The 57041-nt window shown below is 61.2% G+C and carries 54 protein-coding genes and 3 pseudogenes (2 of these 57 only partly in view); 27 read left to right on the top strand and 30 right to left on the bottom strand.

The features are described from left to right. Both KZX66_RS09205 and KZX66_RS09210 read left to right on the top strand, forming a co-directional pair. Positions 1 to 752 carry the final stretch of a C13 family peptidase gene (locus KZX66_RS09205; RefSeq protein WP_248078586.1) on the top strand. The gene continues 967 nt to the left of window position 1, outside the view, so 752 of the gene's 1719 nt are visible here — the last part of the coding sequence; the start codon falls outside the window, past its left edge; it ends in the stop codon at positions 750 to 752. A gap of 29 nt (positions 753 to 781) precedes the next feature. Beyond that, the gene (locus tag KZX66_RS09210; protein WP_248078588.1) at positions 782 to 1423 is read left to right on the top strand and encodes an oxidoreductase; all 642 of its coding nucleotides are present in this window, start codon (positions 782 to 784) and stop codon (positions 1421 to 1423) included. A 24-nt stretch (positions 1424 to 1447) separates the two neighbouring features. Here KZX66_RS09210 and KZX66_RS09215 read toward each other — a convergent pair whose 3' ends face one another. The 6 genes from KZX66_RS09215 to KZX66_RS09240 form a co-directional block, all read right to left on the bottom strand. After that, complete coding sequence (locus KZX66_RS09215; RefSeq protein WP_248078590.1) at positions 1448 to 1732, bottom strand: YceK/YidQ family lipoprotein; 285 nt, start codon at positions 1730 to 1732, stop codon at positions 1448 to 1450. Next, positions 1725 to 2354 carry a flavin prenyltransferase UbiX gene (gene ubiX, locus KZX66_RS09220; protein WP_065910043.1) on the bottom strand — a complete coding sequence of 210 codons (630 nt, stop codon included), beginning with the start codon at positions 2352 to 2354 and terminating at the stop codon, positions 1725 to 1727. Before ubiX ends, KZX66_RS09215 begins: the two co-directional genes overlap by 8 nt. Then, on the bottom strand, positions 2351 to 3700 hold the full coding sequence (gene mpl / locus KZX66_RS09225; RefSeq protein ID WP_248078592.1) for a UDP-N-acetylmuramate:L-alanyl-gamma-D-glutamyl-meso-diaminopimelate ligase: 1350 nt from the start codon (positions 3698 to 3700) through the stop codon (positions 2351 to 2353). Before mpl ends, ubiX begins: the two co-directional genes overlap by 4 nt. Before the next feature lie 56 nt (positions 3701 to 3756). Further along, on the bottom strand, positions 3757 to 6711 hold the full coding sequence (locus tag KZX66_RS09230; RefSeq protein ID WP_248078595.1) for a hypothetical protein: 2955 nt from the start codon (positions 6709 to 6711) through the stop codon (positions 3757 to 3759). 169 nt (positions 6712 to 6880) lie between these two features. Next, a complete protein-coding gene (locus KZX66_RS09235) occupies positions 6881 to 8083 on the bottom strand; it encodes a DUF3659 domain-containing protein (RefSeq protein WP_248078598.1) in 1203 nt (400 codons plus the stop codon). 132 nt (positions 8084 to 8215) lie between these two features. Continuing rightward, positions 8216 to 10111, bottom strand: a complete 1896-nt coding sequence (locus KZX66_RS09240; RefSeq protein ID WP_248078600.1) for a sigma-54-dependent Fis family transcriptional regulator — start codon at positions 10109 to 10111, stop codon at positions 8216 to 8218. A 271-nt stretch (positions 10112 to 10382) separates the two neighbouring features. Between KZX66_RS09240 and KZX66_RS09245 the strand changes: the two genes are divergently transcribed. From KZX66_RS09245 to KZX66_RS09285, 9 genes are all read left to right on the top strand, one after another. Continuing rightward, positions 10383 to 11903, top strand: a complete 1521-nt coding sequence (locus KZX66_RS09245) for an aldehyde dehydrogenase family protein (RefSeq protein ID WP_248078604.1) — start codon at positions 10383 to 10385, stop codon at positions 11901 to 11903. 142 nt (positions 11904 to 12045) lie between these two features. Beyond that, complete coding sequence (eat, locus tag KZX66_RS09250) at positions 12046 to 13479, top strand: ethanolamine permease (RefSeq protein WP_248078607.1); 1434 nt, start codon at positions 12046 to 12048, stop codon at positions 13477 to 13479. Positions 13480 to 13532: 53 nt separating this feature from the next. Then, on the top strand, positions 13533 to 14927 hold the full coding sequence (locus tag KZX66_RS09255) for an ethanolamine ammonia-lyase subunit EutB (RefSeq protein WP_248078610.1): 1395 nt from the start codon (positions 13533 to 13535) through the stop codon (positions 14925 to 14927). Beyond that, complete coding sequence (gene eutC, locus KZX66_RS09260; protein ID WP_248078613.1) at positions 14924 to 15757, top strand: ethanolamine ammonia-lyase subunit EutC; 834 nt, start codon at positions 14924 to 14926, stop codon at positions 15755 to 15757. The genes KZX66_RS09255 and eutC overlap by 4 nt, the downstream gene beginning before the upstream one ends. A 92-nt stretch (positions 15758 to 15849) precedes the next feature. Then, positions 15850 to 16308, top strand: a complete 459-nt coding sequence (locus KZX66_RS09265; protein WP_248078615.1) for a GNAT family N-acetyltransferase — start codon at positions 15850 to 15852, stop codon at positions 16306 to 16308. A 242-nt stretch (positions 16309 to 16550) separates the two neighbouring features. Continuing rightward, positions 16551 to 17207: a DedA family protein gene (locus tag KZX66_RS09270; RefSeq protein ID WP_248078618.1), complete on the top strand. Its 657-nt coding sequence runs from the start codon at positions 16551 to 16553 to the stop codon at positions 17205 to 17207. Positions 17208 to 17213: 6 nt separating this feature from the next. Next, positions 17214 to 18029, top strand: a complete 816-nt coding sequence (locus KZX66_RS09275) for a M90 family metallopeptidase (RefSeq protein WP_248078621.1) — start codon at positions 17214 to 17216, stop codon at positions 18027 to 18029. 108 nt (positions 18030 to 18137) lie between these two features. Beyond that, positions 18138 to 18665: an inorganic diphosphatase gene (gene ppa / locus KZX66_RS09280; protein ID WP_248078624.1), complete on the top strand. Its 528-nt coding sequence runs from the start codon at positions 18138 to 18140 to the stop codon at positions 18663 to 18665. A gap of 213 nt (positions 18666 to 18878) precedes the next feature. Next, positions 18879 to 19655 carry a S24 family peptidase gene (locus tag KZX66_RS09285; protein ID WP_248078626.1) on the top strand — a complete coding sequence of 259 codons (777 nt, stop codon included), beginning with the start codon at positions 18879 to 18881 and terminating at the stop codon, positions 19653 to 19655. Positions 19656 to 20052: 397 nt separating this feature from the next. On the opposite strand, the pseudogene brxL reads toward KZX66_RS09285, so the two are convergent. From brxL to KZX66_RS09335, 10 genes and pseudogenes are all read right to left on the bottom strand, one after another. Continuing rightward, a pseudogene (brxL, locus tag KZX66_RS09290) lies at positions 20053 to 21966 on the bottom strand (BREX system Lon protease-like protein BrxL); the annotation flags it as partial. A gap of 431 nt (positions 21967 to 22397) precedes the next feature. Further along, on the bottom strand, positions 22398 to 22634 hold the full coding sequence (locus KZX66_RS09295) for a hypothetical protein (RefSeq protein WP_248078627.1): 237 nt from the start codon (positions 22632 to 22634) through the stop codon (positions 22398 to 22400). A 332-nt stretch (positions 22635 to 22966) separates the two neighbouring features. Further along, positions 22967 to 24124, bottom strand: coding sequence for a glutathionylspermidine synthase family protein (locus KZX66_RS09300; RefSeq protein ID WP_248078628.1), 1158 nt, complete (start codon positions 24122 to 24124; stop codon positions 22967 to 22969). Between the two features lie 12 nt (positions 24125 to 24136). Beyond that, complete coding sequence (locus tag KZX66_RS09305; protein WP_248078629.1) at positions 24137 to 24850, bottom strand: DUF1190 domain-containing protein; 714 nt, start codon at positions 24848 to 24850, stop codon at positions 24137 to 24139. Between the two features lie 18 nt (positions 24851 to 24868). Further along, positions 24869 to 25297, bottom strand: a complete 429-nt coding sequence (locus KZX66_RS09310) for a DUF350 domain-containing protein (protein WP_248078630.1) — start codon at positions 25295 to 25297, stop codon at positions 24869 to 24871. 15 nt (positions 25298 to 25312) lie between these two features. Further along, positions 25313 to 25987, bottom strand: coding sequence for a DUF2491 family protein (locus tag KZX66_RS09315; RefSeq protein WP_248078632.1), 675 nt, complete (start codon positions 25985 to 25987; stop codon positions 25313 to 25315). Then, entirely contained in the window at positions 25974 to 27008 is a 1035-nt protein-coding gene (locus KZX66_RS09320) for an ion channel (RefSeq protein ID WP_248078634.1), read from the bottom strand. Before KZX66_RS09320 ends, KZX66_RS09315 begins: the two co-directional genes overlap by 14 nt. A gap of 72 nt (positions 27009 to 27080) precedes the next feature. Continuing rightward, positions 27081 to 27641: a rhomboid family intramembrane serine protease gene (locus KZX66_RS09325; protein WP_248078636.1), complete on the bottom strand. Its 561-nt coding sequence runs from the start codon at positions 27639 to 27641 to the stop codon at positions 27081 to 27083. Positions 27642 to 27699: 58 nt separating this feature from the next. Continuing rightward, positions 27700 to 28398 carry a PspA/IM30 family protein gene (locus KZX66_RS09330; protein ID WP_248078638.1) on the bottom strand — a complete coding sequence of 233 codons (699 nt, stop codon included), beginning with the start codon at positions 28396 to 28398 and terminating at the stop codon, positions 27700 to 27702. A 17-nt stretch (positions 28399 to 28415) separates the two neighbouring features. Next, positions 28416 to 28997 (bottom strand): YjfI family protein, encoded by a 582-nt coding sequence (locus tag KZX66_RS09335; protein WP_248078642.1) that lies wholly within the window; start codon positions 28995 to 28997, stop codon positions 28416 to 28418. Between the two features lie 369 nt (positions 28998 to 29366). Between KZX66_RS09335 and ycaC the strand changes: the two genes are divergently transcribed. The 7 genes and pseudogenes from ycaC to KZX66_RS09370 all read left to right on the top strand — a co-directional run bounded on the left by ycaC (position 29367) and on the right by KZX66_RS09370 (position 36127). Next, positions 29367 to 29999 (top strand): isochorismate family cysteine hydrolase YcaC, encoded by a 633-nt coding sequence (gene ycaC / locus KZX66_RS09340; RefSeq protein WP_099584642.1) that lies wholly within the window; start codon positions 29367 to 29369, stop codon positions 29997 to 29999. A 303-nt stretch (positions 30000 to 30302) separates the two neighbouring features. Beyond that, positions 30303 to 30587: pseudogene (locus tag KZX66_RS09345) on the top strand (RHS repeat-associated core domain-containing protein); the annotation flags it as partial. A 250-nt stretch (positions 30588 to 30837) separates the two neighbouring features. Then, positions 30838 to 30950 (top strand): annotated as a pseudogene (locus KZX66_RS09350) (Fic family protein); the annotation flags it as partial. Between the two features lie 74 nt (positions 30951 to 31024). Then, the gene (locus KZX66_RS09355; RefSeq protein ID WP_003176346.1) at positions 31025 to 31267 is read left to right on the top strand and encodes an exodeoxyribonuclease VII small subunit; all 243 of its coding nucleotides are present in this window, start codon (positions 31025 to 31027) and stop codon (positions 31265 to 31267) included. Next, complete coding sequence (gene ispA / locus KZX66_RS09360; RefSeq protein WP_017525996.1) at positions 31264 to 32151, top strand: (2E,6E)-farnesyl diphosphate synthase; 888 nt, start codon at positions 31264 to 31266, stop codon at positions 32149 to 32151. Before KZX66_RS09355 ends, ispA begins: the two co-directional genes overlap by 4 nt. 99 nt (positions 32152 to 32250) lie before the next feature. Further along, complete coding sequence (gene dxs, locus KZX66_RS09365; protein ID WP_248078645.1) at positions 32251 to 34149, top strand: 1-deoxy-D-xylulose-5-phosphate synthase; 1899 nt, start codon at positions 32251 to 32253, stop codon at positions 34147 to 34149. A 79-nt stretch (positions 34150 to 34228) separates the two neighbouring features. Then, entirely contained in the window at positions 34229 to 36127 is a 1899-nt protein-coding gene (locus KZX66_RS09370; RefSeq protein WP_248078648.1) for a TonB-dependent receptor, read from the top strand. A 153-nt stretch (positions 36128 to 36280) separates the two neighbouring features. On the opposite strand, the gene KZX66_RS09375 is transcribed toward KZX66_RS09370, so the two are convergent. The 11 genes from KZX66_RS09375 to nrdR form a co-directional block, all read right to left on the bottom strand. Further along, positions 36281 to 37081, bottom strand: coding sequence for a cobalamin-binding protein (locus KZX66_RS09375; RefSeq protein WP_248078651.1), 801 nt, complete (start codon positions 37079 to 37081; stop codon positions 36281 to 36283). Next, positions 37078 to 37497: a nuclear FMR1 interacting 1 family protein gene (locus KZX66_RS09380; protein WP_248078654.1), complete on the bottom strand. Its 420-nt coding sequence runs from the start codon at positions 37495 to 37497 to the stop codon at positions 37078 to 37080. The genes KZX66_RS09375 and KZX66_RS09380 overlap by 4 nt, the downstream gene beginning before the upstream one ends. Next, positions 37494 to 38111, bottom strand: coding sequence for a GTP cyclohydrolase II (gene ribA / locus KZX66_RS09385; RefSeq protein WP_248078657.1), 618 nt, complete (start codon positions 38109 to 38111; stop codon positions 37494 to 37496). The genes KZX66_RS09380 and ribA overlap by 4 nt, the downstream gene beginning before the upstream one ends. A 129-nt stretch (positions 38112 to 38240) precedes the next feature. Next, positions 38241 to 38969 (bottom strand): transporter substrate-binding domain-containing protein, encoded by a 729-nt coding sequence (locus tag KZX66_RS09390; protein ID WP_248078660.1) that lies wholly within the window; start codon positions 38967 to 38969, stop codon positions 38241 to 38243. A 65-nt stretch (positions 38970 to 39034) separates the two neighbouring features. Then, positions 39035 to 40000 carry a thiamine-phosphate kinase gene (thiL, locus tag KZX66_RS09395; protein ID WP_248078663.1) on the bottom strand — a complete coding sequence of 322 codons (966 nt, stop codon included), beginning with the start codon at positions 39998 to 40000 and terminating at the stop codon, positions 39035 to 39037. 17 nt (positions 40001 to 40017) lie between these two features. Continuing rightward, positions 40018 to 40518 (bottom strand): transcription antitermination factor NusB, encoded by a 501-nt coding sequence (gene nusB / locus KZX66_RS09400; RefSeq protein WP_064454328.1) that lies wholly within the window; start codon positions 40516 to 40518, stop codon positions 40018 to 40020. Beyond that, on the bottom strand, positions 40515 to 40991 hold the full coding sequence (gene ribE / locus KZX66_RS09405; RefSeq protein ID WP_003194576.1) for a 6,7-dimethyl-8-ribityllumazine synthase: 477 nt from the start codon (positions 40989 to 40991) through the stop codon (positions 40515 to 40517). The genes nusB and ribE overlap by 4 nt, the downstream gene beginning before the upstream one ends. Before the next feature lie 88 nt (positions 40992 to 41079). Further along, entirely contained in the window at positions 41080 to 42171 is a 1092-nt protein-coding gene (ribBA, locus tag KZX66_RS09410; RefSeq protein WP_248078666.1) for a bifunctional 3,4-dihydroxy-2-butanone-4-phosphate synthase/GTP cyclohydrolase II, read from the bottom strand. A 15-nt stretch (positions 42172 to 42186) separates the two neighbouring features. Beyond that, positions 42187 to 42849: a riboflavin synthase gene (locus tag KZX66_RS09415; RefSeq protein WP_248078669.1), complete on the bottom strand. Its 663-nt coding sequence runs from the start codon at positions 42847 to 42849 to the stop codon at positions 42187 to 42189. 47 nt (positions 42850 to 42896) lie between these two features. Further along, positions 42897 to 44033, bottom strand: a complete 1137-nt coding sequence (gene ribD, locus KZX66_RS09420; RefSeq protein WP_248078671.1) for a bifunctional diaminohydroxyphosphoribosylaminopyrimidine deaminase/5-amino-6-(5-phosphoribosylamino)uracil reductase RibD — start codon at positions 44031 to 44033, stop codon at positions 42897 to 42899. After that, positions 44030 to 44500, bottom strand: a complete 471-nt coding sequence (gene nrdR / locus KZX66_RS09425) for a transcriptional regulator NrdR (protein ID WP_053258286.1) — start codon at positions 44498 to 44500, stop codon at positions 44030 to 44032. Before nrdR ends, ribD begins: the two co-directional genes overlap by 4 nt. A gap of 139 nt (positions 44501 to 44639) precedes the next feature. On the opposite strand from nrdR, the gene KZX66_RS09430 reads away from it, so the two are divergent. The 3 genes from KZX66_RS09430 to trxA are packed head-to-tail and all read left to right on the top strand — an operon-like array spanning position 44640 to position 46659. Beyond that, positions 44640 to 45095, top strand: coding sequence for a YbaY family lipoprotein (locus KZX66_RS09430; RefSeq protein ID WP_248078673.1), 456 nt, complete (start codon positions 44640 to 44642; stop codon positions 45093 to 45095). After that, positions 45092 to 45754 (top strand): 50S ribosomal protein L11 methyltransferase, encoded by a 663-nt coding sequence (locus KZX66_RS09435; protein ID WP_248078676.1) that lies wholly within the window; start codon positions 45092 to 45094, stop codon positions 45752 to 45754. Before KZX66_RS09430 ends, KZX66_RS09435 begins: the two co-directional genes overlap by 4 nt. Positions 45755 to 45786: 32 nt before the next feature. Continuing rightward, the gene (trxA, locus tag KZX66_RS09440; RefSeq protein ID WP_248078679.1) at positions 45787 to 46659 is read left to right on the top strand and encodes a thioredoxin; all 873 of its coding nucleotides are present in this window, start codon (positions 45787 to 45789) and stop codon (positions 46657 to 46659) included. On the opposite strand, the gene KZX66_RS09445 is transcribed toward trxA, so the two are convergent. Beyond that, positions 46656 to 47003, bottom strand: a complete 348-nt coding sequence (locus KZX66_RS09445; protein ID WP_248078682.1) for a hypothetical protein — start codon at positions 47001 to 47003, stop codon at positions 46656 to 46658. The genes trxA and KZX66_RS09445 overlap by 4 nt on opposite strands. A gap of 132 nt (positions 47004 to 47135) precedes the next feature. On the opposite strand from KZX66_RS09445, the gene KZX66_RS09450 reads away from it, so the two are divergent. The 5 genes from KZX66_RS09450 (at position 47136) to KZX66_RS09470 (ending at position 51057) form a co-directional block, all read left to right on the top strand. Beyond that, positions 47136 to 47747 (top strand): DUF2796 domain-containing protein, encoded by a 612-nt coding sequence (locus KZX66_RS09450; protein WP_248078684.1) that lies wholly within the window; start codon positions 47136 to 47138, stop codon positions 47745 to 47747. A gap of 6 nt (positions 47748 to 47753) precedes the next feature. Beyond that, entirely contained in the window at positions 47754 to 48464 is a 711-nt protein-coding gene (locus tag KZX66_RS09455) for an ABC transporter ATP-binding protein (RefSeq protein WP_248078687.1), read from the top strand. Between the two features lies 1 nt (position 48465). Further along, positions 48466 to 49731, top strand: a complete 1266-nt coding sequence (locus KZX66_RS09460; RefSeq protein WP_248078690.1) for an ABC transporter permease — start codon at positions 48466 to 48468, stop codon at positions 49729 to 49731. A gap of 11 nt (positions 49732 to 49742) precedes the next feature. Then, positions 49743 to 50264, top strand: coding sequence for a DUF3299 domain-containing protein (locus KZX66_RS09465; protein WP_248078693.1), 522 nt, complete (start codon positions 49743 to 49745; stop codon positions 50262 to 50264). A 94-nt stretch (positions 50265 to 50358) separates the two neighbouring features. After that, entirely contained in the window at positions 50359 to 51057 is a 699-nt protein-coding gene (locus tag KZX66_RS09470; protein WP_017525975.1) for an OmpW family outer membrane protein, read from the top strand. 125 nt (positions 51058 to 51182) lie between these two features. On the opposite strand, the gene KZX66_RS09475 is transcribed toward KZX66_RS09470, so the two are convergent. Further along, positions 51183 to 52067 (bottom strand): sugar nucleotide-binding protein, encoded by an 885-nt coding sequence (locus KZX66_RS09475; RefSeq protein WP_248078695.1) that lies wholly within the window; start codon positions 52065 to 52067, stop codon positions 51183 to 51185. 167 nt (positions 52068 to 52234) lie between these two features. On the opposite strand from KZX66_RS09475, the gene KZX66_RS09480 reads away from it, so the two are divergent. Further along, a complete protein-coding gene (locus KZX66_RS09480; protein WP_248078698.1) occupies positions 52235 to 56482 on the top strand; it encodes a DEAD/DEAH box helicase in 4248 nt (1415 codons plus the stop codon). An 87-nt stretch (positions 56483 to 56569) separates the two neighbouring features. Here the strand turns inward: KZX66_RS09480 and KZX66_RS09485 are convergent, their stop codons facing one another. After that, a protein-coding gene (locus KZX66_RS09485; protein ID WP_248078700.1) for a mechanosensitive ion channel domain-containing protein crosses the window boundary here: on the bottom strand, positions 56570 to 57041 show its end. Its footprint extends 1625 nt past the window's final position; the window shows 472 of its 2097 coding nt (coding positions 1626–2097); the start codon falls outside the window, past its right edge; the stop codon is at positions 56570 to 56572.

The following is a 57041-nucleotide window of genomic DNA, read 5'->3' on the forward strand; positions in this document are numbered from 1 at the left end:
TCGCCGCCGTGCCCCCGTCCACCTCCGCCGTCGAGCTGTACACCCTGGTGCTGGCCGGCGACGGCAAACAAAGCGTGTTCCTGCGCGAGGCCGATTACGTCAGCAATATGCTCGCCTCGCGCTTCGGTGCTCGGGGGCAGATCCGCCTGGTCAACCACCGCGACCATATCGCCGACCGCCCCCTGGCTACCCGTGAAAGCCTGCGCCGCGCCGTGCAAACCCTGTCCGAGCGCACCGGGCCGGAAGACCTGGTGTTTATCTACCTGACCAGCCACGGCACCCACGAACACGAGCTGGTGCTGGACCAACCGCGCATGGAACTGGCCGACTTGCCCGCCGATGAACTGGCGGCGGTGCTCAGCCCATTAAAGAACCGTGACAAGATCGTGGTGATTTCCGCCTGCTACTCCGGCGGTTTCATCCCGGCGCTCAAAGATGAACACACCCTGATCATGACCGCATCGCGCGCCGACCGCGTGTCCTTCGGTTGCTCCGAGGAAGCCGACTTCACCTACTTCGGCGACGCCCTCTTCGCCCAAGCCCTCAACCAGACCGACGACTTGCAGCAAGCCTTCAAACTGGCGCAGTTGCATGTGAGCGAGCGCGAACAGGCAGACAACTTCGAAGCCTCCGAGCCGCAGATCTGGGCGCCAAAAGGCGTGATTACCCATTGGCAATTATTACGCAAGCAGCAGGCACGAAAGGCGCTCGAAAGCGTCTCAATGAATAGCAAGGAAGCCAAAGGCAACTAAGCTGTAACGTGTAATAAGGGGGAAACACTATGTATCTGACGCCTCAGCATATTTTGCTTGCCGGAGCCTCTGGCCTCACCGGCGAACACTTGCTCGATCGCCTGCTCAACGAACCCACCGTCACCCGCGTCCTCGCGCCCAGCCGTAAACCTTTGGCCGAACACCCGCACCTGGAAAACCCGGTGGGTGACCCGGCGGTGTTTTTGCCGCAGTTGAGCGGCCCTGTGGATATCGCCTTCTGCTGCCTGGGCACCACGATCAAGAAAGCCGGTTCCGAAGCCGCCTTCCGTGCCGTCGACTTGGACATGGTAGTGGCCTTCGCCAAGCGCGCGCGGGAACTGGGTGCGCGGCACCTGATCGTGATCAGCGCGATTGGCGCCGACCCGAAATCCTCGGTGTTCTACAACCGGGTCAAAGGGGAAATGGAACAGGCGGTGAAGGCGCAGGACTGGCCGCAACTGACCATCGTGCGCCCTTCGTTGTTGCTGGGGGAACGCCTGGAACCACGTCTGGCCGAGCAGTTGGCCGGGCCGTTGTCACGCTTGATTCCGGGCAAGTACCACGGCATTGAAGTGTGCGAACTGGCCAGGGCCATGTGGCGCCTGGCGCTGGAAGAACAGGATGGGGTGCGAGTCGTCGAGTCGGATGAGTTGCGCAAGCTCGGCAAGTGACGGGCGCCCACTGGCACCGCCGACTTACAGCCCGCCGGTGGCGTTAAACCCCACTCCCAGCACCGTCAACACTGACAACGGCAACAACAACGTGTCGAGCAACGCACTGGCCGGCAGGTCAACGCGAGGATAACTGGGCGCCTCGGCACCGAAACGGTCCCTGGCGCAGCAGCCGCCATTGATCGCATACAAGTCCAGCCGCGTGCCGGCATACACCACTGGCGCACCCGGCTGCGCAGCGTCCAACGTGCGGGCGGTGGCGCAGCCTGCCAGGTGCAACGCCAATACCATCAACAGGATCTTATTCATCGCTGCTCAAATGGTGTTCGCCCCAACGCGGCAGCATGTCCTGGGGAATGTTCAGCAGGTTGAGAATCCGCGCCACCACAAAGTCCACCAGGTCATCGATGGTTTGCGGCTGGTGATAGAAGCCTGGCGACGCGGGCAAGATGGTAACGCCCATGTTCGACAGCTTGAGCATGTGCTCCAGATGGATGCTCGAATACGGCGCCTCGCGCGGCACCAGGATCAACTGGCGGCGCTCCTTCAAGGTCACGTCCGCTGCGCGTTCGATCAGGTTATTGCAGGCGCCGGTGGCAATCGCCGACAAGGTGCCGGTCGAGCACGGCACCACCACCATCGCCGCCGGCGCACCGGAGCCCGAGGCCACCGGCGACATCCAGTCCTCTTTGCCATAGACCTTGATCTGCCCCGCCGCCGCACCGGTGTACTCGGTGAGGAACGCCTGCATCATCTGCACCTTGGCCGGCAACGCCACATCAGTCTCGGTGGCCAGCACCAATTGCGCGGCCTTGGAGATCAAAAAGTGCACTTCGCGGTCTTCACGCACCAGACAATCAAGCAGACGCAGGCCGTAGGGCGCGCCCGAGGCGCCGGTCATCGCCAGGGTGACGCGTTCCGGGCCGCTCATTTGAGCGCCTCGGCCAGTTTGCCGTGCAGGCCGCCGAAGCCGCCGTTGCTCATGATCACCACGTGGGTCCCCGGCTTGGCCTGACGCTTGACCTGCTCGATGATGCCGTCAAGGGAGTCACACACGACCGATGGCACGGTGCACAACGCGGCAACGCCCGGCAGGTCCCAGCCCAGGTTGGCTGGGGCGTACCACACCACCTGATCGGCATCATTGACGCTTTCGGGCAAACCATCACGGTGCGCACCGAGCTTCATGGAGTTGGAGCGCGGCTCAACTATCGCGATCACCTGGGCATCACCGACGCGCTTGCGCAGGCCGTCCAGCGTGGTGGCAATGGCGGTGGGGTGGTGGGCAAAGTCGTCGTAGATGGTAATCCCATTCACATCGGCGACCTTTTCCATACGCCGCTTCACGCTTTTGAACGCACTCAGTGCGGCGATGCCCATGGACGGCACCACACCCACATGTCGCGCGGCGGCCAGGGTGACCAAGGCGTTGGCGACGTTGTGCTGGCCCGTCATGTCCCATTCGACAATGCCTTGGGCCTCGCCTTCGAACAGCACTTCAAACCTGGAACCGTCCTGGCTGAGCAAGTTGACCTGCCACTGCCCGCCGGCACCGGTGGTCTGCACCGGGGTCCAGCAGCCCATCTCGATCACGCGCTGCAAGGCCGGCTCGGTGGTGGGGTGGATCACCAGGCCTTCACTCGGGATGGTGCGAACCAAGTGGTGGAACTGCCGCTCGATGGCCGGCAGATCGGGGAAGATGTCAGCGTGATCGAATTCCAGATTATTAAGGATGGCGGTACGCGGGCGGTAGTGAACGAACTTGGAGCGCTTGTCGAAGAAGGCGCTGTCATATTCATCCGCTTCGATCACGAAAAACGGGGTCTGCCCCAGGCGCGCGGAGACCGAAAAATTCTGTGGCACACCACCGATCAGGAAACCCGGGCTCATGCCCGCGTGCTCCAGCACCCAGGCCAGCATGCTGCTGGTGGTGGTTTTGCCATGGGTGCCGGCAACGGCCAGTACCCAGCGACCTTGCAATACGTGGTCGGCCAGCCATTGCGGGCCGGACACATAAGGCAGACCTTTGTTAAGGACGTACTCGACGGCGGGGTTGCCACGGGACATGGCGTTGCCGATCACCACCAGGTCCGGGACCGGGTCAAATTGCGCCGGGTCGTAACCCTGGGTCAGCTCAATGCCCTGAGCCTCCAGTTGTGTGCTCATGGGCGGGTAAACATTGGCATCGGAGCCCGTTACGTGATGGCCCAGTTCCTTGGCCAGAACGGCCATCGAGCCCATGAATGTGCCGCAGATACCGAGAATATGAATATGCATGGTTGACCTCGTAAACATCGAGGCAGGTTAGCGCAGGGAGGGGCAAATCGCACTCTTTAGGTGAGCCGCCCTGTGGCTGCCTCCAGTTGCGCCTGCGCTTGCCTGAGCGCTTTACCGATGGCCGCCATCTTTTTTTCAATGCTCTCCACTCGCCCCGCGAGCCCTGTGTAACGTGCCCCCTGCAGTTGATCAGACCGGTAAGGCTTGAAGAAAATCTCCAACCGCTCTGCAATCTCGCGGGTGTACTCCTCCAGCGTCGCCAATTCGGCGTCCAACTGGTCGATCATGTCCTGAGGCTTATCGGCCTCTTTGCGGTCGCCGGCTTTTAGCCCCGGCACCCATGCGTTCAACAAGATCCAGAGGGCCGTCATGTCCTTCGTGCAGACCTCCAACCGAGAGCGAAGCGCCTGATCGACAGGCTCTGTCTGCGAATCAGTATCCGGAACCCGCACATCCCCAGCGCTGATACCGGGCACACGGACATCAGGGCGTTGATAGATCGCATTGATTTTTGTCTGAACCAGGCTGGTGACAACTGAGGTCACGGCGTTGGTGGCGATATCGATGGCGATACCAACGACGGGGGAACGAGGCTGCCTGACAAACCCGCGCAACGGGGCGCCATAGGGTGTCGCGGTGACGCGATCAAAGGCATACCACTTGCCATTGCGCTGCACGGCGATGACGGGCACCGCGTCACCATTGGCGCCAAGAGGTCGGTAGATACCATCAGCGATACCGTCCTTGCTACTCAATTGAGGAATATCAAAACCGCCACTGTGCCCGTCAAGCCCACGCAGTTTTTTAAAACCTGCCTTGCCGAGCTTAAACACACCATGGCTGACATCAAATACCGCCGACAGCGGGTTGATGGACTTCAGCCCTGCGGCCCCAAACCCCTTGATAAAACCGAGCGTGGCACCCATCCCGGCTTTGGCTCCCAGCTTTGCACCTTGTATTCCCCCTTTCACACCGGGGACAAGAAAACCGAACAGGTCCAATACCAGATGGAAAAAAGCCTCTGCTGGCCTGCCGTCAACAAAGCTCTCGACCGCATTGTAGAAGGGGATCAACCCCAACAAGAATGAGCGGACCGACGCCGTAAGTTTCGCCTCGCGCTCTTGTTGCGTACTGCCATTGGCCGCCGCTTTTGCCTCATTCAGACCCCGTGTGTAGTAAGCACTGACGGAGCCGGCCAACAGGTCGGTTTTCTGCGATGAGAGGGTTGCGGGTGGGTCGGGATGCTCACCACGTCTTTCGACCTCCAGCGATTTGTTGGGGTAAATAGTAAAAGCCAGGAAATCCACCGGGTCTTTTTTCGGTGATGCACTGCCGACCGTCTGCCAAAGCATCTTCACCGGCGGCTCCTTGCCTCCCGGAGAGTCTGACCGCAACATGGAAAACGACAGGCGCGAGCCGGGGAACTGCAGGCCTGAGTCGATGGATTCGGCATCTTTAATGATGCGTCCCTGGGCTGGCGAGTAAAGATAATGGCACGCCTTGCCCTCCCGTTCGGCGCGGATGAGGATTGCGCCGCTCTTTATATAGGGGTGAATTTTATGCTCGCCGCTGACCTCCTCCTTGTTGTAGGCCGGCACCACATTGAAGGTCGTCACCTTGCCGTACTCGATCAACCGACGATCTTCGAGCGGCAGCAACGATAGCTGATATTTGAACTGCGCGCTGAAAGCGTGTTTTAGATCCTCAGGGTAAGCGTCGAACTTTTCATCAAAGCGCTTTTTGATATTCGGCAGTTTCGAAAAGCCCAGGTTAACGTTAACGGTCGTGAAGTCCGGATCGCTGGATATCCAAAAATGTTTACCCAAGTCGCCTGACATGTAGATATCCAGCAACGAGTAAGCCTTTCGCCCAGGCGAGCCCGGAAGGGTATTGGCAAGCAGCCGCTGCTCAAAGAACTTTTCATTTTCGGCACCGTACACGCGCCGTAACTCTTGGAGTGCCAGTTCACGACGGGTTGGCATCGGCGTGGTCAATGCGGTTACTGAATCCGCCAGGGTCTTCTGGTGCGCCTGCAGGGCGTCCAAGGCCCGTTCGATATCGTCCGGGGAATAGGCGTCCTCTTTTTGCTCACGGATGACACCATTTACAATCGCCCAGTCAATCACGGCTGTCATCTGCGCCAACTGCTGCGCGCGCTTTTCATCCTCCGAGACAGGTTCACTGTCATCGAGCGCCATGATCTCCCGATACGTTTTGTCAGCGGAGCCACCCGCCTGCCTTGCCTCTATGCGCGCGACGGCGGCGCTGAAGGTGGCCCATTGATGCGAGCCATACAGCATCGTCGGGGGCAGGCCCTTGATCAGAAACTCGGGAGCTGAGACCGACAGCAGTTGAAAAGCGATGACCTTGGCAGATGCGCCGCCGAAACGGGTGGCCAGGTGGGCTTCGAAACGCTTGACGATTTCATCAGGGGAATACCCCCAATTACCCTGCTGACGTAGTGCATATCCCGCGAGTTCGTTGCGATTCAGGCCGTCGGCAGGGTCCACATCCAGGACCAAAGCGCTGAGCAACACCTCCCTTATGCTGGTGGCAGTGGGATACGCATTGATACTTTCCTGAAGTAACTTGCCCAAGGTCTGAGCCGCTGGGGAGTTGAGGATGGCCTCGAGCATCTTCTCAGGCTCATCCTTGGACGGTCGCTTAGGCTCGGGAAGCCTGCGGACCAAGCATTCAGCGAGGCTCGACGCGTGGTTGGCGTCATCGGTCGCCGACTGTTGCTGGCGGCCTTTCCAAGTGCTGATGACCTGTCGTAATACAACCCTGGCCTCCTCGGTCAGCGGCGCGTCTTTCGTTAACAACCCGCCGTAATCAATAGTGGGCGTAAATGAACAGTCCCCGGCATTTCGTCGGTGACGTGAAGGGATAGGCGCATTGGCTGTGCCAACACGCGGCGTCTCGTCGGCATTCTTGGTGCTCGGCAGCGCGCCGGACTGTGCCACGACCGCCTGAGCGGAGAATGCCGCCAATATCGGTTTTTTTGAAAGCATGTTCCTACATCTCGAACGGATTACGCACACCAGGAAGACACACTAAAAGAGCCCACCACCGGCACGCCGATGCCAGGCTCACCCTGTGTGATCGAAGATAACGAGAGACACGACACCCCTGCGGGCAACTGGACTGCCGATATTAAAAATACGCTGTTCCTGACGGCGCTTATTCCGAGCCGGTGGACTGGCTGAGATTCTGCAAAACGTTGGCCTGCGCTTGACTCAGTTTGCTAATTCTTTTTTCTATCGTGCCGAGACGGGCTTCAAGCCCCTCCATCCCAGCGGCAGCCGGATCATTCGCAAGGTGAGGCTTGAAGAAAACCTCACGCACGTCAGCCACTTCCTTGGTGTGCTCCTCGGCGAAATCCAATAACTCCTCCAACTGAGTCATACGCTCAAGCGGGTCTTTCGACCAGTTCTGATTAGGCACAAAACCCGACTGGGTATCCCCATATTTGAGCGCCATCGATTGATTGGCCACAGTGAACGCGGTGACCTGGGCATCATTCATTCTGGGATAAAGCCGCGTCAGATCAGGCGACTGAGGGGTATCCGGGCGATCTATCGACGACTTCGCGCTGGGGGTCGGGGGAATCATGGGTTGGGGCACGTACGCCGCCTTGATCTGTTCACTGGCGGCAGTGGAACCGGCGTAGGCTGCGATATTGATCGGCGCGGAGACTACCCCGGTTATGCCCGCACTGATCGCGGCATCGCGCGCAACCTGGGCGGCGGATGGCGAAGAGGGAATAACGCCTGACTTGATCATTTTTTCCGCATCCATCATACGGGCTGTCGCTTCCGCGATGGTCATTTTAGGGGGGCTGACGGGTTTCGGAATCTTGTTTTTCCAATCAATCATTTGTTGAGTGATCGACGGCGGAAGCAACTGTTCATGCGCTTCATTATTACCTTTTACCGCACTGGTTTTATCCCGGGCGATCTTACCGTCCTTATCCAGAGGCCTTCCGACTTTATCAACCAGCACACCGTCTCGATTGACCAACTTTCCATCGCGGTCAATTAAATGCCCATCGGCATTTACCAAACGCCCTGTGCCATTTACCAAACGGCCCTGATTATCGATCAGGTGACCCTTGTCGTTGATCAGCTTGCCCTGGGCATTGATCAATTGCCCTTTGTCATTGATAAGCCGTCCCTTATCATTTATCGCTCGGCCGCTACTGTCGACACGCTGCCCTGCGGCATTGATACGTTGGCCTTGCTTATTGAACAAATGGCCATTCTTGAAATAGCTCCCCACTGGAGCAGTCGACGGAACCTTACTCCCTCCGACACTCGGGCTTGGCGGCTTCTTATTAACAAAACCCAAACCAAAAGGAGTTTTCGAAATACTCGGCATATTCATCACCCACGCACAATAGATATACAACTTCGGTACGAAGCGTTAACGCCTCTGTCTATTATGTGGCAGCAATGACAAAACAGTTCCTTAGGGCAAATCTCATAAGTTGATCAACTACCCGCACCTTTCAAGGAACTAAATAGCCTGACGTTTTATGCCATATTTGCGCAGCTTCCGATAAAGCGTATTTCGGCTGATACCCAGCGCCTGTGCGGTGTGTGTCATCTGCCAGTGGCGTGACTCCAGCATCGCGAGCAGTGCCTTGGATTCGGCCTCTTCAAGCGGCAGTTCTGCGCTTCTTTCAGCCGAGACAGGGGATAACATTGCCGGCAGGTCCTGCAACCGGATAAGCAGGTCATCCGTCAGCGCGACCAACGTGCGCAATACCGTGCGCAATTGGCGGATATTGCCCGGCCATGCATACCCCAGTAAGGCCTCACGCGCCGCAGGCTCCATGGTGACGGCTTGCCCGCCCGCCTCTTGGGACAACAGAAAATCCAGCAGTTGCGACTTGTCACTGCGCAACCGCAGCGCCGGCAACGCGATCTCCAGGCCATTAAGCCGATAGTACAAATCTTCTCGGAAGCTGCCGCTGTGCACCCGATCAAGCAGATTCCGATGGGTCGCGCTGATAATCCTGACATTCACCGCCTGGGGCTCGCCGCCGATGGGCACCACCAGACGATCCTCCAGGACCCTCAACAGCCGGGTTTGCAGCGCCAACGGCATATCACCGATCTCGTCCAGGAACAGCGTGCCACCGTCGGCCTGCTGCAACTTGCCCTGCATGCCTTCCTTGCGTGCGCCGGTGAAGCTGCCGCCGCGATAGCCGAACAGTTCGCTTTCGATCAGGCTTTCGGGGATGGCGGCGCAGTTGAGTGCGATAAACGCTTTGTCGGCCCGCGGGCTCGCCTGGTGGACCGCCTTGGCAAACGCCTCTTTACCGGTGCCCGTTTCGCCGTTGATCAACAGCGGCACATCACGCTCAAACACCCGCAGCGCCTTGCGAAAATCACTTTGCAAGGCGGGATCGCCCAGGCAGATTCCAGGCAGGCGAGGCGCTTCCGGCGTTTTGGTCAGCGCTGCCGGCACGCTGCGCGCCTGAGCGCGCAATGCCGCGAACAGATGCCGACCATCGCGCGTGCGCAACGGCCAACTGGCGGTGGCATTGGCGCTGGCGCGACCGAGCAATTGGTCCAGGGAACACTCGAACAAGGCCTCCACCGGCTGGCCCAGCAGACCGCCGCGCATCTGCCCGAGCAGATTCAGCGCACTCTGGTTGAGCGCACAGATGCGCCCTTCACCGTCAAATGCCAGCAACCCTTCGCTGAACAGCCCCACCGACTCAGCCTGCAAATGGAAACGCAGCAGCCAGTGGTTTTCAAAATGGCGCAGGAAGTAACAGCTCTCGATCATCTTCGCCGACAGATTCACCAGCGCCATAGTGTGGAACTGGCTCTGGCGCGACACCGCTTCGCGCGCCGAAGACACATCCAGCACCGCCAGCAGGTCGCCATGGGGGTCGAACACCGGGCTGGCCGAGCAGGTCAACCCGGTGTGCCGGCCACGGAAGTGTTCGTCGCGATGAATCGTCAGGGACTGGCGCTCCACAAGGCAGGTGCCGATGCCATTGGTGCCTTCGCAGGCTTCGCTCCAATCGGCACCGAGCCACAGCCCGGCGCGCTCGAAAATCTTGCGCTCGGACGGCGCGGTGACACAGTTGAGGATCACTCCGCGCGCATCGGTCAGCAGCACCGCGTGGCCGGCGCCGGAGAGTTGTTGGTGCAAGCTGTTCATTTCGCTGCCGGCGATGTGCAGCACTTGCTGCAGACGCTCGCGGCTTTCGAGCAGGCGACCGTGCTCGAGCACGGTGGGCGCAAGGGTCTGTGCAGGGTCGAGGTGGTAGTCCTCAAGGCAGCGAAGCCAGGAACGGGCGATGGACGGGTCGCTGCCGGGGCCTTGGGGCAGGTCTTGCCCACGGGCGACAGTCAATACCTGCTGGGCATGGCGACTGAAATGATCGTTGTGCATGTTCTTATTATTCTCCCTGCGTGAGAACGTCCAGCATCCCCCAGCCCTGCAACAGATGCAATCCCGCGCCGACCCGCCAGTCACAAGCTGTACCGTTTATGGCACAAACTGTCACCCGCCGTGTATCGCATGGGTGACAGCAACGCCGCGCAGCAAACCCCAACCCCTTGTTTTATCTGGCCCCGAAGCACTGGCCCGACCTTTGCTCTACGCTTTATCAAGCGCTTGAGCGCTGCACTCCAATAAACATAAAAGCCAGGAGATACCCACCATGCGTTACGCACACCCCGGTACTGAAGGCGCGATCGTTTCGTTCAAGGCCAAGTACGGCAACTACATTGGTGGCGAATTCGTTGCGCCGGTCGATGGCAACTATTTCACCAACACCTCGCCGGTCAACGGCAAGCCTATCGCTGAATTCCCGCGCTCCACTGCCAAAGACATCGACAAGGCGCTGGACGCCGCCCACGCCGCCGCTGACGCCTGGGGCAAGACCTCGGCGCAGGACCGTTCGCTGGTGCTGCTGAAAATCGCCGACCGCATCGAACAGAACCTCGAACTGCTGGCCATCACCGAAACCTGGGACAACGGCAAAGCCGTGCGTGAAACCCTCAACGCCGACATCCCGCTGGCCGCCGACCACTTCCGCTACTTCGCCGGCTGCATCCGCGCCCAGGAAGGCACCAGCGCCGAGATCAACGAACACACTGCGTCCTACCACTTCCACGAGCCGCTGGGCGTGGTTGGCCAGATCATCCCGTGGAACTTCCCGCTGCTGATGGCCGCGTGGAAACTCGCCCCGGCCCTGGCCGCCGGTAACTGCATCGTGCTCAAACCGGCCGAGCAGACGCCGCTGGGCATCAACGTGCTGATGGAAGTGATCGGCGACCTCCTGCCGCCAGGCGTGCTGAACGTGGTGCACGGTTTCGGCCGCGAAGCCGGCGAAGCCCTGGCCACCAGCAAACGTATCGCCAAGATCGCGTTCACCGGCTCCACGCCGGTGGGCTCGCACATCATGCACGCGGCGGCCGAGAACATTATTCCGTCCACCGTTGAGTTGGGCGGCAAATCGCCGAACATCTTCTTCGCCGACATCATGAAAGCCGAACCGTCGTTCATCGAGAAAGCCGCCGAAGGCCTGGTGCTGGCGTTCTTCAACCAGGGCGAGGTGTGCACCTGCCCATCCCGCGCGCTGGTGGAAGAGTCGATCTACGACGAGTTCATGAAAGTGGTGATGAAAAAGGTCGAGCAGATCAAACGCGGCGACCCGCTGGACACTGACACCATGGTCGGCGCCCAAGCCTCCGAGCAACAGTTCGACAAGATCCTGTCCTACCTGGAAATCGCCAAGGGCGAAGGCGCGCAACTGCTCACCGGCGGCAAAGTGGAAAAACTCACCGGCGACATGGCGGGCGGTTATTACATCCAGCCAACCCTGCTCAAGGGCACCAACGAAATGCGCGTGTTCCAGGAAGAGATCTTCGGCCCGGTGGTGAGCATCACCACGTTCAAGGACGAAGCCGAAGCCCTGGCGATTGCCAACGACACCGAGTTCGGCCTGGGCGCCGGCGTGTGGACCCGCGACATCAACCGCGCCTACCGCATGGGCCGGGCGATCAAAGCGGGCCGCGTATGGACCAACTGCTACCACCTGTACCCGGCGCATGCCGCGTTTGGTGGTTACAAGAAGTCCGGCGTGGGCCGTGAGACCCACAAAATGATGTTGGACCACTACCAGCAGACCAAGAACTTGCTGGTGAGCTACGACATTAATCCGTTGGGCTTCTTCTAACAGACACCCCCTCCCACAATTGAAGGCTAACTAACAAGGTGGGAGGGGGGCTTGTTTCCCCTGGATCTTCATAAGTACTTGCACCGTGCACCCGGCACACAGAGGCCGAGTTAAAAACAATAACAATGAAAGGTACTTTCTTATGCCTAGCGAACCCAATGGGTCCTCTGTCGACTTCGAAAAAGTCGGCACCGACTACTTCCAACAACGCGAACTGAAAAAAGGCGCCGCCGGCTGGGTGCTGTTAGTCGGCCTCGGTGTTGCCTACGTCATCTCCGGCGACTACGCCGGTTGGAACTTCGGCCTGGCCCAAGGCGGCTGGGGTGGCATGTTCCTCGCCACGCTGCTGATGGCCACCATGTACCTGTGCATGTGTTTTTCCCTGGCCGAACTGTCTTCCATGATTCCTACCGCAGGTGGGGGCTACGGTTTTGCCCGCAGCGCCTTCGGGCCTTGGGGCGGGTTCCTCACCGGCACCGCCATCCTCATCGAATACGCCATCGCCCCCGCCGCCATCGCGGTGTTTATCGGCGCCTATTGCGAGTCGTTGTTCGGCATCGGCGGCTGGATGATTTATCTGGCGTTCTACATCATCTTTATCGGCATTCACATCTTTGGCGTCGGTGAAGCCCTGAAGCTGATGTTTGTGATCACCGCCATCGCCGCGATTGCGCTGGGCGTGTTCCTGGTGGCCATGGTGCCGCACTTCAACGTCGCCAACCTGCTGGACATTCCCGTCACCGAGGCCAAGGGCGCCAGCACCTTCCTGCCCTTCGGCTACGTCGGCGTGTGGGCGGCGATTCCCTACGCCATCTGGTTCTTCCTGGCGGTCGAAGGCGTGCCACTGGCCGCCGAAGAAACCAAAAACCCCAAGCGCGACCTGCCTCGCGGCTTAATCGGCGCCATTGTGGTGCTGACCAGCTTTGCCCTGTTGATTCTGGTGATTGCGCCGGGCGGCGCGGGCACCTATGCGCTGATCAAATCCGGCAACCCGCTGGTTGAAGCGCTGGCGTTGTCCTACGGCGGCTCAACCTGGATGGGCAGCTTCGTCAACCTGGTGGGCCTTGCGGGACTGATCGCCAGCTTTTTCTCGATTATCTATGCCTATTCGCGGCAGATCTTCGCGTTATCCCGCGCTGGCTACCTGCCGCGCAAGCTGTCCGAAACCAATAAGAGCAAGGCCCCGGTACTGGCGCTGGTCATCCCCGGCATCATCGGTTTTGGCCTGTCGCTGACCGGCCAGGGCGATTTGCTGATCCTGGTGGCGGTGTTCGGCGCGACCATTTCCTATGTGTTGATGATGGCTGCGCACATCACCCTGCGCATCCGTCGCCCCAAAATGGAACGTCCTTACCGCACACCGGGGGGCATCTTCACGTCCGGGGTTGCGCTGGTACTGGCCTGCGTGGCCGTAGTGGCGGGGTTTCTGGTAGATCCACGGGTGGTGATTGGCGCCGCGATCATCTATGGAGTATTAATTGCTTACTTTGCTTTCTACAGCCGGCATCACTTGGTAGCAGGCACGCCCGAAGAAGAATTCGCGGCGATCCAGGCCGCAGAGGCCGCCTTGCACTGACTGCCGTAAACCTCGACGCGGGCACCTCGTCCGCGTCGTCAAGGAGACACTGTATGGCAAGCTTTTCTCACGCGGTGGGCGCACTCACCTACCGTTTCGACAGCCTCAAGGACGTGATGGCCAAAGCCAGCCCCGCGCGTTCCGGGGACTTCCTGGCCGGCGTGGCCGCACAGAACGACGGCGAACGGGTGGCGGCGCAAATGGCGCTGGCGAATATCCCGCTCAAGCACTTCCTGGAAGAAGTGCTGATCCCCTATGAAAGCGACGAAGTCACCCGACTGATCATCGACACCCACGATAAACAGGCGTTTACGGCTGTCAGCCACCTCACCGTGGGCGGCCTGCGCGACTGGCTGCTCAGCGATGCGGCTGACGAACAGGCCCTACGCGCGTTGGCGCCGGGGCTGACGCCGGAAATGGCCGCGGCCGTCTCCAAGATCATGCGCGTGCAGGATTTGGTGCTGGTGGCGCAGAAGATCCGCGTGGTCACCCAGTTTCGCGGCACCATGGGCCTGCGCGGACGGCTGTCCACACGTCTGCAACCCAACCACCCCACCGATGAACCGGCCGGCATCGCCGCGAGCATTCTCGACGGCCTGCTGTACGGCAACGGCGACGCCATGATCGGCATCAACCCCGCCACCGACAGCATTGCCTCGATCTGCGCCATGCTGGAGATGCTCGACGCGATCATCCAGCGCTATGACATCCCCACCCAGGCCTGCGTGCTGACCCACGTCACCACTTCCATCGAGGCGATCAACCGTGGCGTGCCGCTGGACCTGGTGTTTCAGTCGATCGCGGGCACCGAGGCGGCCAACGCCAGTTTCGGCATCAGCCTGAGCGTGCTGCAGGAAGGCTACGACGCGGGCTTGAGCCTCAATCGCGGCACCCTGGGCCAGAACCTTATGTATTTCGAAACCGGCCAGGGCAGCGCGTTGTCGGCCAATGCGCACTTTGGGGTCGACCAGCAAACCTGCGAAACCCGCGCCTATGCCGTGGCCCGGCACTTCAAGCCGTTTCTGGTGAACACCGTGGTCGGCTTTATCGGCCCCGAATACCTGTACAACGGCAAGCAGATCATCCGCGCAGGGCTGGAAGACCACTTCTGCGGCAAACTGCTTGGCGTGCCGATGGGGTGCGACATCTGCTACACCAACCACGCCGAAGCCGACCAGGACGACATGGACACCCTGCTGACCCTGCTGGGCGTGGCCGGGATCAATTTCATCATGGGCATCCCCGGCTCCGACGACATCATGCTCAACTACCAGACCACTTCGTTCCACGATGCCCTGTACGCCCGCCAGACCCTGGGCCTGAAACCGGCGCCGGAGTTCGAACAGTGGCTGGCGAAAATGGGCATCTTCACGCAAGCCGACGGCAAAGTGCGCTTCGGCAACAGCCTGCCACCAGCGTTTCGCCAAGCCTTGGCGCAATTGGGATGAAGGAGCCGATCGTGCAACCAGAACTGCCTGATAACCCGTGGCTGGAACTGCGCCGCCTGACCCCGGCGCGGATCGCCCTGGGCCGAACCGGCACCAGCATCCCCACCAGCGCGCAATTGGACTTCCAGTTCGCCCACGCCCAAGCGCGAGATGCGGTGCACCTGCCGTTTGACCATGCCGGACTGACCAGCCAATTGGCCGAGCGCGGGCGTGACAGCCTGTTGCTGCACAGCGCCGCCGCCGACCGACACAGCTACCTGCAACGCCCGGACCTGGGGCGGCGCCTGAGTGACGAATCAGCCCAGACCCTGCGCGACCACGCAGCCGCCAACCCCGGCGGCGTGGACCTCGCGGTGGTGGTGGCCGATGGCCTGTCGGCGCTGGCAGTGCATAAACATACGTTGCCGTTTCTGGCGCGCATGGAGGAACAGACCCACGCCGAAGGCTGGTCGCTGTCACCGGTGATTCTGGTGGAGCAGGGCCGTGTCGCCGTGGCGGACGAGATCGGGCATTTGCTCGGCGCCAAAATGGTGGTGATCCTCATCGGCGAGCGGCCGGGGCTCAGTTCGCCGGACAGCCTGGGGCTGTATTTCACCTACAACCCCAAGGTCGGCCTGACCGATGCCTACCGCAACTGCATCTCCAATGTACGCCTGGAAGGCTTGAGTTATGGCATGGCGGCCCATCGCTTGCTGTACTTGATGCGAGAGGCGTGTCGCCGGCAGTTGTCGGGGGTCAACCTCAAGGATGAGGCGCAGGTACAGACGATCGAGTCCGACGATCCAGACCTGATGAAGGGCAACTTTCTGCTCAGCCCTCCCGGGGACTGATCCCGGCACGATTGCGCTTTTTGGCGTGTTTTGGCAGCATCAAGTCACGGCCGCGCGTGTGGTCACCCCCCCTTTGGAAGTCGAGGCCTGGCATGCGGATTACTCAAGCGACCCTGGAACACCTGGACCTGTTGACCCCCTTGTTCGTCAAATACCGCGAGTTCTACGGCGCACTGCCGTTTCCCGACTCATCGCGGGCCTTTCTGGAAAAGCGCCTGCGTCGCAAGGAGTCGGTGATCTACCTGGCCCTGGCCGATGATGATGACAAGAAATTGCTTGGCTTTTGCCAGCTGTACCCCAGCTTTTCGTCGCTGTCGCTCAAACGGGTGTGGATCCTCAACGACATCTACGTCGCTGAAGACGCGCGCCGGCAACTGGTGGCGGATAACCTGATGCGCACCGCGAAAAAAATGGCCAAAGAAACCAACGCCGTGCGCCTGCGCGTGTCCACCAGCAGTGACAACGAAGTGGCGCAGAAGACGTATGAATCGATGGGGTTTCGTGAGGACAAAGAGTTCAAGAACTACACGCTGCCGATCAATGAAGACTGACGTTTCGTAACGCGCGGGCGTGCACTGGTGAGCGAGCGCCCTCGCTCACCACGTCGCATTCACTCATTTTTGGGTAAGTCGCCACGACATCCTTCGCTACAAAACCGACACGCTTTTCACCTCTCAATCCGTATAATGCGCACCTTTCGGGGTTGTAAGAAATGCGGCGTACAACTTGTAGCCTTATTACCCGAGCTTCCGCACAGGCCTGCTGAGCCGGGCCGTTCACACAGGTGTCATCCATGGATTTCAACCCGCTCGACCTTATCCTGCATCTCGACGTTTACCTCGACCTGCTGGTAACCAACTACGGTCCGTGGATCTACGCCATTCTGTTCCTCGTCATCTTTTGCGAAACCGGCCTTGTGGTCATGCCGTTCCTGCCGGGTGATTCCTTGCTGTTTATCGCCGGCGCGGTGGCGGCGGGCGGTGGCATGGACCCGGTGCTGCTGGCAGGCCTGTTGATGTTGGCGGCCATCCTTGGCGACAGCACCAACTACGTGATCGGACGAACCGCCGGAGAACGCCTGTTCAGCAACCCGAACTCGAAAATCTTCCGTCGCGACTACCTGCAAAAAACCCACGATTTCTACGACAAGCACGGCGGCAAAACCGTGACCCTGGCGCGCTTCCTGCCGATCCTGCGCACCTTTGCGCCGTTCGTCGCCGGCATCGCGAAGATGCCCTACCCGCGCTTCTTCGGGTTCAGCGTGCTGGGCACCATCCTCTGGGTCGGTGGCCTGGTGACCCTGGGCTACTTCTTCGGCAACGTACCGTTTATCAAGAAAAACCTGTCGCTGCTGGTGGTGTTCATCATCCTGCTGTCCCTGGTGCCGATGATTATTGGTGTATTCCGCAGCCGATTTGGCCGCTCCACCTCCGAAGCCAAGTCGCAGTAACCGACGATGTGGTCCCTCAGCGCCTGGCGTCGCCGGCGCCTGCTGGCCAAGCACCCGATTGCCGATGACACCTGGCAACGGGTGCGCCACCACCTGACCTTCCTCGACGGCATCAGCGCCGAGCAAGACCAGTGGCTGCGCGAAGCCTGCGCGATATTCCTCGCCGAAAAACACCTCACCGCCCTGCCCGGCGTCGACCTGCATCACGAACAACGCCTGCTGCTCGCGGCCCAGGCACAGCTGCCGCTGATGAACCTGGGCGACCTTGACTGGTACCAGGGCTTCCACGAAATCGTGCTGTACCCCGACGACTTCCTCAGCCCCCAGCGTCATCGCGATGCCAGCGGCGTGGAGCACGAGTGGGACGGCGAACACAGCGGCGAAGCCTGGCAGCAAGGCCCGGTCATTCTGGCTTGGCCCGGCGTGCTCGCCAGCGGCCAGTGGGACGGCTACAACCTGGTGATCCACGAACTGGCGCACAAGCTCGACATGCTCAACGGCGACGCCAACGGCCTGCCGCCGCTGCACAACGACATGCGCGTGCAGGAATGGGCCAGCGTGATGCAAAGCGCGTTCGATGACCTCAACCGTCAACTGGACACCGACCCGGATGCCGAGACCGAAATAGACCCCTACGCGGCGGAAAACCCCGCGGAATTCTTCGCCGTCACCAGCGAATATTTTTTCAGTGCCCCGGATTTGCTGATCACGCATTATCCACAGGTGTACGCCCAGCTCAGCCGCTTTTATCGCCAGGATCCCCTGGCCCGCCTGGCCCAACTGCAAGCGCACGACCTGCGCTATCAGCCACAGGACGAATGACTGTACGACGTCTGGCGCATGGCATCGTCGTCAGAATATGCCTATAATCGCCGCCACTTTTAGGCCAATCCGGCCATGTCATATGGCCAACTACGGGGGCAACGCCCAATGAGCTACAGCAAGATTCCGGCTGGCAAAGACCTGCCGAACGACATCTACGTCGCCATCGAGATTCCGGCCAACCACGCGCCGATCAAATACGAAATCGACAAAGACAGCGACTGCCTGTTCGTTGACCGTTTCATGGCCACCCCGATGTTTTACCCGGCCAACTACGGCTTCATCCCTAACACCCTGGCTGACGACGGTGACCCCCTCGACGTGCTGGTTGTAACCCCTTACCCGGTTAACCCAGGCTCGGTCATCCGCGCGCGCCCGGTCGGCATCCTGAACATGACCGACGACGGCGGCGGCGACGCCAAAGTGATCGCGGTGCCACACGACAAGCTGTCCCAGTTGTACGTGGACGTTAAGGAATACACCGACCTGCCGCCACTGCTGCTGGAACAGATCAAACACTTCTTCGAGAACTACAAAGACCTCGAAAAAGGCAAATGGGTGAAGATCGACGGTTGGGGCAACGCAGACGCCGCCCGCGCCGAGATCATGAAGTCGGTCGCTGCCTACAAAGGCTGATACCTGCTCCCCATTGCCCCGGCAATTGAAAAAGCCCCGAGTATTCGGGGCTTTTTTATGGAAGAACGTAAACGCCAAGTTCAACGCTTGATACACATCGTTGAACTAAGAGTTATAACTGAAAGATCAGGCCACAACTAAGCAAAAGCCTACACGCGCAATTCAACGCATGGTTTATTTGATTGGTTTTCTTGGCCAGTAAACTCTGCGTTTATGAATACATCAGGTGATCGTTTAAAAGCGCTATTACGGGAAGTGCATCTTTCCGCCTCCGACTTCGCCAAAAACCGTGGTGTCACGCCTCAACACGTGAACAACTGGTTCAAACGCGGCGTGCCCATGGGCCGACTCAACGAGTTCGCAGAACTGCTCTGCGTCTCCAGCCGTTGGCTGCGCACCGGCGAAGGCCCCAAACACCCACCGGCCAACTTTCTGCTGGAAGGCCCGGACACACGCAAAGGACTGCCCATCGCCCGCGAATCAATCGGAAAATACATCACAGGCCCCGCCTGCCCTCCGGAACCACTCGACGTGGAGATCCCCCTCCACCCCACCTTCACCTCAACCGAACGCATCCGCGTCTCCGTGCACACCCTCGACGCCCTCAACGTCAACCCCGACCGCGCGCTGGGCGCGTACATGGTCGACAACAGCATGATCGACATCATCCAACAAGGCGCCACCCTCGCCATCGACAAAGGCCGCACCCAAATCATCGACGGCGAAATCTACGCCGTCGAACACGACGGCATGCTGCGCATCAAATACCTCTACAACCGCCCTGGCGGCGGCCTGCGCATGCGCAGTCACAACGCCGGCGAGCATCCCGATGAATACCTGAACCACGAGGAACGCTTCGAACAAAACTTCACAATCGTCGGCTGGGTGTTCTGGTGGTCCACCCTCAACAACCGTCGGCCACCGGTGCCACTGGATGACCACCTTTTGGGCTGGGAAGGCTCTAAATCGGATCCGGAGGTGGGCAACTGAGGTGAATGTGGGTATCATGCGCCGCACATTTGGCAGGGGGTGGCTTTGCGCAATCCACCCTGCTCGGCGATGCGGAGGAGTTCCCGCGGATGCCCTTACTATTCAGCCCGACGCAATGTGGGCTGAGCGATTTGAAGGCTGGTGAGGTTTGTCAAAAACAAGCTGAGGCAGTCCCCGAGAAGCCGGCCACAAGCCGGCTTTTTAATTGTCCGAAATAATCCTATCCCATCCAAGAATCTTCCTGATAGCTTAGCTATTGCGGGGGTTTCAGGCATTCTCCTGTCCGATGGTGTTCAACGCCATTTGGCGCAGGGAAATCCTGGTGATAAGGGTGATCGCGTTCGCTTAAATAAGCGGACACCATCGCCCTTGATACGCAGATGACTTGACCGGACAGCTACGAGCAAGCTGTCGGATCAACGCGCACAAAGGTCACGCTGAATTCCTTGCACTGCCGGTGCTGTTGAAGCCTGTTGGCAAAGCTAAAAGCATCATTCAACTCAAAGCGTTGAAATACATCCAAGCCTCGGCCAAGCACGATTTTCCAGCCTGTGTCGGTTGTGATGTCACGGTCATGTTTGGCGCCGCTGGTGTCGTAAGCCCACGTAAACTGAATACCCACGCTTGCGCAGGCCTCTGCAATTTTTTGCAGGCTTTCGGTCTGTCGTTCGCCATTGAACTCATCTTCAACAGTCACTACATGCACAGCCACCTCGTCTCCAGCGCCTTGAAGCTTGCTGACTGTTTCCAGCAGCTCCATCAAGTTGCGCAACTGGTGGAACATACGAAGATAGGGATCTGTGATGATGATGCGCTTGGCGCTTACCAGATAGGGGCCAAACAACTTGTCAAAACTAAGTCCACGCTGATTTTCGTGGAAGACCAAATGCTGCTCTTTCAACACCGACTTAACAGGTACCTGATTGCTCGAGGGTGGCACTTGAGTAGCCGGAGCTACCTCGGTATGCGACACACCGTCAGCCTGAGATAAGTCTGCAGTAGAAACTTCAGTCGCGGTCCGACGATGGTACTGATTGGGATACTCATCCTCTTCAAGCGTGCTTACCAGGCGCTCTTGGCCGCCGGGCTTCAGGTAAGCAAAACGTACTGTCGGGTAAGTAGCGTCAATCCGCAGTAATTGATCCTTCACCCGCTTCCGCCCTTCAATTGCAGTGCGCAATACGTCTTCCACTTCGGCGGCTGTCGCCTCGCCATGCGGGTACAGGATCTTCATCAAACCAGAAAAGGTTTTATTGATGCCATCGCGGTCGCGCGTCGATATCTCGTCGGATAGCGTGAACTGTCCCTTGTAGCGATCTGAGTAGTCATGGCTACGAAGCGAGCGCAGGATCTCGGCCAGGTAGTCCACCACGAAGCCGTAACCACTGGAGAACATCTCGCCACGGATGACATCCACTTCCCATCCGGGAATGTAGCTGTGAATGCGGTCGAGAAAGGCTGAGTCGTGGAACTTTTCCGGCAGCGGGTCGAACAGGTCCGTGTGCTTAAGCATGTACGGCACGGTGTGATCGGTATTACCCACGAACACCATGCTGGCCTCTGCTCCCAAGGTTTCCACTCCCCGTGAGAACGACTTGTTGGCCATGTAGTTCTTCATGATGTCCACCAGCGACTTGTCCACTCGCTTTTGCTTGCCGGCGAACTCATCGAAAGCCACTACATCCCAGTAACCCACCAGGCCGAGCTTACCCGTACCGTTATGGACGAACAGCTTGGGAACTGTAACTTCGCCACCGGAGATAAGAATACCGTGGGGTGAAAACTCGGAATAAACGTGCGACTTGCCAGTGCCCTTCGGGCCCAGTTCTATCAGGTTGTAATTGCGCTCGCAGAACGGGATAAGGCGGATAAGCTGAGCGAGCTTATTGCGCTTGCCGAACATCTGCGGATTGAAACCCACACTCTGGATCAGCAGGTCAATCCACTCATCAGTGGTGAACTGCTTACGTGCCTCCAGATAGCCGTCGAAATCAAAGCGGGAAATCTGAATTGGCTTTAGCGAGGCCAGAATCCAAGGTGAGGCAGACTTGTCCTCGGTGTATTCATACTCCACATCCGCAATGCACCAAACACCACCCACCAGCAGCTTCTGGTGGGCCTTGACGGTGTTGGAGTCGATCAGCACCTTCTTGATGCCCAGGTTGGCGAACTCAGCCTCGTACACGTCATCCTTGTCGTTTAATGAGACGCTAATACGGTCGATAACCTTGTGCCGCCCCTTCTCCTTGATGGTCGAGCGTACCAGCCCTGCTTCGTTTCGGTGGACATAGTGCTTGCGCAGGATCTCCTTGCCAACGATCAGTCATAGCTAAATCTGCCGGTAAAAAATCTGCTGATATTAGCCGTTTTTGTCGGTTTTAATAAGGTTAAAGCTGCTTATCAGGATTGACTGACAAAATGCTGTGTCGCCAAGCTTCCTTTGGCAAGCCTCAGCAGCGGGTAGCTAAGAGCCGAAGGCATCACAGGACCGCTTAGGCTACAATTTTGCAAAAATATGGTCCCCTCAGTCTGGACGAAACCTCGAAGTGGGGGGACAAATGGGGGGACATAAATCTTTCAAGCCATAAGAACCGACAAAACAAGGTAGAAACTCGAAAATAACGCCGCCCACAAGCCGGCTTTTTAATGCCTGATAAATACCGTGACTCAATAGTCCAACACCTGTTGGACTATTGAGCAATCAAAAGCAGGCTGCGAGACCCTGCTCTTCTCCCAGCCGCGTTACGCGGGCTGCAAACACTCCACAGCCCGGTCCGCCACCATCTTCGCCATCTCCACCAAATGCATCACCGCTCTCTGCGGCGCAGCCAGCGGCTCCCCAATCACCTGAGACGTCGCTACCGCACACTGCAGCAACTCAGCCACACGCACCCAGGCATCTTCAAAGCTCAGTTCTTCATTGACAGTAAAGGGGTGGGTTGCAGGCGATGCGGGCGAATTCGAAACAACGTTATCCATAGCAAAACTCCAATCGATAATTTGGAGCTGCCACTTCCGCGACTAAACAAAAGGCGGCAGCTGTACGCAGGTTAGTCGACCGGTCGATTGGAAACCCGGCGCACCCGGAGGTGCCCTGCGCACAGCCACCATAAGATGCAGGCAAAGCGTTGCCTGACTAATGAGTTGCTTATGCGCCAATCGAATCCGGGCGACTAAACCCGATCACTGAATAACCAGTGACGATCCGCAGCCTAGTCACCCATTCCCGCTGGCGCAATGCGGTTGGGATTCTCTCGGAAACGTCCTGCAAATGAAAGAGATCAGCCCTGCTGGCCCTTTGAGCTGGGGTCTCAATCCAATATCAAATGCGGCAAAAACCGGCTCGAGTCTTTGGTAATCAAACTGTTGTCCTCGCGCACGCCAATCCCCGCCGCCTGATCGCCAATCACCCAAGAGCCGATCAACGTGTAACTGTCTCCAAAGCGCGGCAGCGGTGCGAACTCCTGAAGGATAAACGGCGCATCCGTGTAGGGCCCGTCCTCTTTCACCACCAGGCCGTCGGCGGTTTGCAGTTCGATGTTGGCGCCTTCCCTTGAGAAGAATGGCTTGCGCACCCAGCCCTTGGGCACCGCTTTGTCCGGTTCGGTGTCCAGGTGGGCGGCGAGCAGGTTGGGGTGGTCTTTGTTGAACTCCCACAGCAGCGGCAGGATGCCTTTGTTGGAGAGGATGGATTTCCAGGCCGGCTCGAAAAACTGGGTGTCGCTTTCTGCAATGGCGCTGCCAAAGGGTTCGTGGAAGATGAATTCCCAGGCGTGCAGTTTGAACAGGTGCGGGATCCAGCGATCCTCCAGATCAACGAATCGGCCTTCGCCGGTCAGGCCAATGTCTTCGATGTCGATGTGGCGCGACTCGATGCCGACTTTTTCCGCGACCAGGCGCAGGTAGTCGGTGGTGCCTTTGTCTTCGGTCGAGCCTTTCATCGAGGCAAAGTAGAACGGCTGGTTGACCTGCAATTGGGCAAAGGCCTGGTGCAGTTTGGTGTCGATGCTGTTGAACTGGTCGGCATGCTTGGGCAGCAACCCCCGCTCGATGCATTGCTCCAGCCAGCCCCATTGAAACGCCGCGGCCTCGTAGAGGCTGGTCGGGGTGTCGTAGTTGAGTTCGAGCAACTTGGCGGGGCCGGTGCCGTTGTAGGAAAAGTCCATGCGCCCGTACAGATGCGGATGGCCTTCGAGCCATGAGGTGCGGATCATGTCGAAGAAGGGCGCAGGAATGCTCAGGCGCTTGAGCAGTTCTTCGCTCTGGACCACGCGGGCGACGAGGTCCATGCACATGTCATGGATCTCGGTGGTCGGGTCTTCGAGGTCGTGCTCGATTTGCTTGAGCGTGAACTGGTAGTACGCGCGCTCGTCCCAATAGGGTTCGCCGTCGATGGTGTGGAACAGGAAACCGAGGCTGTCGGCTGTCTGTTTCCAGTCATGACGCTCTGCACAGTGGATCTTCTTCATGGCCCGCCGTCCTTAACTGCTCGATCCGCCGCCGCCCCAGCCGCTGCGTGCGCTGGCCTTGCTGCCGAAGCCGCCACGGGAGGTGGCCGACGCAACGGAGCTCGACTGGCTGGAGGAACGCAGAGTGTTGGAGTAATTGCTGCTGCCGTAGCGGGCCTGATTGGAGCGACCGAAAGTCGCGCCATTGGAGACGCGCTGATTAAGCGTCGAGTTGCCGTAGTTGCCGCGATCATCGCGATAGCGATACACCGGCTCCGAGCGGAAGCTGTTGCGATTACTGCTCAGCATGTTGCCGATCAGCAACCCGGTCAGCAGGCTGCTGGTGGAGAAACCTGAGCCGCCGCTGTTCGCCTGGGCGCCGCCCGCTTGAGCATTGGCAGCGTCGACCTGGGACTGGGTCACCTGACCTTCGGCAGTCAGTTCAAAACCGCCCAGCTTGGGGATGAACTGGCCATTGGAGTCCAACTGACACCAGCCGGCGACAAAGTCGGCATCACAATCGGCCTGGCTGGCGTATACCGGGGCGATGCGGCGATGCTCGGCCAGGGCCGTCATGTAAGCGTCCGAACAGACGTCCACCGGGAGTTTTTCATCGGCGCACTGTTGAACAGATTGGAAGTTGTACTTCTTCTGCAAATCGTAGGTTTTTTCCGTCGGGCCGCAGCCGGATATCGCCATGGCGACCGACGCAGCCAGCGACAGCTGGACGTACTTGCTTCGTTTCATCGGGAGCTCCGTGCGCAATCAGTTCTGGGTAGGCGTCATGCACGCGGCATTCAACATGCCGACGCTGATGGCCACGGCGGCCACATAGATGCCTGCTGCAAGTTCGCCTTTCTTGATGCGCTCGGAAGTACCTTTGAGCACCAGACTGGTCAGCAGAAACGCCAACAGTTGCACAACGGCCGCGATCACCGCCCAGACCACGAAGTCGAGGATGCTGATCGAATAGGCGATCACATTGCTGGCCGGGATGGCGAAACCGATGATCGCGCCGCCAAGGGCGACCGCGGCCGAGGTGTTGCCGGCACGGATCAGCTCGAATTCCTTGTGCGGGGTGACGCGGGTGTAAATGAACTGGAATAGCGCAAACAGCACGACCGCCCCCAGCAGGTACGTGACAAACCCGAACACCGCAGCTTTGTTCAGGGAGATGGAGAGAGCTTCTAGCATGGATGTCTTCCTTTTTTAGAGCGCATTCAAGTCGGTTGTGTACAGCGAAATGCCCAGCGACGTGCTCAGGCTGACGGTGCCCTCGGCGTCTTCTTCGACGGAGAACAACAGGAACTCCCGGCGATCGGTCAGGCCTGTGTCACGGGCGTATAGCATCGAGCGGTGCTCGACGCTGTAAGCATTCTCGGGATTTATCACACGCTCGCTCATGGCCACCAGCTCTGTCTGGCCGTCCTCGCTCCCCCACACGCGTGCGTATTCGACGCCGTTGTGGGTGTACGTCGGCAGCCCGATCAGGCTCTGTGGCCCGGCCAGCCGACGTACTTCAGCTTCGCTGCTGAGGGTGACGTAACTCAGGTAGTTGAACAGGATCACTGACTCGACCTGCCCGGCGATGTCGCCGGTGGTGTGCACCTGCAGCCAGTAATCTTCGTCGTTCATGTAATAGCGTGACAGCCAGGTCGACTGCCCGAGATCAACGGTGCCATTGCTCCAGATTTCCTGGGAGCCGGGGATCACCACGGTGGTCTGCCCATCGAGCAACAATTTGAGGCTCGTGTCGAACATCACGCCTTTGCCCGGCGCCAGGCCCAGCGGCCCGGTGCTCGGCAGCGGTTCGCCCATAGGTTGTTTCGATTGCGTATTCGTTTTCGGGGCCTCAAGCCCCATCAGCTGTTTAAGCCATCCCATTGGAGATTTCCTTGAGGCGGGTGGAGGCGATGTAGAAGAGTTCGCCACCTTCAACACGCGTGGCGCTGGGTGGGTTGATCGATGGCTGCTGGGCACCTTTGGCGCGATAGCCGATCAGGGTGGCATTGTGGCGTTCTTTCATCTGGGTGTAGAGCTCGCCGAAGGTGGCTTCAAAGGCCTCGGGCAATTTCATCAGGTATTGGGTGGCACCTTGACCCACGCACAGCAGCTCATTGATGACGACCGACGAGCCCGGATCCTGCGAGGCGCGCACCAGCATCTCGATGGCCATGCTCGAGGTGCATTCCAGGCTCGGCGCGTAGGAACTGGCCAATGCGGCAATTTCACTTTCATTGAAGTGGGCAACAACATGCCCGATCGGACTCAGTTGATTCACCGCCAGCACCGTGGCCAGGGTCAGATCATCAGAGGGCGTGCGCACCAGCACGCGCTCGGCACCGGGCACCCCTGCGCGCTGCAATAACGCGGTGGAGGACAGGCTTTCACCGCGGATGAACGCCGCTTTGCCCGGCATCGGGTTTTCTTCCAGGGTGCAATCGCAAATGACGATCAGGTTGTCATTCGAGGTCTCGTCCTGAAGCAACAACTCAATCACTCGCTCACTGGACGCGCCCTCCCAGCCAATGAGCACGGTATGACCGACCTTGCCGGTGAAATCGCCTTTGCCCTTCATGCCTTTTCTCCATGCATCGATAACACTGCTGGTGGTTTTGCCGATGGCTGCCGTCAGCAGCGCAATGCCCCCGAGCATGACCCAGGTGGCCACGAATATGCGCCCCGCCGAGGTCTGCGGCGCAAGGTCGCCGTAGCCGACGGTCAGCGTAGTGGTGAGATAGAAGTAAACGAACGTGGCGGGCGCGGTGAGGTGTTGCTCACCCAGAAACACCAGGCCCAGATACGCCGTGCTCAGGTGCACCCCCAAGGCAATGACCAGACCTGCCCAGCCGAAGCGATGAAAGAGGGAGGAGGCGTACATGCGCAGCAAAAGAAAAATCGACATTCAGTCCCTGACTCCGTGGGTACTTGATTCCTGGTGACGCCATCGCCTCGACGTCGGGATGCTCAAGTGCGTTCAGCCGGCATTAAACCTGCTGCGCGGCGTGGAGAGAAGTACCTTGGCCGCAATAAATCCGGCCAGTGCTCCAAAAAGATGCCCCTCGAACGAAACACCCTGACGCGGCAGAAAACCCAGGATCAGGCCGCCATAAAGCAGCGCGACAACACCGGCGGTTATCAGGTTGCCCCAGCTCCTGTGGAACCAGGCGCGTGACAACAGGTAGGCCCATAAGCCGAACACCCAACCGCTGGCGCCCACGTGTATGCCGGTAAAACCGAACAGCCACACCAGCGAGCCACCCAGCAGGATAATAATCGCGCTGACGGTCACGAACCGATGGAACCCTTCGATAGTGACCAGCGTGCCCAGTATCAAAAAGGCAATCAGGTTCGCGCTGAGATGGGCAAACGAGGCGTGCAAAAACGGTGAGGTGATGATGCCAAGCAGTCCCGGCAGCGTTCTTGGGACCAGGCCGAACGCCATGAGGCTGTAACCCGTCGCCACATTGAACAGCTGCAGCGCGACCATCACCAGCGCCACGCCTGCGATTGTCTTGAAACCCTTCAAGGCATTCATCCCGCCCTCGACGTTAAAAAAGAAGGGCAGACCCTGCCCTTCCCTGCCGCCACGCTGCTTACTCGGCCGACTTCTGCTTCAGTCGCTCCAGAATCGCATTGGCGCTGCCTTCGTTCGGCGTAATGCCGGCGTCACGCAGCTTGCGCTCCAGGTCGGTGCCCGTCGACGCTTCGACCAGTTCATCCTGGGCCTGCAACTCAGCGGCGCGTTGTTGCTGCTTGGCCTGCAGACGATTGAGCGTACCGACCGCGGTTTCCAGCTTGCCGTTGGCGCCACCGCTGGCGATGGAGGCGCTGACCTGAGCCTTTTGTACGCTGTCGCGCGCCTTGGCCATATCCACTTGCTGGCGCAGGCTTTTGATGCGGCTCTCGGCCTTGGTGATGTCCTTGCGCATGCTGTCGGCATACCCACCGAACTCGGCGGCCTGCTTTTGCTCGACGTCGCGCTCGTTGGTCAGGGTCGAAATAGCTTCGGCCACTTCCATGGCGAGGTCTTCACGGTTGGCCTGCAGGGCTGCCATCGCCTTGGACTCGAGGTCCTTGATCTTGGCGTCATACTCGCTGACGCGATCATTGGCCAGTTTGTGCTTGGCCATGATGCTGACCAGCTCACGCTTGGCGTTGGCCAGCGCGCTGTCGGCGTCGCGAATTTCCTGATCGAGGATGCGCAGGGCCTGTTGGTCGACGATCGATTCGCCGACTTCGCTGGCACCGCCACGCAGCGCGGTGAACAGTTTGCTCCAGATGGACTGAGTCATTGGGTACTCCCGAATACTTAATTGAAGAAACGTTCGAAGGCTTCGCTGGCGCGTTGCACGTTATCGACCAGGGTTTTCACCTCGGTCACGATGTTGGTCAGGCTGGAGTCGGAGCTCAACGCGCCAAACATGTTGTAAACAACTTGCCCGTTCGGCATCGACTCGATCCCTATCGACGACAGCGGGAACATTTCCCGGCTGCGCAGCACGGCGTCATTGAAGGCCGGTACGTCGTTGATGGACTCGACGTCGACCAGAACGGTGTCCACGATGATTTGCTCGCCCACCACCGCGATGTAAATCGGCAAACCTCCGAAGTCGTTCATTTCCAACTTGATGCTGGACTCGGAGCCTTGGACGAGAGAAAGCGAAATGTCCTTCGACACCACTTCATCCAGGGCCTGAAGCGCCGTGAAGAGGCGATCGATATTCCAGTTGGTACCTGCGCTCATGAAATTCTCCGACATGAATGAGCCAGCCAGAATCGGCTGGCGAAGCTGTTTCTCCATCTGCTTGAGCAGGCTTCGGTTTTCGGGAAGCACCCAAGTTTCGTGTTTCACGTAGCCAGCAGCCGCCAGGCCCGCGCGCATCTGCTTCATGTAAAAGCTCGATGGCTTTTTCGCGGACGGCTTCGAGCGCTCTCCCTGAAGGCTTGCTGAATGGGTACCGGGCCCGGTGGAGGGGCTCGATGGAGCGCTGCTGTTCATGGTTCTGACCTCGCTGTGAAAAACTCACGCGTGAGAAAATCTACAGGCAATGTTTGCTGCACTCAATAGCTCACGCGTGAGATTTTTTGTATTACTTTTTGGCTGCCAAAAAACAGTGGCTTTGGTACTCAATCAATAATTGTCTCTTCTGAGTTGACGGTATTACCCATTCCAGCCGATTTATCCGCCGCCAGCCGCCCTTTAATCTGTGCCCATGTTGAACGCAACGCCCAACCAACCTAAACAAAAAAGGATTCAACCATGAGCACGCCAACCTACAGCCGCTTGAACAAAGACGACGCCATCGTTCTGCTGGTCGACCACCAGACCGGCCTGATCTCCCTGGTGCAGGACTTCTCACCCAACGAGTTCAAGAACAACGTGCTGGCCCTGGCCGATCTGGCCAAGTTCTTCAACCTGCCGACGATCCTCACCACCAGCTTCGAACAAGGCCCCAATGGCCCGCTGGTACCGGAGTTGAAAGAGATGTTCCCGGACGCGCCCTACATCGCTCGCCCTGGCCAGATCAACGCGTGGGACAACGAAGACTTCGTCAAGGCGATCAAAGCCACCGGCCGCAAGCAAATCATCATTGCTGGCGTAGTAACGGATGTGTGCGTGGCGTTCCCGACCTTATCGGCGCTGGCGGAAGGGTTTGAGGTGTTTGTGGTGACGGATGCATCCGGCACGTTCAATACCACGGTGCAACAGGCGGCGTGGAGCCGGATGACGCAGGCCGGTGCGCAGTTGATGAACTGGTTCTCGGTGGCGTGTGAGTTGCACCGCGACTGGCGCAACGATATCGAAGGCCTGGGCAACCTGTTGTCCCAGCGCATTCCCAACTATCGGAACTTGATGAACGGGTATGCGGCGCTGACAGCTCATCAGAAATAAGTGATCCACGTTGCACGACAAGCCTGCCCTGAAAAGCAGGCTTTTGCGCATCTATGCAAGGACTTGCACAGATCTGAACGCAGGCCGAACAATGCTCCCTTCCTCCTGCCTTGGAAAGCCCCGTTTCCAAGGCGCAATGTCGCTATTTTAAGTAGCCCTTGCCCATCAGTTGACGCCGATTTTTACACCCTGTTCGTCAGCCTATTCTGATTTTCCCACCCGTTCATCCAGCCGCTTTTTGCTGCGGCAGACTCCGACGCCTTGCCCTCTGCCGAGACGTCACGGATGACCCACGCTTCCCACTTCGGCCCCAACGAAACCAAGCCCTACCACTACCAACTCGACCACCTCGGCACGCCTCAGGAACTCACCGCTCCAGACGGCGAGATCGTCTGGTCTGCGCACTATCGCGCCTACGGCCAAATCAGCCGACTCGACGTCGGAAAAGTCGACCACCCGCTGCGCTTCCAAGGCCAATACTTCGACCAGGAAAGCGGACTGCACTACAACCGCCATCGCTACTACAATCCGGATATTCGTCGTTACCTGACGCCAGACCCGGTGAAGCTGGCGGGCGGGATCAACGCCTAACAGTACGCGCCCAATCCTACGGGGTGGGTGGATCCGCTTAAGATGAATACATCACCGACCTCAAAGAGCTCGACCAAACACTTAAAATACTAAAAAGCTTTTTCTTACCTGAACGCCCCGAACTTCTACAGAAGCTAATTCACATAAACGAATCAGCAATAGCTAATAAAACGGGTATTTTTTCTATTTTTAATAGGCCACCACCGCAAAAAAACCATGCTGATTTTGATACCTGTTTCAAAATTACTCCAACGCAAGAGCCACACGACACCTGGCCGACCTGCTGGAAAAAACTGCCTGATCCGTCTCCCGGGAGGCGGCCGCAGCACGCGTTATCAGGTCAATACAGCGGACCGCTGACACCCCACTCATTTGCCCCCATCCCCCATGTCTGCTAGTGTCGCGCCGGTTTACCGTCTACCGGAATAGCCGCCATGGCCCGCAAAAAAGTTGCACTCGATTTCGAACAATCCCTCGCCGACCTGCAAACCCTGGTCGAGCGTCTGGAGAACGGCGAGTTGTCGCTGGAGGACTCGCTGACAGCGTTTGAGCAAGGCATCGGCCTGACCCGTGACTGCCAGAGCGCGTTGGCGCAGGCCGAGCAGAAGGTGCAGGTGTTGCTCGAGCGTGACGGCGAGTTGGCCGAGGAACCTTTCGATGCGGAACAGCCGGAATGATCGACGCGTACCAGGCCAGTAGCCAAGCCCGGGTGAATGCGGCGCTGGAGCCCTTGTTTGTTGCGCCAAGCCCGGAAATGAAGCGTTTATACGAGGCCATGCGCTACAGCGTGATGAATGGCGGCAAGCGTGTACGCCCGTTGCTGGCGTATGCGGCCTGCGAAGCACTGGGCGCGCCCGCCGAGCAGGCCAATGGTGCGGCGTGTGCGGTGGAGTTGATCCACGCCTATTCTCTGGTGCACGACGATCTGCCGGCGATGGACGATGACGATCTGCGTCGCGGCCAGCCGACCACCCACAAAGCCTTTGACGAAGCCTATGCGATTCTGGCCGGCGATGGCCTGCAAAGCCTGGCGTTCAGTGCCTTGCTGGACCCGCGCCTGAGCAGTGTCAACGCCGAGATCCGTCTGCGCATGGTCACCGACCTGGCCCTGGCCGCCGGTCCGGCCGGCATGGTCGGGGGGCAGGCTATCGACATGGGCTCGGTCAGCCTCAAGTTGGATCAAACCGCCCTCGAACACATGCACCGCCACAAGACCGGCGCGCTGATCGAGGCCGCCGTGCAGTTGGGCGCCCTGGCCAGTGGTCGCGCCGACGCGGCCCAATTGGCGGCGTTGCAGACCTATTCCCGAGCCATCGGCCTGGCCTTCCAGGTGCAGGACGACATTCTCGACGTAGAAAGTGACACCGCTACCCTGGGCAAACGTCAGGGTGCCGATATCGCACGGGATAAACCGACGTATCCGGCACTGCTCGGCCTGCAAGCCGCCAAGGCCTACGCCCTGGAGCTGCGCGATCAGGCGCTGGACGCCCTGCGACCATTCGACGCGGCAGCCGAGCCGTTGCGTGACCTGGCGCGGTATATCGTCGAACGCCGACACTGATAAAGGCCGCATATCGGCCAACTTCGGTGCTCTGCGTGGGCAGTTTGCGATGCTTGAGGTAAACTGCCGCCTCTTCTTATACCTATAACGATTCGCCTGATGCCCACGACGTTTCAAGAGATTCCCCGCAAGCGCCCGTCCACGCCCCTGCTCGACCGTGCTGCCACGCCGGACGGCCTGCGTCGACTGGGTGAAGCCGAGCTGGAAACCCTGGCCGATGAACTGCGCCTGGAATTGCTCTACACGGTCGGCCAGACCGGTGGGCATTTCGGCGCGGGCCTGGGCGTCATCGAGCTGACGATCGCCTTGCATTACGTGTTCGACACCCCGGACGACCGGCTGGTATGGGACGTGGGTCATCAGGCGTATCCGCATAAAATCCTCACCGGCCGCCGCGAGCGCATGAGCACCCTGCGCCAGAAGGACGGCGTCGCCGCCTTCCCGCGTCGCTCCGAGAGCGAGTACGACACCTTTGGCGTCGGCCACTCCAGCACCTCGATCAGCGCAGCGCTGGGCATGGCGATTGCCGCCCGTCTGCAAAACAGCGACCGCAAGGCGATTGCCGTGATCGGTGATGGCGCGCTGACCGCCGGCATGGCCTTCGAAGCGCTGAACCATGCGCCGGAAGTGGACGCCAATATGCTGGTGATCCTCAACGACAACGACATGTCGATTTCGCGCAACGTCGGCGGCCTGTCCAATTACCTGGCAAAAATTCTCTCCAGCCGTACCTACGCCAGCATGCGCGAAGGCAGCAAGAAAGTGCTCTCGCGCCTGCCCGGCGCGTGGGAAATTGCTCGTCGCACTGAAGAATATGCCAAGGGCATGCTGGTGCCCGGCACCCTGTTCGAAGAGCTGGGCTGGAACTACATCGGCCCGATCGACGGTCATGACCTGCCGACGCTGATCGCTACGTTGCGCAATATGCGTGACCTCAAGGGCCCGCAATTCCTGCATATCGTCACCAAAAAGGGCAAAGGCTTCGCCCCGGCGGAAGTCGACCCGATCGGTTACCACGCGATCACCAAGCTGGAACCGCTCGACGCCCCCGCCGCTGCGCCGAAAAAGCCCAGCGGGCCGAAGTACTCCGGCGTGTTCGGCGAATGGCTGTGTGACATGGCCGCTGCCGACCCGCGCCTGGTAGGCATCACCCCGGCGATGAAGGAAGGCTCCGATCTGGTGGCCTTCAGCGAGCGTTTCCCACTGCGCTACTTCGACGTGGCGATTGCCGAGCAACACGCGGTGACCTTCGCGGCCGGTATGGCCTGTGAAGGCGCAAAACCGGTGGTGGCGATCTACTCTACCTTCCTGCAACGCGGTTACGACCAGCTCGTACACGATGTGGCGGTACAGAACCTCGACGTGCTGTTCGCCATCGACCGCGCTGGCCTGGTGGGCGAAGACGGCCCGACCCACGCCGGCAGTTTCGACCTGTCTTACCTGCGTTGCATCCCCGGCATGCTGGTGATGACACCGAGCGACGAGAACGAACTGCGCAAGATGCTCAGCACCGGCCACCTGTACAACGGCCCGGCTGCAGTGCGTTACCCACGCGGCAATGGCCCGAATGCGCAGATCGAAAAAGACCTGGAGCCGATCGAGATCGGCAAGGGCATCGTGCGACGCCAGGGCAGCAAGGTCGCCTTCCTGGTGTTCGGCGTGCAACTGGCCGAAGCACTGCAAGTGGCCGAGAAGATCGACGCCACCGTGATCGACATGCGTTTCGTCAAACCATTGGATGAGGCCTTGGTCCGCGAGATCGCCGGCGGCCATGAGCTGCTGGTGACCGTCGAAGAAAACGCCATCATGGGCGGTGCCGGTGCGGCGGTCAGTGAGTTCCTGGCGCGGGAGAACATCCTCAAGTCGGTGCTGCACCTGGGCTTGCCGGATGTCTACGTGGAACACGCCAAACCGGCGCAGATGCTGGCGGAGTGTGGACTGGATGAAGCCGGAATCGAGGCTTCGGTGCGCGAGCGCATGGCGCTGCTGGGTCTATAGAAACCGAATCAACCTGTGGGGAGGGGCAAGCCCTTCTCACGGTGGATTTTGTGTCACCCTCAACCGCCATGGACCGCCCATGAAACATCTGCGCCTCGCCCTTCCCCTGCTGTTGCTGCTGCCCGCCCCTGAATTGCTCGCCGACACCCGCGACGACGCCCTTAAACTCCCCGATGTGGTCATCAGCGCCAACCGCCAGGTACAGGCGCGCAACGACAGCAGCGCCGCCAATAGTGTGTTTACCCGCGAAGACATCGACCGCCTGCAACCGACCAGCCTCACCGACCTGCTCGGCCGCGTACCCGGCGTACAAGTAGCGCCCACCGGCGGGCGTGGCAGCTTGCCGGGGATTTACCTGCGCGGCACCAAGTCCGCGCAAAGCCTGGTGCTGGTGGACGGCCAACGCATCGCCAATACCACGTCCGGCGACAGCGGCCTGCAGTACCTGAACGTCGACCAGATCGAACGCGTGGAAGTGCTGCGCGGGTCACGCTCGGTGATCTACGGCAGCGATGCGATCGGCGGGGTGATCCAGGTGTTCACCCGGCGCAACGCCGAACAGGGCCTGCAGCCGCGGCTGAAGCTGGGGGCTGGCAGCCGCCAGACCTGGGAGCGCAGCGTGGGGCTGTCGGGCGGCGATGAAGACACGCGCTTCAACCTGGGTGCAAGCCTGGATGACACCGCCGGAATCAACTCAACCCGCCAATCCTTCCCCAGCGACGGCGACCATGACGCCTACCGTAACCAGTCGCTGAGCCTGAACCTCAGCCATGCGTTCAATGATGCGCTGGCAGCGGGTTTCAACCTGTTGGATAGCCGAGGCAAGTCGGAATACGACAACAGCTTCGGCCGCTACGACGCCGCCAGCGGGCAAACAGTGGGGCAAAAACCGTATACCGACTACGCCGTGAGCAGCGCCAGCGGTTATGTCGACGCCACACTCACTGAACGCTGGCAGTCGCGCCTCGAGCTGGGCCACAGCGAGAACCGCGACACCAAGCGCGATACCCTCAGCGATGATTTCAGCGTCTTCAACACCTACCGCGACTCGGTCAATTGGCAGAACGATCTGACGCTGAATGAGCAGAACAGCTTGATCCTGGGCGGCGACTGGTACGAAGACCGCTTTCACGGCTCCACCACTTTCAGTGAGAACAGCCGCTGGAACCGCGCCGCCTTTGTGCAGCACCGCTTCCACAGCGAGTGGTTCTCCACCGAGCTGGGCCTGCGCCGCGACCAGAACCAACAGTTCGGCGGCCAGAATAGCTGGAGTGGCACCCTGACCGTGCCGGTCAACCCCGACAATGACCTGCTGCTGACCTACAGCGAAGGCTTTCGCGCGCCGACCTTCAACGACCTGTATTACCCGGACACGAAATACAGCAACCCCAACCTGCAGCCCGAAACCTCAAAAAGCTACGAGCTGCAATGGCGCAGTCAGCTGACCGACAGCACGCACCTGGAAGCCTCGCTGTACCGCACCGACCTGAGCGACGCGATCATCCTCGACAGCAGCGGCAAGCCGCAGAACGTGGCGTCGGCGCGCATCAATGGCTTTGAAGCGGCGCTCAAGCAGACGTTATTCGGCTGGCAGGGCAACCTCGGGCTTTCGATCATCGACCCGCGTGACCGCGACAGCGGCCATACCCTGGCCCGCCGCGCACGGCGCACGTTGAGCCTGGACCTGGACCGGCAATTCGACAGATTCGGGGTGGGCGCCAGCTGGCAGGCAATCAGCCGCAGCTATGACGACGAAGACAACCGCAACCGTCTGGGCGGCTATGCGCTGCTCGGTCTGCGCAGCAGCTGGGCAATCAATCATGACGTCAGTGTGTCGTTGAAAGTCGACAACCTGCTGGACCGCCGCTATGCGCGGGCCCGCTACAGCTATGACGCAGCGGACTTTTCCAACAACCACGACTACCGCGAAGAGGGGCGCACCTGGCTGTTGGGGCTCACGTGGACGCCCCACCTGTAGCGACTCGACTCAATAGACCTGGCGCATAGGTTCGTTGTCGCTCAGGTAACCCGCTTTGATTGCCTCGGCACAGGTGATGAAGCCGTCCGCGCGCCTGTCGGTGAAGCCGACGTTCAGGTCTTAATAACCGGTCGGAAAATGCCCAGGCTCAGGCTAGCGCTGTGGTGCAATCAATTGGCACAGCTTCGCCACTGCCTCCACCATCTGAGCGCTCGGCCGCTCCAGGCCTTTGTCCGGCACCTGCAGTAATCGCCCGGTCGCAACCGCGCTCACTTGGGGCCAGGCCTTCCAGGCATCCAGCTGTGGCTGATCTGCGGCCAGGATGACCTCGGGATCACGCTGCAACACCGACTCGAGGTTGACCTGCGGCGCAGGCAGCGCGAGGTCGTCGAACACGTTGCGCGCACCGCAGACCGTCAACGCATCGCTGATGATCTGCCCACCACCAACGGTGTAGAGCGGCTGGTCCCACACTTGGTAAAACACCCGCAACGGCGCGGCGCGCTGATAACGTCGGCGCAACTCGGCCAGGCGCTGGCGCAGTTGGGCGGCCAACTGGCGACCGGCATCGGCCCGATTCAGCTGTTGGGCAATGGCTTCGACCTGAGTGGCCAGTTGTTCAAGGCTATGGGGTTCAGCCACGTAGACGGGGATATTCAGGCGTTGCAACTGCTCACGCTGGGCCGGGCCGAGGCTGCCGGGCCACAGCAGGATCAAGTCGGGCTTGAGGCTGAGCAGGCGCTCGATGTTCAACTGGCCGTATCGGCCCACCGACGGCACCTGCGTCAACGCGGCCGGCCGCTCACCGCCATCGAGCACGCCCACCAGCAGGTCGGCGGCCCCCAGTTCAAGCACAATTTCCGACAGCGACGGCGCCAGGCTCACCACCCGCTCCGCGGCCGAGGCCTGGGCACTCGTTGCCAGCAGCAGAACCGCCAGCCAGTGGCGCCTCATCCCAACTGACGCGGGATACGGTAGAGGTAAAACAGCACCATCGTCGACAGCGCCAGCAAGAACAACGGCACCGCTTCCAGACCGACAAACACGGCCAGCGCGCCGATCCAGGCCGGTAGCGCCGCCACCAGCAACGCCGTGCGCCGACGTGCTGCCAGGGTAATCCAGGCAGCCGGTTCTTCGGGGGTATCGAGGGCTTTGGAGGTGGCGATGAGTGCGTGTTTATAGCCGTTGAAGTAGCGCAGGCTGACAAACATCGAAGCCACGCCGGCGATAAAGAACGGCATGGCCAACACCGGCAGCAGCGCTTCGCCGCGGCCAAACACCAGATTGATCACGAACAATGGCAGCAGCGCCAGGGCCAGATACTGCCACCAGTTGAACGACAGTCGCCGCTTGACCTGACCACGGGTCACGCGCGGTCGACCTCGCCTTGATGCTCGTTGCCCATCATGTGGTCGAGCTTGCTGGCTTTGGTGGCCAGGTAGAGTTTGTTGTGGGGGTTGTGCCCGGTGTGCAGCGGCACGCGCTCGGCCACGGTAATGCCCATGTCGGTCAAGGCTTTGACCTTGCGCGGGTTGTTGGTCATCAGGCGCAGGGATTTGACCCCCAGGTGCTCCAGCATCGGCAGGCAGATCCCATAGTCGCGCTGATCGGCGGCAAAGCCCAGGCGCTCATTGGCCTCGACCGTATCGGCGCCGCCGTCTTGCAGTTCGTAGGCGCGAATCTTGTTCAACAGGCCAATGCCACGACCTTCCTGACGCAAATACAGCAGCACGCCACGGCCTTCATGGGCGATGGCGCGCATGGCGGCTTCCAGCTGCGAGCCGCAGTCACAGCGCTGGCTGAACAGCGCATCACCGGTCAGGCACTCGGAGTGCACACGCCCCAACACCGGCGCGCCATCCGCGATATCGCCCAGGCTGAGCACGACGTGCTCGCGACCGGTGGCTTCTTCGAGAAAGCCGTTCATGGTGAACGTGGCAAAAGGGGTAGGCAGCTTGGAAGCAGCGACGAAAACGACGGGCACCGTGTGCTCCTGATTTCAGATTTCACAGAGGCGGGCATTGTAACAGCAGGTTCCTACAGACGCTTAAGCTGAATGATCGCTGATAAAGATCAATCGGTTCGATTGGCCTTCGTCCCGGTTCTATGCAGGTCAGAACGGATACGGCGCCTTCCAGTGCTGAAAAATCGGCTTCAGTTCGCCGCTTTTCACCTGGACAGCCATGCGCTGGTCGAACACCGTGCGCAGTGCGCGTCCACGCTCGGTGTCGGCAAAACCTACGTAGAGCGGCAGGTCGAGGATGTGGGTGAGGCGAAACGTGGAGGGGTCGGCGGCCTGACTGAGCACGTATCGGGCTTCGTTGAGGGCATCGATGTAGAAATCGGCCCGTCCATGCTGGAGCATCGGCAAAATGCCATCGCGTCGCTGGATCTGATTGAAACGACGTACATTCGGCAAGTATGCCTCGTACTTGTAACCCCGCACCCAGGCCAGGCGGTAATCACCCAGCGTCGCCGCGCTGGGGGTGGGCGAAATGGCCAGCCCCAGGGCGTAGATCGGGTCGAAATCGAAATGCCAGTGCGGGTACAGCACGCCTTGGACCTCGTCGCGGTAGGAGCCGACCCAGCCGTCCACTTCGCCGCGTTGGACCAACCCTACCGCGCGGGTGTACGGCTCAATGCGGGTTTGCAGGGTAATGCCGGCTGGTTCGAAGACCCGTCGCAACACCTCCCAGGCCAGGCCGCTGCCGTCGGCGTTGGTGTAGTCGCCCCACGCTTCACTGACCAACATGATGTTGCCCGGCACCGGCGGCGCATTCTGTGCCTGGCTACAGGTTGAAATGACCCACAGCAGTATCAGCAGCCAGCGGCGTACATGCATGGGTACACCTCCTGCAAGACCTTGCGTGCGTGATGACGTTATAGAGGGTAGCGCAGCACGCCGATTCAGGGCGTCTCGCGAAAATGTTGATAGCCACGGATGGCTGGGGTGATGTCCTGCCCGCGGGCGTCGAGCAGGGTTACGCCCTGCCCTGCCTCGACTCGGCCGATAACGTGCACCGGCCAACCTTCGGCCAGCAACGGTGCCAACTCGACGGGCGGTAGCGTGAACACCAGCACGTAATCGTCGCCGCCGCTCAATGCCGCCACCTGTGCCTGCTCCTCACCGACAAAGGCCAGCAATGCCTTGGACAACGGCAGCCGGTGCTGCTCAACAGACAGGCTGACGGCCGACGCCTTGGCAATGTGCCCGCAATCGGCCAACAGCCCGTCGGAGATATCCATCGCCGCCGTCGCCTTGCCCCTGATGGCCAGGCCCAACGCCAACTGCGGTTGCGGCGACCAGTAGTGCGCCAGCAGCGGGTCGGCGATGGCGGCAGCGGCGCTGCGTTGGCCCAGCACCAGCGGCAAAGCGCCTGCGGCGTTACCCAGGTCGCCCCCCACGCAGAGCAGGTCGCCCGGTTGCGCACCGCTGCGCGTCAGCGCTTGCCCTGCCGGCACGCGGCCAAACACGGTGAGGGTCAAGCTCAGGGGCCCGCGCGTGGTGTCGCCGCCCACCAGACCCACACCGCAGCTTTGCGCCATGGCGTTCAAACCCTGGGCATAGCGTTGCAGCCAATCGGCATCGACCGTCGGGGTGGTCAGGGCAAGGGTAAACGCGAGAGGGTTGGCGCCCATGGCGGCCAGGTCGCTCACCGCAACGGCCAGCGAGCGCTGGCCGAGCAGGAACGGATCACAGGGGTCGGCAAAGTGCACGCCGGCCACCAGGGTATCGGTGGAGATTGCCAGTTGCTCCCCAGGCGGGAGCGCCAGCAAGGCACAGTCATCGCCGATCCCCAACGCGATACCTTCGCCGCCCTGCGCACAGGGCGCGGCGGCGAAGTAATTGCGGATCAGCTCAAACTCACCCATGGGAACTCAAGCGCAACTCAGCGCTTGTGTTCCTTCACTTCGGCTTCACGCAGGCGCGGGGCCAGCTTGTCGAGCACACCGTTGACGAACTTGTGACCGTCGGTCGAACCGTAGACTTTCGCCAGCTCGATACCTTCGTTGATCACCACGCGGTACGGCACGTCGACGCGCTTGAGCAGTTCCCAGGTAGACAGGCGCAACACGGCCAGTTCAACCGGGTCCAGCTCTTCAAGGGTCAGGTCCAGGCACGGCGCCAGCGCCTTGTCGATCTCGTCCAGGTTGGCCGGCACACCGTGCAGGATGTCGTGGAAGTAGCTCTGATCGGCAAAGGTGAAGTCGTTATCGACACGAAATTGCGCTTCGATTTCGTTCAGCGAAGTGCCGGCCATATGGCGCTGGTACAGCGCCTGGGTCGCGAGCTGGCGTGCAGCACGGCGCTTTTCGCTTTTCGATGGCTTGCCGGCATCTGCCGGGCGCTCGTCGCGTGGGTTGAAGCGATCGCTTTCGTCGGAAATCACTTGGCCTCCAACTGCGACAGCAGGCTGACCATTTCCAGGGCGGACAAGGCCGCTTCAGCGCCTTTGTTGCCGGCTTTGGTACCGGAACGCTCGATGGCTTGTTCGATGGAATCAACGGTCAGTACGCCGAACGCGACCGGCACGCCGAACTCCATGGACACCTGGGCCAGGCCCTTGGTGCATTCGCCGGCCACGTATTCGAAGTGCGGAGTACCGCCACGAATGACCGCGCCGAGGGCGATGATTGCCGCGTATTCACCCTGTTGAGCAACTTTTTGCGCAACCAGTGGAATTTCGAAGGCGCCAGGGGCACGGATGAGGGTGATATCGCTCTCGCTCACGCCGTGGCGAACCAGGGCATCCACGGCACCGCTTACCAGGCTTTCAACCACGAAGCTGTTGAAGCGGCCAACCACCAGGGCGTAGCGGCCTTTGGGGGCGATGAAGGTACCTTCGATGGTCTTCAGGGTCATTCGACAAATCTCTTAAAGAGCCGGGACGCGAAAAGTGCGTCCCTCAGTGATGATTTAACTGCGAACAAGGGGCAAACAGCGCCGGCCTTTATTCGGAGGGCACGTATTCTACAACTTCCAGATCGAATCCGGATATCGCATTAAATTTCATCGGTGCGCTCATCAGGCGCATTTTGCGCACACCGAGGTCGCGCAGGATCTGCGAACCGGCACCGACGATGCTGTAGGTGGTCGGTGATTTCGCTGGAGTCTGCTCGGCGGTTTCGCGGATATGCGCCAGCAGCACATCGCCGTCCACCGGGTTGCCGAGCAGCAGCACCACACCGCTGCCGGCCGCGGACACCGCAGCCATGGCGGCGCGCAGGCTCCAACGGCCCGGTTGCTTGACCATCAGCAGATCGCGCAGCGGGTCCATGTTGTGCACGCGCACGAGGGTGGCCTCGTCAGCGCTGATGGTGCCCAGGGTCAGCGCCATGTGCACGTCGCCTTCCACCGAATCACGGTAGGTCACCAAATTGAATTGGCCCAGTTCGCTGTCCAGCGGCTGCTCGGCAATCCGCTGAACGGTACGTTCGTGGATCATCCGGTAGTGAATCAGGTCGGCGATGGTGCCGATCTTGAGGCCGTGTTCTGCCGCAAAGGTCTCGAGTTCGGCGCGACGGGCCATGGTGCCGTCGTCGTTCATCACTTCGCAGATCACCCCGCTCGGCTCGAACCCGGCCATGCGCGCCAGGTCGCAGGCCGCTTCGGTGTGGCCGGCACGGGCCAGGGTGCCGCCGGGCTGGGCCATCAGCGGGAAGATATGACCGGGGCTGACGATGTCTTCAGCCTTGGCATCTTTGGCGGCGGCCGCTTGCACGGTACGGGCGCGGTCAGCGGCGGAAATGCCGGTGGTCACGCCGGTGGTCGCTTCAATCGATACGGTGAACTTGGTGCCAAACCCCGAACCGTTGCGTGGCGCCATCAATGGCAGCTTGAGCAGTTCGCAGCGCTCGCGGCTCATGGGCATGCAGATCAGGCCACGGGCGTGCTTGGCCATGAAGTTGATGTGCTCAGGCTTGCAGGCCTCGGCGGCCATGATGATGTCGCCTTCGTTCTCGCGGTCTTCGTCATCCATCAGGATGACCATCTTGCCTTGGCGGATGTCTTCAACCAGTTCTTCGATGCTATTGAGCGCCACGTGGCACCCCCTTGGTCAGGATTTCAGGTAGCCGTTAGCGGCCAAAAAACTTTCAGTGATGTTACCGGCGGCGGGCTCTGCGGCCTTATCGCCCAGCAACAGGCGCTCCAGGTAACGGGCAAGCAAGTCGACTTCCAGGTTCACCCGACGACCCGGCTGGTACGAGGCCATGATGGTTTCGCTCAGGGTGTGGGGAATGATGGTCAGTTCAAATTCTGCGCCATTGACGGCGTTCACGGTCAGGCTGGTGCCATCGACGGTGATCGAGCCTTTGTGGGCGATGTACTTGGCCAGCGCTTTGGGCGCGCGAATGCGGAACTCCACGGCGCGCGCATTTTCGCTGCGCGAGATCACTTCGCCGACGCCGTCGACGTGGCCGCTGACCAGGTGACCGCCCAGGCGGGTGGTGGGGGTCAGGGCTTTTTCCAGGTTGACCGGGCTGCCGGCCTTGAGGTCGCTCATCGCGGTGCAGTCCAGGGTTTCCCGGCTCACATCGGCGGCAAAACCGTTGCCTGGCAACTCGACGACGGTCAGGCACACGCCGCTGACGGCGATGCTGTCACCGAGCTTGACGTCGCCGAGGTCCAGCTTGCCGGTTTCAACCAGCAGGCGCACGTCGCCACCTTTTGGGGTCATGGCGCGGATGCTGCCGATGGATTCGATGATGCCGGTGAACATGGGCTTCTCCTGGAGAACGGTACGGGCGCTTGAGCGCCCGGTCAGAATTATACGCTCGCTGCTGGCACAGGGATGGCAGTGACTCGCCAGTCATCGCCTACAGCACGCATGTCAGTGATCTTGAGTTGGGGGGCATCGGCCAGTTTCTCAAGCGGCCAGTCCAGCAAAGGCCGGGCGGCGGAGCCGAGGAACTTGCCGGCGACGAATATCACGTATTCGTCGACCAGCCCTTGCTGGGCAAATGCCCCCGCCAGGCTTGGACCGGCCTCCACCAATACCTCGTTAACGCCACGGGCGGCCAGCGCCACCAGCGCCGAACGCAGGTCGACCTGGCCTTCCACACCCGGCACCACCAGGCATTCAGGGCCGCGCGGGAACTGGTTTTCCGGCGTGACGCAGGTGATGACCAGCGCCGGGCCGGCCTTGAAAAACGGGGCATTGAGCGGCACCCGCAGGCGGCCGTCGATCAGCACCCGCAACGGCGGGCGCGACATGGCCAGGGCTGTGGTGGCTTCATCCAGGCCCAATTCGGCGGCGCGGACGGTCAGGCGTGCGCCATCGGCCAGGACCGTGTCGGCGCCAGTCAATACCACGCTGGCCTCGGCGCGCAGGCGCTGCACGGCGGCACGGGCGGCGGGGCCGGTGATCCACTGGCTTTCGCCGCTGGCCATCGCGGTGCGCCCGTCCAGGCTCATCGCCAGCTTGACCCGCACAAACGGCAGGCCCTGTTCCATGCGTTTGAGGAAACCCGGGTTCAATGCCCGCGCTTCACTTTCCAGCACGCCACTGCGCACCTCGATACCGGCCTGGGCCAAGCGCTGCATACCGCGCCCCGCCACTTCCGGGTTCGGGTCCTGCATGCCGGCCACGACGCGCGCCACGCCGGCACTCACCAGCGCATCGGCGCAGGGCGGTGTATGACCGTGATGGCTGCAGGGCTCGAGCGTCACGTACACCGTGGCGCCACGGGCCTTGTCACCGGCGGCGCGTAGCGCGTTGGGCTCGGCATGGGGTTCGCCGGTGCGTTCGTGCCAGCCTTCGCCGACAACCTGGCCGTCACGCACAATCACGCAGCCGACACGCGGGTTGGGGTGGGTGGTGTACACGCCCTTGCGCGCCAATTCGAGGGCGCGGGCCATGTAATGGGCGTCGAGGACGGCCTGTTCAGCAGACGGTGGGGTCATTTTTTTACCGGCTCACGGGCCAGGCGGTCGATCTCTTCGCGGAACTCGTTGAGGTCCTGGAAGCGTCGATACACCGAAGCGAAACGGATATAGGCGACTTCGTCGAGCTTTTGCAGCTCGCCCATCACCAGTTCTCCAACCACCAGGCTCTTGACCTCGCGCTCGCCGGTCGCCCGCAGCTTGTGCTTGATATGCGCCAGCGCCGCTTCCAGGCGCTCGACACTCACCGGGCGTTTTTCCAGGGCGCGCTGCATACCGGCGCGCAGTTTTTCTTCGTCGAAGGGCTGGCGGCTGCCGTCGGACTTGATCAGACGCGGCAATACCAGTTCGGCGGTTTCGAAGGTGGTGAAACGTTCACCGCAGCCAGAGGCCAGGCATTCGCGCCGGCGACGCACTTGATCGCCCTCGGCGACCAGACGCGAGTCAATGACCTTGGTGTCGTTGGCACCGCAGAAGGGACAGTGCATGGTGGCAGGCAACAAAAAAAGGGAGGGCCATGGTAGCGCATCCCCGTGGCAAGACAAGCCATAGCCTTTGCGGTATACAGGCGGGCTATTATGTTTCTAATCTTTCACGTCACGGATTTTGCCCTTTCTGGAGCCGTACATGCAGTTACGACCCTTTGTTTTACTCGCGTTGTTCAGTGTCCTGGTCGCCTGCAGCAGCGAAGCCCCCAAGCCGTCAACGCCTCAACCGTTGCCCGCGCAAGAGAAAAAAGTGCCCGGTATCGAAGACCTCGGCCCTCTGCCCGCCTACCAGCGTGAAATCAACGGCAGCCTGACCAACGTGCCCGCCGGTGCCGAAGTCGAGATGGCCTTGCTGGTGATCGACGACCGTTCGCGCCCTCAACAACTGCTCGCCAGCAGCGTGCTCACCGGTAACGGCAAGCCCCTGGCCTTCCGCCTGCGCTTCAACCCGGACGCCTTCCCGGCCGGCGCGCGCGTTGAAGTGCGTGGCCGCGCGAGCCAGTCTGGCCAGTTGATCCTGCACCTGCCCGCCGTGCGCATCACCCAGGCGATCACCCAGACCACCGGCCCCCTGGAGCTTGTCAAAGCCCCATGACGCCACCGTTGGACTTGCAGCGCGCCCTGAGCGAACTGATCGGCGACGCGCACTTGGTGCCCAGCCCGCTGCCGGGCACTGAGCTGTCTTTATGGCTGCTGGATGCGGACAACATGGACCGTGCGTTCAGCCAGGAAGAAACCCGGCGCATCCTGCATGAACCGCCCTACTGGAGCTTTTGCTGGGCCAGCGGCCTGGCGCTGGCGCGTTACCTGGCGGCCAACCCCGAATGGGTCGCCGGCAAGCGCGTGCTGGACTTTGGCACCGGCTCCGGTGTTGCCGCGATTGCCGCGGTTAAAGCCGGCGCGCTGGAAGTGGTGGCCTGCGATCTGGACCCGTTGGCTCTGGCGGCGTGCCGCGCGAATGCCGAACTCAATAACGTGGCGCTGGCGTATTCGGCGGACTTCTTTGGCGAAGCCGACCGCTTCGACCTGATCCTGGTGGCCGATGTGCTGTACGACCGCGCCAACCTGCCACTGCTGGACCAGTTCCTCAGCCGAGGCCGTGAAGCACTGGTAGCCGACTCACGGGTGCGCGACTTTCAACACCCGGCCTATCAGCGCCTGGAGATCCTGGACGCCCTGACGTTGCCGGACCTGGCCGAGCCCTGGGAGTTTCGCAAGGTGAGCCTGTACCATTCGCGGCGCCAGCCCTTATAGTTGCCCCATTCCCGCTTTATTCGAGACGCCCCATGAGTGAGCCCACGCCGTATACCTTCGACGTCACCACCGCCAATTTCGACCAGGCCGTGATCCAGAACTCTTTCGAAAAGCCCGTCCTGGTGGATTTCTGGGCCGAGTGGTGCGCGCCGTGCAAGGCGTTGATGCCGATGCTCGCGCAGATTGCCGAGAGTTATCAGGGCGAGTTGCTGTTGGCCAAGGTCGATTGCGAGGCCGAGCAGGACATCGTTGCCCGTTTTGGCATCCAAAGCCTGCCGACCGTGGTGCTGTTCAAGGATGGCCAGCCGGTGGACGGGTTCGCCGGGGCACAGCCGGAGTCGGCGGTGCGTGCGCTGCTCGCGCCACATGTGCAAATGCCGGCACCGAAAGCGGCTGATCCCTTGGTGCAGGCTCAGGCGTTGTTCGCCGAAGGCCGCATCAGTGACGCCGAAGCCCTGTTGGTTACGCTGCTGGGCGAGGACAACACCAACGCCGCCGCGCTGATTCTGTACGCGCGTTGCCTGGCTGAACGCGGTGAGCTGGGTGAAGCCCAGGCCGTGCTCGATGCGGTGAAGAGCGATGAGCATAAAGCCGCGCTCGCCGGGGCCAAGGCGCAGATCACCTTTCTGCGCCAGGCCGCCGACCTGCCGGACGCCGCCGAGCTGAAAAGCCGCCTGGCGCAAAACCCGCAAGATGATGAGGCTGCCTACCAACTGGCCATTCAACAACTGGCGCGCCAGCAGTACGACGCAGCACTGGAAGGCCTGCTCAAGTTGTTTATCCGCAACCGCAGCTACAGCGAAGGCTTGCCGCACAAGACCTTGCTGCAGGTATTCGAGCTGCTGGGCAACGATCACCCGTTGGTCACCGTGTACCGCCGCAAGTTGTTTGCCGCGCTGTACTAATCGCTGATCCAGCTGTACAGCGGCGTATCCCCGCCGCTGGCCACGTTGACCTTGGGGCTATGGCGCAAGCGCACCAACAGGCGCTTGGCCGCCGAGGCGTCGCCCGCCAAACCTTCCAGTTGATCGAGCAGTTCCAGTCCGCTGAGCTGCCCGGCATTGCGCAACAGGTCCTGGGCGCTCTGCCACAGGTCATCACGCTGCTTGACCGGGGCAACCGCCGCGGCAGGCGCGTCCGCCATGGGCGCGGGCTGTAACTGCGCGCCCAGCCGGGCCCAATCGCCGTCATCCAGCTCCAGCGTCAAGTCCACCGGCAGGTCGCCGATGGTTCCACGAATTCGCAACATCGTCCTTACTCCTGCACTTTTTCTGACGGGCATGCTCCCATGCGGCTTGCGCAACGCCAAGCGGACGGTCAAACTCTGCGCACTATTGTTATAAGATCACATAACATAACTTTCATGTTCCGGAGCCTTCCCATGCGTCGTCTGCTGCTCGCCTTGCCGTTTGCCCTGCTGCCACTGGCCATTGCCCATGCGGCGGACGAACATGACCACGATCATGACCATGAGCACGGCAGCCTCGGTGCCCACGAACACGGCGTCGGCCGTCTCAACGCGGTGCTCGACGGCCAGGCCCTGGAGCTTGAGCTGGACAGCCCGGCGATGAACCTGGTGGGCTTCGAACACGCGGCCACCAGCGCTGCCGACAAGGCCAAGGTCGCTGCCACGCGCAAACTGCTGGAGAACCCTGCGGCGCTGTTCAACCTGCCCAAGGCTGCCGGTTGCGTGGTCAGCACCCAGGAACTCAAAAGCCCGTTGTTCGGTGACAAACCCGAAGCGGATCACGACGAAGATGATGATCACGACCACGACGCCAAAGACGGCGCCCACGAGCATCATCACGATCACAGCGAAATCCACGCCCACTACCAATTCACCTGCGCCACGCCGACAGCCCTGAGCAACCTGGACCTGAGCCAAGTGTTCAAGACCTTCCCCGCCACCCAGAAAATTCAGGTACAACTGATCGGCCCAAGCGGCCAGCAAGGCGTTGACGCGACGGCCACAGCAGCCACCCTTAAGTTCTGAGTATCCATGACCCACGCATTGATCGAACTGGCTGACCTGGGCTTTAACTGGCCCGGTCACCCCCAGTTGCTGGACATCCCCGCGTTCCGCCTGGAAGCGGGGCAAACCCTGTTTCTGAAGGGCCCCAGCGGCAGCGGCAAGACCACGCTGCTGGGCCTGCTTGGCGGTGTGCAGAAGCCGAGCCGGGGCAGCATTCGCCTGCTCGGGCAGGAGCTGACCGAACTCTCGGCCGGCGCCCGCGACCGCTTTCGCGTCGACCACACCGGCTATATTTTCCAGCAGTTCAACCTGCTGCCCTTTCTGTCGGTGCGCGAAAACGTCGAGTTGCCTTGCCACTTTTCCAAACTGCGTGCACAACGTGCCAGGCAGCGTCACGGCAGTGTCCACCAGGCCGCCGCGGCCTTGCTCGCACACCTGGGGTTAAAAGACACAGGCCTGCTGGAACGCCGCGCCGACTCGCTGTCCATCGGCCAGCAACAGCGCGTGGCCGCTGCCCGTGCGTTGATTGGCCAACCGGAACTGGTGATCGCCGACGAACCCACCTCGGCCCTGGACTACGACGCCCGCGAAGCCTTCCTTCAGCTGCTGTTCGCTGAATGCCGCGACGCCGGCGCCAGCCTGTTGTTTGTCAGCCACGACCAGAGCCTCGCGCCGCTGTTCGACCGCAACCTGTCGCTGGCCGAACTCAATCGCGCCGCAACGCCCGCAGAGGTTTGAGATGTATTTGTTTCGTCTAGCCATGGCCAGCCTGGCTAACCGCCGCTTTACCGCGATCCTCACCGCGTTCGCCATCGCCCTGTCGGTGTGCCTGCTGCTGGCGGTGGAACGGGTGCGCGTCGAAGCGCGCAGCAGTTTTGCCAGCACTATCAGCGGCACCGACCTGATCGTCGGCGCGCGTTCCGGTTCGGTGAACCTGCTGCTTTACTCGGTGTTTCGTATCGGCAACGCCACCAACAACATCCGCTGGGACAGCTACGAGCACTTCGCCGCCAACCCCCAGGTGAAATGGGCGATCCCGATTTCCCTCGGTGATTCCCATCGCGGCTACCGGGTGATGGGCACCAACGAATCGTACTTCGAGCACTACCAGTACGGGCGCAAGCAGCACCTGGAACTGGCCAGCGGCCGCGCGTTCGCCACCGACCCGTTCGAAGTGGTGCTCGGCGCCGAAGTGGCCGACGCCCTGCATTACAAGCTCGGCGACAAACTGGTACTGGCCCACGGCGTGGCGGTCGTCAGCCTGGTCAAGCACGATGACAAACCGTTCACCGTGGTCGGCATTCTCAAGCGCACCGGCACACCGGTGGACCGCACCCTGCATATCAGCCTCGGCGGTATGGAGGCGATTCATATCGACTGGCACAACGGCGTGCCGGCTCAGGGCAAAGGTCGGATCAGCGCCGACCAGGCGCGCAACATGGACCTGACCCCGCAGGCCATCACCGCCTTTATGCTCGGCCTGAACAACAAGATTTCCACCTTTGCCCTGCAGCGCGAGATCAATGAGTTTCGGGGCGAGCCGATGCTGGCGATCCTGCCCGGCGTGGCGCTGCAAGAGCTGTGGAGCATGATGGGCACTGCCGAAAAAGCGCTGTTCGTGATCTCACTGTTCGTGGTGCTGACCGGCCTGATCGGCATGCTCACGGCGATCCTTACCAGCCTCAACGAACGCCGCCGTGAAATGGCGATCCTACGTTCGGTGGGTGCGCGCCCCTGGCACATCGCAACACTGTTGATCTTCGAAGCCTTCGCCCTCGCCGTGTCCGGGGTGATCGCGGGCGTGGGTTTGCTGTATGTGTGCATCGCCGCGTCGCGCGGGTACTTGCAGGCCAATTACGGCCTGGACCTGCCGATGTCCTGGCCGAGCGAATATGAATGGACGTTGCTCGCCGGTATCCTGGGCGCTGCGCTGTTGATGGGCGCCGTGCCCGCGTGGCGTGCTTATCGACAATCGTTGGCCGATGGCCTGTCCATACGTTTATGAGGAAGGCTTCGATGCGTCGTGCCCTGTTTGCGCTGTTGCTGTTGGTGGCCCTGCCTGTGTGGGCCGCCGCGCAGCCTAAAGAGTTGACCTGGTCGGAGCTGATCCCGCCGGATGCGCCACCGGAAGTGCCCGACATGCGGCCGCTGCACAACCTGTCGAACATGGCCGATGCCTTGTCCGTCGAAGCGGCGCCCGCGGCCAAGCAATCGTTGCCGAATGCGCCCGTCGTGCAGCAGCTCGATGGCCAGCACATCCGCCTGCCGGGCTACATCGTGCCGCTGGAAGTCAGCGAAGAAGGCCGCACCACCGAGTTTTTGCTGGTGCCGTATTTCGGCGCATGCATCCACGTGCCGCCACCGCCGTCGAACCAGATCGTGCATGTAAAAAGCGAGGTCGGGGTGAAGCTCGACGAGCTCTACCAGCCGTATTGGATCGAAGGGGCGATGCAGGTCAAACCGTCCACCAGCGAATTGGCCGACGCCGGTTACCAGATGGAGGCCGAGAAGATTTACATGTACGAACTGCCGGAATAATGCTGATTGCCCTTTCATTGAGCTGAGTCAACGGACAGAACGGAACGATCTTTACCATTGGACGTACAACTTTTAAACGTCCTCTGGAGCTCCCATGAACAAGTCCCTGCTCGGCGCGTCCCTCTTCGCGCTCGCCCTCGTCGCCCCCGTTGCCCACGCTCACGAAGCGGGTGACATTCTGATTCGCGCCGGTGCAATCACCGTGAACCCGAAGGCCGACAGCAGCACCGTCAAAGTTGACCAGGGCCCACTGGCCGGCGCCAACCTGGGCGGCAAGGCGACCATGAGCAGCGACACCCAGTTGGGTTTGAACTTCGCTTACATGCTGACCAACCACGTCGGTATCGAACTGCTGGCGGCCACGCCGTTTGAGCATGATGTGAAGATCAAAGGCACCGCCCTCGGCGCCGCCAATGGCAAGCTCGGCACGCTGAAACACCTGCCGCCAACCTTGAGCGTCGTGTACTACCCACTGGACAACAAGTCCGCGTTCCAACCGTACGTAGGCGCCGGTATCAACTACACCTGGATCTACGACGAACACGTCGGCAGCCGCGCCTCCGAAGCCGGTTTCAGCAACTTCAAGGCCGAGAACTCGTGGGGCTGGGCCGCGCAGATCGGCGCTGACTACATGATCAACGACAAGTGGATGATCAACGCCCAGGCGCGTTACATCGACATCAGCACCAAAGCCACCGTCGAAAACAACGCCGTGGCCCCCGGTACCCGCGCCAAGGTGAATGTGGACGTGGACCCAATGGTTTACATGGTGGGCATTGGCTACAAGTTCTAAGCAACACGGCCTGAACAATGTGGGAGGGGGCTTGCCCCCGATGGCGGTGGATCAATCAATGATTCTGTTGATTGACACCCTGCTATCGGGGGCAAGCCCCCTCCTGCATTGGTGTTGCGTTGGGTTCAGCTGCGCCGGTAGAACCGATCCAATAGCGCCGGCAAGCCCGCCCGCCAAGCCCGTGGCTTGATGCCGAAGGTGTGCAGAATTTTCTTGCAGGCCAGCACCGCGTGCTGCGGTTCGTCCGCCGCATCCGGGCGTGCCGCGTGGGCCTGGGCGGTGGGGGACTCGACGGCCAACGGATGATAGTTGCGCGCTTCGGTGAGGATCGCCTGGCCCAGCGCCAACGGCGTGGTCGCCTCGTGGCCAGCGTAGTGGTAAGTGCCCCACAAGGGCGCTGCGCAATCGAGTTGTTTGAGCACCGAGATGATCACCCGTGCCGCGTCGTCCACCGGCGTCGGGTTACCGCGGCGGTCGTCCGCCATCAGCAACTCATCCGGCTGCTCGGCCCGGGCCAGGAAGCGCCCCAGGGTCCCATCGACGCTGTCATCCAACAACCAACCGAAGCGCAGCAGCACATGCTGCGGGCAGGTGGCGCGCACGCTCTGCTCGATGCGCCACAACGCCTGGCCGCGCAGGCCCAGGGGCACCGGCTCGTCTTTTTCGCTGTAGGCGGTGGCGCGGGAGCCATCGAACACGCGGTAGCTGGACGGTTGCAGCAAGGTAATGGTGTGGTGCTGGCACAGTTCGGCCAGGCGTTCGATCGCGAACTCCTGGGCGGCCAGACGGGTCTCGCTGACCGCTTCGGCCTGGAACCAGTCGAAATAGTAGGCGAGGTTGATCAAGGCATCGGGACGGGTGTCGTCGAGCAATTGGGTGAGACTTGCGGCATCCCAGCCGTCTTGGGGCGGTTTGGGGGCGAGGAAACCGATGTCTTCCTCTGCACCGAGACGAATCAGCGCCTGCCCGAGGGCATTCCCGCCGCCCAGTAACATAAGGCGCATTCGCATAGATTGAGCAGGCCCGGTCTGTTTGGAACGATGGTTATTATCGACAGGCGTGTGCGCCGTGCCGCAGGTAATTGCCAGAATCGTTGCATTTTGCGGGTTTGTAGCGCAACCGTCACGGACAAACTGCGGGCTTGCAACTTGTGGGAGCCGGTGGCATCAATCACTGCATGAGCCTTTCTGAATCGACCGAGACGGTGCTGGACGACTTTCACCCCGCCGTCAGCGCCTGGTTTCGCAGCACGTTCCCTTCGGTGACCCACGCCCAGGCGCAGGCGTGGCCGTTGATCCGCCAGCGCCGCTCGACCCTGATCGCCGCGCCCACCGGGTCGGGCAAGACACTCACCGCCTTCCTCGCGGTGCTCGATGAGTTGGTACGCCAAGGCCTGGCCAGCGGCGGGTACCTGCCGGACGAGACGCTGGTGGTCTACGTGTCGCCGCTCAAGGCGTTGTCCAACGATATCCAGATCAACCTGCAAACCCCGTTGGCCGGGATCGGCCAGCAATTGCAGGCGCAGCATCTGCCCGCCGTGGAGATCCGCACCGCGGTGCGCACCGGCGACACCCCGCAAAAAGACCGCGCTCAGATGCGCAAACGCGCGCCGCATATCCTGGTGACCACCCCGGAGTCGCTGTATGTGCTGCTGGGTTCCGAGTCCGGTCGACACATGCTCGCCAGCACGCGCACGGTGATTGTCGATGAAATCCACGCCATCGCCGCCGGTAAACGCGGCAGCCACCTGGCCCTGAGCCTGGAGCGCCTGCAAGGGCTGTGCGCCGAACCGCTGACACGCATCGGGCTGTCGGCCACGCAAAAGCCCATCGCCGCGGTCTCGCGGTTTCTGGTCGGCACCGAGCGCGAATGCGCCATCGTCGACATCGGCCACGCCCGCCCCCGCGACCTGGCGATCGAAGTGCCGCCCGTGCCGCTCTCGGCGGTGATGGCTAACGATGTGTGGGAGCTGGTCTACGAGCGTCTCGCGACATTGGCCCGCGAACACCGCACCACGCTGATATTCGTCAACACCCGACGCCTGGCCGAACGCCTGGCGCGGCATTTGAGCGAGCGCCTGGGCAAAACCGCCGTGGCCGCCCACCACGGCAGCCTGGCCAAAGAGCTGCGCCTGGACGCCGAACAACGCCTCAAGGCCGGCGAGTTGCAAGTGCTGATCGCCACGGCGTCGCTTGAGTTGGGGATCGATATCGGCGACGTCGACCTGGTGTGTCAGATCGGCTCGCCGGGTTCCATCAACGGTTTTCTGCAACGGGTCGGGCGCTCCGGGCACCAGGTCGGCGGCACACCCAAGGGCCGCCTGTTCGCCACCACCCGCGACGACTTGATCGAGTGCGCCGCGCTGCTCGACTGCGTGCGCCGGGGCGAACTGGACACCTTGCACATTCCCGTCGCGCCGTTGGACGTGCTGGCACAACAAATCATTGCCGAAGTCAGCGCCAGGGAGTGGTCGGAACAGGCCTTGCTCGCATTGATCCGCCGCGCCGCGCCCTATGCCGGGCTGGATGAGCGCCATTACCAGGCGCTGTTGCAGATGCTCAGCGAAGGCTATAACGGACGCCAGGGCATCCGCAGCGCCTACCTGCACCGCGACGCCCTCACCCGCACCTTGCGCGGCCGGCGCGGCGCCCGGCTGACGGCCGTGACCAGCGGCGGCACCATCCCCGACAACGCCGACTACGGCGTGCTGCTCGAGCCTCAGGGTCTCAACATCGGCAGCGTCAACGAAGACTTCGCAGTGGAGAGCATCGCCGGGGATGTCTTCCAGCTCGGCAATACCTCCTACCGCATCCTGCGGGTGGAGGCCGGCAAAGTGCGGGTCGAAGATGCCCACGGCCAGCCGCCGACCATTCCGTTCTGGCTGGGCGAGGCGCCGGGCCGCAGCCAAGCGTTGTCGATGGCCGTGGCGCGCCTGCTGGGCCACATGGATGCGCTGCTGAGCGCAACGCCGGGCGATCTGCAGCCCGCGCAAGACTGGCTCACCGACGACCTCGGCCTGGATCGCGCCAGCGCCGAGCAAATCCTCGACTACCTGGCCCGCACCCGCCTGGCCCTGGGCGCCTTGCCCTCCCAGGACACGTTGATCATGGAGCGCTTTTTCGACGCGTCCGGCGGTACGCAGTTGATTATCCACACGCCGTTTGGCAGCCGCCTCAACCGCGCCTGGGGCCTGGCCCTGCGCAAGCGTTTTTGCCGCACCTTCAACTTCGAATTGCAGGCGGCGGCCAGTGAGAATGCGATCGTGCTGTCGCTGTCCACCAGCCACAGCTTTGCGCTGGACGAAGTGTGGCGCTATCTGCACAGCAACAGCGCCGAGCACCTGCTGATCCAGGCCGTGCTCGATGCGCCGCTGTTCGGCGTGCGCTGGCGCTGGAATGCCGGGGTGGCCCTGGCGTTGCCGCGCTATACCGGAGGGCGCAAAGTGGCGCCGCAGATTCAGCGGATGAAAAGCGAAGACCTGATCGCCAGTGTGTTTCCCGACCAGATCGCCTGCCTGGAAAACCTCGCCGGCGAGCGCGAAGTGCCGGAACACCCGCTGGTGGAGCAGACCCTCGACGATTGCCTGCACGAAGCCATGGACAGCCACGCCTGGCTGGCTCTGCTGCGGCGTATGGAGCGTGGCGAGGTGCGCCTGATCAGCCGCGATCTGCCCGCCCCTTCGCCCATGGCCGCCGAGATTCTCAGTGCGCGGCCCTACACCTTCCTCGACGACGCACCGCTGGAAGAGCGCCGCACCCAAGCCGTGCTCAACCGGCGCTGGAGCGACCCGCACAGCACCGACGACCTTGGCGCACTGGATGCCGAGGCCATCGCCGGCGTGCGCGAAGAAGCCTGGCCCGCGCCCCATGGCCCGGATGAGATGCACGAGGCATTGATGAGCCTGGCGTGCATCGCCGACCAGGAGGCCACACCGCAATGGGACGCCTGGCTGCAGGCCCTGGCCAAGAGCGGGCGCGCGCATCGCTTGCACAACGGCCTGTGGGTGGCGGTTGAACGCTTGAGTTGTGTGCAGGCGATTTATCCCAACGACCTGCCGCTGCTACCGGGTTTCGATGAGTCGTGGACCTATGATGCGGCGCTGCTGGAACTGGTGCGCGCACGCCTGAGTGGTTTCGGCCCGCTGAGCCTGATCGAGATCGCCGCGCCCCTGGGGTTGCCGGTGGCCGATATCACGCAGGCACTGGCCCGGCTGGAGCAGGAAGGTTATGTGCTGCGCGGCCGCTTCTGCCCGGATGCCACGCAGGAGCAATGGTGCGAACGCCACCTGCTGGCGCGCATTCATCGCTACACGGTCAAGCGCCTGCGGCGCGAAATCGAACCGGTAGCGTTGCAGGACTTCATGCGTTTTCTGTTCGACTGGCAGCACCTGTCCGAGGCCACCCGTGGCCAGGGCAGCGCGGTGTTGCCGCAGATCGTCGCGCAGCTCGAAGGCTACGCCGCCGCCACGTCGGCCTGGGACAGCGACTTGCTCAGTGCACGGGTCAAGGATTACACCGGCACCTGGCTCGATGACCTGTGCCGCAGCGGCAAACTGGTATGGACACGCCTGAGCCACAAGGGCGGCGCCATGGCATTGCGCAGTACGCCGGTGGTGTTACTGCCACGCAGTCAGGTGGCGTTGTGGAGCGGGCTGACCGAACTCACCGACAGCACCACCCTGTCGCCCAAGGCCCAGAAGGTCCACCTGGCCCTGCGCGAACACGGCGCGCTGTTTTTCGATGAACTGGTGCACGAGGCGCACCTGCTGCGCAGCGAACTGGAGAGCGCCCTGCAAGAATTGGTCGGTGCGGGCCTGGTGAATGCCGACAGCTTCGCCGGGCTGCGCGCTCTGACCACGCCGGCCAGCAAACGCCAGGCGCGCAGCAGTCGGCGCGGACGCGGCGCGTTTATCGGCGGCATGGACGATGCCGGGCGCTGGGCCTTGGTGCGACGCTCACCCACCGCTGCCGGCCCGCACTCGGCCGAGACGCTGGAACATATCGCCATGACCTTGCTGCGTCGTTATGGCGTGGTGTTCTGGCGGCTGCTGGAGCGTGAGGCGGACTGGTTGCCGAGCTGGCGCGAATTGCTGCGCACGTTCCATCGGCTGGAGGCACGCGGCGACATTCGCGGCGGACGCTTTGTCAGCGGCCTGGCGGGGGAGCAGTTTGCATTGCCGGAGGCGATCCCGCTGCTGCGCGAAGTGCGTCGCAGGCCCCATGACGGCAGCTTGATTGCGGTCTGCGGCGCAGACCCGTTGAACCTGGTGGGCACCTTGCTGCCGGGCACCAAGGTGCCAGCGGTGAGTGGCAATCGGATTGTGTACCGGGACGGGGTGCCGGCGGCGGTGATGGTGGCCGGCAAGCAGCAGATGTTGCTGGACGTGGACCCGTTGGCGGTGCAGGAAAAGTTGATCAGGCACTGAAACCTGAGCGAGCTTGCCCTGCGCCGGGGTGCGCAACAGCTCCAACAAGATCACCGCCGCCTGTCAGGACGAACCCAGGTAAAGCTGTCAGGACTGCCCGGTGGATGCCCCCGGAGCAGGCACCGCCTCCCCCCCTTCGTCCACCTTTAACGCACGCGTGGGCAACAGAACCTGCTGTGGATAAGTTTGCGCGAAGTGCACCTCTGCGCAGTTATCCACAAGCTTTTTCAAGCGCTGGTTAAACGCGCGGCTGACGGCATATTGCCCGCCCGACACGGTACGGAACTGCGCGGTCAGCACCACGCCGTTGAGGTCCATCCTGTCGACGCCGAACACCTCCAACGGACCTTGCAGGTTGTACTTGAGGAATACGTCGTCGCGAATCGACTGCCCGGCTTCGCGGATCAGCTCCACGGCCTTGTCCACGTCGGTGTCGTAGGTGAACTGCACCGAGAAGAACGCATAGGCGAATTGCCGCGACTGATTGGTTACGGCCTTGATCTGCCCGAACGGCACCGAGTGCACAAAGCCCTTGCCGTCGCGCAGGCGCAGGGTGCGG

The sequence above is a fragment of the Pseudomonas sp. EYE_354 genome, from assembly GCF_023148575.1.
Lineage (GTDB): Bacteria > Pseudomonadota > Gammaproteobacteria > Pseudomonadales > Pseudomonadaceae > Aquipseudomonas.

Coding starts and splice junctions, on each gene's coding strand:
- KZX66_RS09310 (WP_248078630.1), bottom strand. CDS start 25,297: ATGCTAGAAGCTCTCTCCATCTCCCTGAACAAAGCTGCGGTGTTCGGG.
- KZX66_RS09445 (WP_248078682.1), bottom strand. CDS start 47,003: ATGTTGCGAATTCGTGGAACCATCGGCGACCTGCCGGTGGACTTGACG.
- KZX66_RS09270 (WP_248078618.1), top strand. CDS start 16,551: ATGGATTTCAACCCGCTCGACCTTATCCTGCATCTCGACGTTTACCTC.
- ispA (WP_017525996.1), top strand. CDS start 31,264: ATGATCGACGCGTACCAGGCCAGTAGCCAAGCCCGGGTGAATGCGGCG.
- nrdR (WP_053258286.1), bottom strand. CDS start 44,500: ATGCACTGTCCCTTCTGCGGTGCCAACGACACCAAGGTCATTGACTCG.
- KZX66_RS09430 (WP_248078673.1), top strand. CDS start 44,640: ATGCAGTTACGACCCTTTGTTTTACTCGCGTTGTTCAGTGTCCTGGTC.
- dxs (WP_248078645.1), top strand. CDS start 32,251: ATGCCCACGACGTTTCAAGAGATTCCCCGCAAGCGCCCGTCCACGCCC.
- KZX66_RS09460 (WP_248078690.1), top strand. CDS start 48,466: ATGTATTTGTTTCGTCTAGCCATGGCCAGCCTGGCTAACCGCCGCTTT.
- KZX66_RS09375 (WP_248078651.1), bottom strand. CDS start 37,081: ATGAGGCGCCACTGGCTGGCGGTTCTGCTGCTGGCAACGAGTGCCCAG.
- KZX66_RS09480 (WP_248078698.1), top strand. CDS start 52,235: ATGAGCCTTTCTGAATCGACCGAGACGGTGCTGGACGACTTTCACCCC.
- KZX66_RS09355 (WP_003176346.1), top strand. CDS start 31,025: ATGGCCCGCAAAAAAGTTGCACTCGATTTCGAACAATCCCTCGCCGAC.
- ycaC (WP_099584642.1), top strand. CDS start 29,367: ATGAGCACGCCAACCTACAGCCGCTTGAACAAAGACGACGCCATCGTT.
- thiL (WP_248078663.1), bottom strand. CDS start 40,000: ATGGGTGAGTTTGAGCTGATCCGCAATTACTTCGCCGCCGCGCCCTGT.
- KZX66_RS09455 (WP_248078687.1), top strand. CDS start 47,754: ATGACCCACGCATTGATCGAACTGGCTGACCTGGGCTTTAACTGGCCC.
- KZX66_RS09315 (WP_248078632.1), bottom strand. CDS start 25,987: ATGGGATGGCTTAAACAGCTGATGGGGCTTGAGGCCCCGAAAACGAAT.
- ribD (WP_248078671.1), bottom strand. CDS start 44,033: ATGACCCCACCGTCTGCTGAACAGGCCGTCCTCGACGCCCATTACATG.
- ubiX (WP_065910043.1), bottom strand. CDS start 2,354: ATGAGCGGCCCGGAACGCGTCACCCTGGCGATGACCGGCGCCTCGGGC.
- KZX66_RS09245 (WP_248078604.1), top strand. CDS start 10,383: ATGCGTTACGCACACCCCGGTACTGAAGGCGCGATCGTTTCGTTCAAG.
- eat (WP_248078607.1), top strand. CDS start 12,046: ATGCCTAGCGAACCCAATGGGTCCTCTGTCGACTTCGAAAAAGTCGGC.
- KZX66_RS09285 (WP_248078626.1), top strand. CDS start 18,879: ATGAATACATCAGGTGATCGTTTAAAAGCGCTATTACGGGAAGTGCAT.
- KZX66_RS09475 (WP_248078695.1), bottom strand. CDS start 52,067: ATGCGAATGCGCCTTATGTTACTGGGCGGCGGGAATGCCCTCGGGCAG.
- KZX66_RS09215 (WP_248078590.1), bottom strand. CDS start 1,732: ATGAATAAGATCCTGTTGATGGTATTGGCGTTGCACCTGGCAGGCTGC.
- KZX66_RS09435 (WP_248078676.1), top strand. CDS start 45,092: ATGACGCCACCGTTGGACTTGCAGCGCGCCCTGAGCGAACTGATCGGC.
- KZX66_RS09295 (WP_248078627.1), bottom strand. CDS start 22,634: ATGGATAACGTTGTTTCGAATTCGCCCGCATCGCCTGCAACCCACCCC.
- KZX66_RS09305 (WP_248078629.1), bottom strand. CDS start 24,850: ATGAAACGAAGCAAGTACGTCCAGCTGTCGCTGGCTGCGTCGGTCGCC.
- ppa (WP_248078624.1), top strand. CDS start 18,138: ATGAGCTACAGCAAGATTCCGGCTGGCAAAGACCTGCCGAACGACATC.
- trxA (WP_248078679.1), top strand. CDS start 45,787: ATGAGTGAGCCCACGCCGTATACCTTCGACGTCACCACCGCCAATTTC.
- KZX66_RS09370 (WP_248078648.1), top strand. CDS start 34,229: ATGAAACATCTGCGCCTCGCCCTTCCCCTGCTGTTGCTGCTGCCCGCC.
- KZX66_RS09390 (WP_248078660.1), bottom strand. CDS start 38,969: ATGCATGTACGCCGCTGGCTGCTGATACTGCTGTGGGTCATTTCAACC.
- KZX66_RS09300 (WP_248078628.1), bottom strand. CDS start 24,124: ATGAAGAAGATCCACTGTGCAGAGCGTCATGACTGGAAACAGACAGCC.
- KZX66_RS09265 (WP_248078615.1), top strand. CDS start 15,850: ATGCGGATTACTCAAGCGACCCTGGAACACCTGGACCTGTTGACCCCC.
- KZX66_RS09230 (WP_248078595.1), bottom strand. CDS start 6,711: ATGCTTTCAAAAAAACCGATATTGGCGGCATTCTCCGCTCAGGCGGTC.
- KZX66_RS09335 (WP_248078642.1), bottom strand. CDS start 28,997: ATGAAGCAGATGCGCGCGGGCCTGGCGGCTGCTGGCTACGTGAAACAC.
- ribE (WP_003194576.1), bottom strand. CDS start 40,991: ATGACCCTGAAGACCATCGAAGGTACCTTCATCGCCCCCAAAGGCCGC.
- KZX66_RS09320 (WP_248078634.1), bottom strand. CDS start 27,008: ATGTCGATTTTTCTTTTGCTGCGCATGTACGCCTCCTCCCTCTTTCAT.
- KZX66_RS09275 (WP_248078621.1), top strand. CDS start 17,214: ATGTGGTCCCTCAGCGCCTGGCGTCGCCGGCGCCTGCTGGCCAAGCAC.
- KZX66_RS09415 (WP_248078669.1), bottom strand. CDS start 42,849: ATGTTCACCGGCATCATCGAATCCATCGGCAGCATCCGCGCCATGACC.
- KZX66_RS09450 (WP_248078684.1), top strand. CDS start 47,136: ATGCGTCGTCTGCTGCTCGCCTTGCCGTTTGCCCTGCTGCCACTGGCC.
- KZX66_RS09235 (WP_248078598.1), bottom strand. CDS start 8,083: ATGAATATGCCGAGTATTTCGAAAACTCCTTTTGGTTTGGGTTTTGTT.
- KZX66_RS09325 (WP_248078636.1), bottom strand. CDS start 27,641: ATGAATGCCTTGAAGGGTTTCAAGACAATCGCAGGCGTGGCGCTGGTG.
- KZX66_RS09210 (WP_248078588.1), top strand. CDS start 782: ATGTATCTGACGCCTCAGCATATTTTGCTTGCCGGAGCCTCTGGCCTC.
- KZX66_RS09330 (WP_248078638.1), bottom strand. CDS start 28,398: ATGACTCAGTCCATCTGGAGCAAACTGTTCACCGCGCTGCGTGGCGGT.
- KZX66_RS09255 (WP_248078610.1), top strand. CDS start 13,533: ATGGCAAGCTTTTCTCACGCGGTGGGCGCACTCACCTACCGTTTCGAC.
- KZX66_RS09465 (WP_248078693.1), top strand. CDS start 49,743: ATGCGTCGTGCCCTGTTTGCGCTGTTGCTGTTGGTGGCCCTGCCTGTG.
- mpl (WP_248078592.1), bottom strand. CDS start 3,700: ATGCATATTCATATTCTCGGTATCTGCGGCACATTCATGGGCTCGATG.
- KZX66_RS09240 (WP_248078600.1), bottom strand. CDS start 10,111: ATGCACAACGATCATTTCAGTCGCCATGCCCAGCAGGTATTGACTGTC.
- KZX66_RS09470 (WP_017525975.1), top strand. CDS start 50,359: ATGAACAAGTCCCTGCTCGGCGCGTCCCTCTTCGCGCTCGCCCTCGTC.
- eutC (WP_248078613.1), top strand. CDS start 14,924: ATGAAGGAGCCGATCGTGCAACCAGAACTGCCTGATAACCCGTGGCTG.